This window comes from Mesorhizobium sp. WSM4935 (assembly GCF_029625735.1).
Lineage (GTDB): Bacteria > Pseudomonadota > Alphaproteobacteria > Rhizobiales > Rhizobiaceae > Mesorhizobium.
Genome location: NZ_JARTVR010000010.1, coordinates 1 through 53556 on the forward strand (window position 1 = coordinate 1; position 53556 = coordinate 53556).

The following is a 53556-nucleotide window of genomic DNA, read 5'->3' on the forward strand; positions in this document are numbered from 1 at the left end:
GCGATGAGCCGCGCCTCCTCGATCAAAGTGCCGGCGAATGGCCGGGAAAGCCGGAATGGGACGGTAGATTTCACACTCTTTGCTCTCTTCCTCGAAGCCCGGCGCATCCATCGCGGCAAGTCGCCGACGCGCGTGGCGAGGGAGGCGGATGTCGAGGTCGACGCCGTGTTTCGCGCCGCGCGCGGCCGCGATCCGGGCGCCGATGAGTTTCTCGCGCTCTGCGCCTGGATCGGCGAGGAGCCGGCTTTGTTTCTCAAAAAGGAGGTCAGGCATGGTCAGGCTCGCTGCCTATGACTATCGCGAATTGGGCAAGCTGTTGCGGGCGAAACTCAATGAAGACGGCCGCGGCTGGCGCGCCTGTGCCGGCGACATCGGGGTAAGCGCCTCCGACCTTTCGCGGATCTGCAACGGCCAGAGCGTCTCGGCGCCCAAGGTCATCGCGGTGTCCGACTGGCTGAGGCTCTCCTTCCGCGCCTTTTACCTGCCGCCTCCGGCCGTGCCGAAGCCGGACATCGCCGAAGTGTTTCACGGGAAGAGCACTGAAACGGAAAGGTCGGTCGATGTCTGAGATGCCGGCAATCTTCGGCAGGCCGGAAGGCATCTGCCCGCGCAAGCTGTTCCGCCTGCCGCTGCCCATGCAGGCCGAAGGCGTAAGGCTGCTGTTCGAGATGGGGCAGAGTATGGCGCAAGTAACGGCTCGGCTCGGGTTGTCGGCGCAACAGGTGCGAGCGCTGCTAAGCGCCGAAGGCAAGTTCACGCGCGGCGGCGAGGGGATCGGTCAGAACGAATGATCGAGCGCGAGGAAATCATAGGCGATTGCCGGCTGATCCAGGGGGATTGTCGGACCGTTCTGGCGACAATCGCACCAGTTGGCGCAGTCATCACCGATCCGCCCTTTGAAAAGGAAGCGCATACACCAATCCGCAGAACGCAAAGAAGCATTCGAGAGAACCGTCCTGCGGAGTTAGGGTTCCCACCTATCACTGCAGAACTGCGGACAAGATTGCCGGAATGGGCAGCTACCAACTGCACCGGATGGCTCCTTGCGTTCTGTCAAGTCGAAGCCGTATCCGCATGGCGGGATGCCATGCAAGCCGCAGGTCTCAAATACAAACGGGGCATGGCTTGGGTGAAGCCGGACTCCTCACCGCAGTTCAACGGCCAAATGCCGGCGCAGGGATACGAGTGCATCGCTACAGGTTGGTGCGGTCAGGGCCGCAGCAGCTGGAACGGCGGAGGGCGACGCGGCGTCTTCACCCATATCACCAATCAGCCAGACAGGGACGGGCGGCATCCGACCGAGAAACCTCTGCCGTTGATGCAAGAGTTAGTTTCGCTTTTCTCCACGCCGAGCGATGTGGTCCTCGATCCGTTCATGGGAAGCGGTAGCACCGGTGTCGCAAGTGTACGCACAGGAAGGCAGTTTATCGGCATCGAAATCAACGCGCAGTACTTCGAGGTCGCCTGCGAGAGGATCCGCAAGGCTTACGCCCAGCCGGACATGTTCGTCGACCGTCCTCCCGAGCCTCGGCAGGAGACGCTGCTTTGACCAGGGTCTCAGCAGATTTCGAAAATCTCGCCCTTCCGCACAGCCTCGAGTTGTCGCGTCACCGAGACGTGCGCCAGCCTCGCCCAACTTTCAACGGCAACTCGGGCGTCGCTAACTGGGGTGCGGCCATCATAAGCTGCGCAGCAGGCCTCGCTGGCGCTACGGTGCAGCTTGCAACGGTGTTGGAACGGCCACTCTTCCAGAAATTCGATCGCGTCCATCGCGCAGCAAATTGTCCGCAAGCCATATTCGTCGGCCACCAGGAGCGGTGGGTCGAAGCGGTCAGTCATAGCTTTCTCCGCTCGGCCGCATCGCTGCGGCCAAAGAGCAAAATTCCACCAAGTGTCGAGGGGCGCCTGTGGCGCTGTGACCGAGATATCGGAACGGCAGCCTATCGCTTCAAGGCGTTGTCGAAGCGGGGGCGGAATTGATGGAAGACACCGTCGCTCTCTTCGTCGAGGATGCGCGCGCTGTGCCGATTGAAGACGCAGCCAAAAGGCTCGCGCTGAAGTTCAGCGGCAATCGACACGAGCATCCGCAGCCATGCCCGCATTGCGGCGGCACCGACACTTTCGCATTCAACACCGCCAAGAACAAATGGAACTGCCGCGCCGGGGGCATCGGTGGCAATGACGCGATCGGCATGGCGGCGCACTGCAACGGCCTCGACCTGCACGCCAAGCAGGGCCTGCTCGAAGCCTGCTCGATCGTGCTCGACCGCGAAATCCCGGATGAAGGCGAGCGCGAAAGCGAGGAACAGCGTGCGGCGCGCCGGCGGCGGCTTGAGCAGCGCCGCCTGCAGAACGAGGCAGACGCAGCGGCGAGGGCGCGCCACCAGGAGAGCTATCGCGAAAAGGAGAGGAACAGGGCGCGCGGCGTCTACGGCGGCCTGGCGGCGCTCGGTATGGCCAGCCTGGGTCACGGCCGCGCCTATCTCGAGCGCCGCTGCGCAGGTTATCCGGACGCCACCTGGCTGCGCGTCGGCGCGGATGTGCCGTACTGGCATGGGCAGGACGAGCGCGGCAATCCGGTCGCGCTTTTCTCCGGCCCGGCCATGGTCGCGCCGTTCATCGGTCCCGACCTTTTGTTGATCGGGTGTCACATCACCTGGATCGACCTCGAGCGCGCGCCGAAATACCGGCCGTTGCTCTATGGCCTCACCAAGCAAGGGGCCGCGGCTCGCCTTGCGCATTGGGCCTTCGGCGATTCGCCGCCCATCCCCGAGCATCTCTCCGCCGGGCTCTATGAGCATTTGCCTTCCAAGAAGATGCGCGGCTCGAAGAAGGGCGGGCTGATCCCGATCGCCGGGCAGTCGGAGGCGTGTCGCTGGGTCGGAGGCGAGGGGATTGAGAATGCCGTTGCCTTCGGCGTGTGGGAGAACTGGCGCGACGACACCTTCTATTTCGCCGCCGGCGACCTCGGCAATCTTGCAGGTCCGGCCGATCCTGCCTCGCGCTTTGCGCATCCGACGCTGAAGAGGCCGGACGCCAAGGGCGTGATAAGGCCGGTGATGATCGCCGGATCGAAACCGAAGCCCGACCAGGCGACCGACGACGTCATGTGGGTGGCCGGCCATGTCGACGAGCTGGTGCTACTCGCCGACGGAGACTCAGAGCGCGTGATGACCGCGTCCGCCATGGCGCGCGCCCGTGCCAGGCATGCCCGGCGGGGCAGGTCGATCCCGATCGCCTGGCCGCGCCCTGGATACGACTTTGCAGCGATGGCTGCCGAGGCTGCAAAGAGGGCGGCGTGAGCAGGAAACCCACAATGCCGGATGATGTGGCCGCCGTGCTCGAGGAAGCGCGCCGCCAGGCAGAAGCCTATGGCAACGCGCCCCGATCCCCCTTGTCTGGCGCTCGTGAGACGCGACGGCTGCTTCCCGGCGAACCGGAGGAGCATAGCGCGCTAAACGACTGCGCGTCGGAGCCGGAAACCGACATCGGCAATGGCCGTCGTTTTCTGATCCGCTACGGCTCGCGCGTGCTGCATGTGGCGCGCGTCGGCTGGTATGGTTTCGACGGCACGCGTTGGAAAGAGGACGAGGACGGATCGGTGGTTCGGCCTCTGGCGCAGAGGACAGCCGAGCTGATCTCCGCCGAGGCAGCACTGCTGACCGCGACGGAGGATGAGGAAAAGGCCTTGGAGGCGGGCCGCAATGCCCGCCTCGAACGCAAGCGCCTCGGCCCGCCCAGAAAGGACTGGGATGCCGGGAAGCTCGGCCGGCTGATGGAGCTGGAAGACATCATCGACGCCGCCAATGAGGCGCAGAAATGCGCCAATGCGAGGAAGTCCTCGCGGCATCGCCACGCGAAGAGCTCTGCCGGCTCGTCCAAGCTGGACAACATGATGAAGGAGGCGCTGCCGCATGTCGCCCGGATGGTGGGCGACCTCAACCGAAATGTTTACGCCTTCAACTGCCGGTCCGGCACGCTGCGCTTCGTGCAAACCGAGCACGAGGAGTCCGATCCGCAGGATCCCGTCTTTGAGTGGCAGCCGCGCCTCGACCTTCACAATCCGGTTGACCTGATCTCGAAGAGCGGCGAGGCCGAGTATCGGCCGGAAGCGCAAGCGCCGGTGTTCGACGCCTTCCTGAAAGAGGTGCAGCCGGATCCCGAGATCAGGGCCTTTCTGCAGCGCTTTGCCGGCTATTGCCTTCTTGGTCTGACGGTCGAGCAATGCCTGGTGTTCTTCTACGGCGCGGGCTCGAACGGCAAGTCGACCTTCGTCGACTTGCTCTGCTCGATCTTCGGCGATTTCGCCGTGACGCTGTCGATCGACAGTTTCGCGGGCGACACCAGGCGAGGGGGCAATGAGGCGACGCCCGATCTCGCGCGCCTACCCGGCGCGCGGCTGGTGGCGGCGTCCGAGCCCGAAATGGGGGTCAAGCTCAAGGATGCGCTGATCAAGACGCTGACCGGCGGCGAAAAGATCGCGGTGCGCCGGTTGCATCAGGATTTCTTCGAGGTGGTGCCGCAGTTCAAGATCCTGCTTTCCGGCAACCATAAGCCGCGCATCGACGACACCTCCGACGGCATTTGGCGCCGTGTCTATCTGGTGCCTTGGGAAGTGCAGATCCCGAAAGACAGGATCGATCGCGATTTGCCGACCAAGCTGCGCGCCGAAGCTGACGGCGTATTTGCCTGGGCGGTGCGGGGAACGCTCGATTATCTGAACTATGGCCTGAGGCCGCCCGAAAGCGTCCTCGCCGCAACGCGCGAATATCGGGAAGAGAGCGATCCGATCGGCGCGTTCCTGCGCAACGCCTGCATCGTGACGGGCAGGGAGGACGACGAGACCTCGCCGGGCGACTTGCATCTCGGCTACGCCAACTGGGCGACGGGCGAGGGGGCGGCCGAGTTCAAGTCGTCGACCTTCTCGCGCAAGCTGCCCGATTACACGCGGCTGACCTGGCGATCGCCTGACGGCGCGATGAAGCGCTTCTGGAAGGCGAAAAGCGGTACCACGATTTACCGTGGGATCCGGGTCAAGGACGAGTTCGTGCGGCCGCCAGGACGCGATCCCGGGCCTTCGCCGGAGGCCTATGGCTATGAGGGTTGACCCTTTCCCCTCTCACGCGCCAGGGCCGCGTGGGACGGTAGGTTGGGGGTTGGAGCGGGACAGCCCGACTGAAAGGGTTCGGGAAAACAGCAGGTTAGGACGCGAGGGACGCTAGGGTCGATTGTTCCGCTTGCGCGTGCACGAGATGAGGTCAACTCGAACAGAATAAACCGGAGGGCGGGGTGTCATGTATGGCGCGAGATTCATCGTCCCTTGCGCCCCTTCCTTCCCAGCGTCCCGCCCATCCTGCTGATTTTGCTCGGTTCTGCATTTTGTCAGCTTGGGACGAAGAGCAGCGAGTTGGGTTGATAAGACTGAAATTGGGACGACGGAGAAAGTTCGGATGAAGACGGTGAACGTTGAAGAGCTGCTGACTTGGGCATTCGTGCACGAGCTGCCGAAAGGCGGCGGCGTGGAAGGTCTGGATAATCCGCATTCGGCCTGGCGCCTGCTGCAGGCTTCGTCCTGGGGCAAGATCACCAGCTTTGGTGAGCTTGGTGCGCTGATCGATGGCGGCCGCAAGGACTACGACAATTTCTGGATCGAGCAAGGTGAGCCGCACGAGGATGCGGTGACGGTGGGGCGGACGGTCGCGGCGCTGGCGGCCTGCGACGTCGTCATCTCCCCGGGCTGGAATGCACTGGCGGATTGGCCGGACACGCATGGCCTGGCCGAGCTCTATGTCGCGCGCTCGGTTGAGCGGTATCGCGCCCGTTCCCAGGCGCAACGTGGCGAGGGCATCGTCAGCCTGGTCGTCGGGACAGCCATCCTCGGACGCGAGCCGGACTGGGGCGCGGAGGCCGCCAGGGTCCGCCTGGCCGAGCGCGGCGGCAAGCCGGCATGGTTCGTGATGAAGCGCGTCACCGACAACAACGGCCAGAGCTACGAGATCGAGGTGCATGGCTATGACGAGCGGCTCAAGCGCCCCGCGAAAGGCGCCTATCGCAAATACGAGTTCGCCACAGATCCGGGCGGCGACATCATGGGCCGGCTCGACTATCAGATCTGGGTGGCGGCGCTGCGTCGGCTGGAGGCGGAGCTTGGGCCACAGCTGATCGCGCATCGGCTGGTGTTTTCCGACCGCTCGATGACGCCTTGGCTTGACGATGACAGGCCCGGCGTATGGCTGCAGGATAGCGCCGCTGACCAGCGCGTGAAAAAAACTGCCTCTGTCCGTTGACGCGCGGCAGAAACTTGACTTAGACCTGATCACGGTAAGAAAGAACTAGCCTCGGCACCCCTCGCGACCGGGGCTTTTCATTTTCGGAGCAAGAGCGTGGCCGGCCTGCTGGAGATCAGGTGGGCCGATCTGTCCGGGCTGAAGCGGCTGGACAACGCACTGGGCCGCTTGAGCGACCTGCAGCGCAGCGAGGTCCTGCGGCGCGCCGTCAACCATGTCGGCGATAGGCTGCGCACGAGGCTGACGCGAACGCTCTCGAAGCAGACCGGGCTGCCCTATCGGACGGTCCGCCGGGCCATCAAGGTCGACCGCCCCACCTACGGCAAGCTCGCCTATGCCATGCGCACACAGGGCGGCGATGTCTCGCTCAAATACTTCAAGCCTCGCGAGACGCGGGCAGGGGTGACGGCTTCGCCTTTCGGCAAGCGGCGGCTGTTTGCTGGAGATTTCACAAAGGCTGGCCGGTTTCCAAATCGCATCACTGCCAAAGGGCTGGGCGGTCACGTGTACGCCCCTGACCGGTCGTCGACCAGATGGGGCAGGGCTGTCTCCTTCGTCGATTCAGGCGTGATCATCCCCGCCGAAATGGTCAAGGGCGACACCGCCCAGGAGTTCACCGAGTTCGCCAACCGCGAGCTGCCGCCGAGGTTCATGCACGAGATCACCTTCATGCTTCCCGGCTTCTTCGACTGACCAGGGCAGGGCGGCCAGCATCGACCCGCAGACATTAGGGACCGTACGCCACACCTCGACCCCCAACGGGCAGACCCGCCCCTGGGTTTTTGCCAGTCGCACCGTCGAAAAAGTTGGGTTGTCAGGGTTGTCAGCGGCTTAAAGGAAGTTGTCTGAATGCCGCCTGAAGAGACCGTGATGGCGACGCCGGCCGATGTTGCGGCGCGCGATGGCGTCACCAAGCAGGCCGTGACCAAACTCGTGCGGCGACTGGTCGAGGAGCACGACCTTCCTGTCGAGCGGGACGTGCGCGAGCGGATCATGCGCTTCTCGCTGGCGCACTACGATCATTACCGCGGCGAGTTCGCGAGTTCCGAAAAGGTAGCGGCGGCACGCAAGGATGCGCCGTCGGCCCCCCCGGTCAATTCCAGCACCTCGCGCGACGAGGCGCTTCGGCAGGAAGCTTGGCTGAAGGTCGGGCGCGAGAAACTGCGTCGGCAGGAGCATATCGGGCAGCTCGTGCGTGCCGATCGGATGCGCGAGGCCTTGACGGTCTGCGGCCGAGAGATCCAGTCGAGCATCGCCCGGCTGCAGAACAAGGCCGACGATATGGCGCTGGCTGTTTCGCGAGAGGGCTCCCACGGCCTGCGCGTGTTGCTCCGGCAGATCGCTTTCGACCTCAACACCGAGATCGCGGATCGCCTTGCAGGCATCGTCGCGCAAGCGGCCGAGCACGACGAGGCGCTCGAGGACGAAGAGCTTTGAGCATACACGTTGGCCCCGGCCACCCGGGAGCGTTGCGCCTCGCCGGCTCGGCGCTCGCGGATGCCATCAGGCCGCGACCGCCGGCACGTTTTGGCGAGTGGCTGCCGCAGAACATCATCCTGGTCGACGGACCCAAGAAGGGAGAATTCTGGACGCTCGACGACGCGCCATATCTTGGCGAGATCGCCGACTGTCTCAGCATCGAGCATCCCTGCAACCTGGTGACGGTGCGCAAGTCCCAGCAGACCGGCGTGTCGATCCTGGCGCTGGCCTGGGCGCTTTACATCGCCGACACCGCGCCGGACAACACGATCTACGGCCTGCCGTCGATCGACTTCCTGCAGGACATGAACAGCCAGAAGCTGCAGCCGCTGATCGAGGCCTGGCAGAAGGAGACCGGCAAGCAGGTCATCTTTCCCGCGGTCAGCCGATCCGGCGCCGGCTCGACGATCTACGAAAAGCGCTTCGCCGGCGGCTCGCTGATGCTGGCCAATGCCAACGTGGCGACGGACCTGTCGGGCAAGACCACGCGCTACGGCGTCAAGGACGAGGTCTCGAAATGGCAGACCCATGTCACTGGCGACGATCCCGAGACGCTGTTCTTCGGCCGCTTCACCGCCTTCAGGCGCACGAAGTCCTACAAGATCTTCGAATTGTCGACGCCCGAGATCGACACCGGCGACGAGCTCGGCGATGCGCAGGGGCACTGCCGGATCGACCGATCCTTCAAACGTTCGGACCAGCGCTTCTGGAACATCGCCTGCGCCGAATGCCGCGGCCAGTTCGTCCAGTCGCATGGGGGTTTCCACCTCGATCGGCTGCATCCGCACAAGAGCTTCTATGTCTGCCCGCATTGCGGACATATCGTCAGCGAGACGGAGAGAGTCATCGGCGTCCGCAACGGGCGCTACATCGCGACCCAGACTGGCCCCGACCGGCATCCCGGCTTCCATGTCGATGCCTTCATCTCGCTGATGATGAGCTACGAGGCCATCGCGGAAGACGTGCTCAATCAGGCCAAGCCCGGCGGGCTCGGCGAAAAGGGCATCTTCAATCTGGTCTACGGTCTTCCGGCCAAGGTGAAGGGCAACGCGCCGGAATACGAGCGGCTGATGGAGCGCCGCGAGGCCTTCGCGGAAATGAAGGTCCCGGCGGAAGGGCTTATCGTCGTCGCCGGCGCCGACGTCCAGCACAACGGCATCTGGGCCGTCGTCGTCGCCTTCGGCGAGGACAGGCAAAGCTGGGTGCTCAGCGTTCGCTACTTCGAAGGGACGACCGACAATTCTGGGGAGGGCGCCTGGACGAAGCTCGACGAGTTCTTCGCCAAGCCGCTCGACGATGCCTTCGGCGGCCAGCGGCGGCTCGAGGCTCTGGCGGTGGACGGCGGCGACGGCGGCCGCACCAACCAGGTGCTGGAATGGTGCCGCCGCCGCGCCAATGCCTACGCGGTCAAGGGTGTGGGCGGACGCGGCGTACCGGCGATCAGCGTTCCGGCCAAGAAGTCGGTCACCAAGCGCGGCAAGCGCAAACGTTTCGGCAGCGCCATGCTGTGGCCCGTCGGCACCTGGGGCTTGAAGGGGGAGCTGTTCGCTAATCTGCACAAGCTCGGGCTTCGCTCCGGCGAGCCGGCAGATCCGCCCGGCTATGTTCATTTCGGCGATTTTCTGCCCAAGGAATATTTCCTGCAGCTCACGGCCGAAGCCTTCGTGGCCGAGGTCGTGCGCGGCAAGTTCCACGAAGAATGGAAGCGGCTGCGGCCGGACAACCACTGTCTCGACGCGCATGTCTACGCCATGGCCATGGCCGAGATGCTTGGCCTTTCCACCAGGCGTGCGGACGACTGGGCGGCGGTGCGGAAACGGCTGCAACCGGCGCCCGAGCCCGACTTGCTCAACGGCCTGACCTTCGCCGACCCGAATATGGAGGCGCCGGCGGGGAGGACGAACGACGCAGCCTCGCAAGCCCGTCGCCAGAAATGGAAAAACCGAAGATGAAGTTGCTGGACAGGATATTCGGCAGGGGAGGCGCATCCGCTCGGCGCCCGTCCCCGCAGGCTGGGTATCTGCGCGACAGCCGCTCGAGGATCCTGTCGACGCGCGGCGCGGCGCTGCGCGACCATCGCGACGAGGTTCGCACCGCCTGGCGGCGGGCCGCCGGGCTGGCGATGGACATCATCCAGAATTCGGGCCGGCTGCGCGGCGCCGTCGACCAGGTCATCGCCGATACGGTCGGCGTCGAACTGATCCTCAGCCCAGCGCCCGACCTGTCGGCGCTCGGTTACGACAAGCAGGAGACGGACGAGTTCATCAAGCTGCTGAAAGCCGCGTGGAAGCGCTGGGCTTGGAACGCGCGCGAATGCGACCTCAAGGGCAAGTTCATCGTACCGCAGAAGGTCGATATCGCGCTTCGCCACGACGTCGTCTACGGCGAAGCCCTGGCTCTGATGGACTACATGTCCGTCCTCGAACGCCGCCGCTACGGCATCGCGTCCGGAACCAAGATGTGCCTGACGACGCCGACCGCGTTGGTCCAGGATACCAGCGAGATCGAGGGTCTCTACCAGGGCGTCATCCATGACCCGAACGGGCGCCCGATCGCCTATCGACTTGCCGAAAGGGAGGCCGGCATTGTCGTCAAGCGCGACCACACGGCTTATGACGGCGAGGGTCGCCAGATGGTCGCCCATGTCTTCGACCCGATGGACAGCAACGACGTTCGCGGCATTTCGCGCCTGGTCACGGCGTTCCGCGAATATCTGCAATGGGAAACACTGGTCGACGTTACGATCCAGACCGGGATCCTGCAGACCGTCTTCGCCCAGGTATTGACCAGCGAAAGACCATCGGCGGAGGCTTTCGAGGGCCTGGAAGCGCTCGGCGAGAGCCAGGACGGCAAGGCGCTTCGCGACGAGTTCCGCGACTATTTCCTCGCCGTGATGGACAAGGCGGCGGAAACCGAGATTTCCGTCGGCACCGATCCGAAACTGTCGCATCTGGCGCCCGGCGAGAAGCTGGAATTGATGTCGACCGGCATTCCTGGGCCGCAGTTCCTGCCGGTGTCGACCGAGCTGCAGCGCGGCATGGCCAGGGCCATCGGCATCAGCGTCGCCAGCTACACGATGAACTATGAGGGCGCGACCTATTCCTCGACCCGGATGGAGGGCGCTTCCCTGCATCCGGTCGTCACCCGCCGGCGCGAGCGCATCGCAGCGCCGATCTGCCAGCTCGCTTACGAGCATCTGGTCGACGAGTTGATCGGCACCGGCCGCCTACCATTCAAGGGCGGTTTTGAGGCCTTTAGGGCCAACCGCGACAAGGTGCTGTGGGCCAGCTGGCAGGGGCCGGCCAAGGCAACCGCCGACGACCAGAAGAGCGCCAAGGCCGCGACCGAGCGACTGCTCAACGGCACCTCGACGCCGGACATGGAATGCGCCGAGATCGGCGCCGACGCGGAGGAGGTCTTCGAGCGCCGACTCTACTGGCACAAGCGCTATGCCGATGCGGGCATGCCGTCGCCTTTCGTCCGGAACGCCGGCGATCCGAAGGACGACGTCATTCCGGCCGAGAAATCGCCGAAGTAAAAGGAAGACGCCTGATGGCTACCCTCGTCACCATCAATGGCGTCGCCGTCGACCAAGACGACCCCTGCGCGCTCTATCAGGCGCTTTATGCGACAAAGCTGCGGATGCTCGCCGGCGAGCATGTCGAAGAATTGTCGATCCAGTCGCCGGTGACACGCGAACAGATGCGATTTTCATCGGCCAATTCCAAATCGTTGGACGCCGAACTCATGCGCCTCGCCGCCGCCTGCACGGCCAAGCGTGGTCTGCGCAGCCGCTACGCGAAGCGCATCCGCTTCACCTGCTGAGGTTGCCATGACATCGCTGATCCACATTGCCGACCGGGTGCTGAACCGGCCGCTGCTGATCACGCGCGACAAGGCGGAAGTAATTCTGTCGGTTCTGGCGGGCCGCATCGGGGTCAACGCGCCCGAGGTCTCGTGCTTCGAAGGCTCCTCGGTCGTCGAAGACGAGAACGGGGCGCCCCGTGCCGCGCCATATCGCGTCACGCGCGAAGGTGTCGGCATCATCACCATTACCGGCTCCCTGGTGAACCGCGGTGCATGGGTTGGAGCGAGCTCGGGCCTGACTTCCTATGAGGGCATTGGCTAAAGCTCAAGTCAGCTGCAGCGGACCTAGCCGTCAGGTCGGTCATTCTCGATATGCATTCGCCGGGCGGCGAAGCGGTTGGTGCCTTCGAAACCGCCGCGCTGGTCCGCGATCTCGCCGCCAGGAAGCGCACCGTCGCCGTAGTCAACGGCATCGCGGCATCGGCCATGTATGCCATCGGCTCCGGCGCCACCGAGATCGTGACGACGGAAACCGGCATATCCGGCTCGATCGGCGTCGTGCTGCTGCATGCCGATTTCAGCCGGCAACTGGATCGGGAAGGCATCACGCCGACGCTCATTCACGCCGGCGCCCATAAGGTCGACGGCAACCCGTTCGAGCCGCTGTCCGACGCGGTGCGCGAGGACCTGCAGGCCGAGGTCGACGCCTTCTACGAAAGCTTTCTGACGACCGTCGCCAAGGGGCGCGGCAACCGGCTCACCGCCGCCGCGGCGCGCAAGACGGAAGCCCGCACCTTCATCGGGCAGGCGGCCGTCGATGCCGGCATCGCCGACCGAGTCGGCTCGTTCGAATCGGTCCTCGCGGACCTGACCCGCGCCCCTGGGCGCTCCACCTCGCAACCAAGGAGAACTTCCATGAGCGAGAAAGCCGGCGCGCCCGTCGCCGAAGATGATGCGGGCATCCCGGAGGCCGATCACGACGCGGCGGTGAATGCCGCGCGCGCTGAGGGTCGTGCCGACGGCGCGGCAGCCGGCGCCAGGGCGGCCTCCGACCGCCTAGTCGCGGCGCTCTCGGCGGAGGGCGTGAAGGGCGATGCCGCCCGCATGAGCGCCGTGCTCGACCTGGCGCAGAAGTCGCCCGGCATGTCCGGCGAGGATGTCGCCGCCTTCGTCGTGGCCAATGTCGCGGCTTCGAAGTCTACGGGCGAGGCCGACGCATCCGCTTATGAGAAGTCGCGGCTCGCCGCTGCGGGCCTGGCGCAGCCCGGCGCGAAAAGCGCCGAAGCGTCGCAGCAGGCGGCAAGCCGGATTCTGGCCAATTACCGCGCTTCGACGGGCGCGTCCGCCAGGCAGGGCTGAGATCCGGCTTCCACCGCAACTCGTCACTGAAAGGTTGATCATGACCAGCATTCCTTTTGCACAGCCGGGCATGGCCGCCCGGGACGTGTCCGACACCTTCACGTCCGCCGAGATCTTCAATGCGGCCATTCCGCATCCGGTTACCGAGCATTTTCCCGTGGCGGCCGATGTGGCGCTTCCTGCCTTCTCCGTCGTTGGCCTCGCGGCTTCCGGCCTCAGCCTCGCCTTGGCAACGCTTGCCTATGCGCCGGGGAGCAGGGCGAGCGGCCGGCTGGTGTTCTCCGGCGTCGGCACTGCCGACGACACAATCACCATCGGCGCGACCGTCTACACCCTCAAGGCGGCGCCGACGACCGTCGCCGGGCAGGTCAAGATCGGCGCGACGGCGGCGGAGACCGCCAGCAACCTGATCGCCGCCATACACGGCGGGGCCGGCGCAGGAGCTGCCTATGGATCGCAGACGGTGCCGCATCCAGACGTGACCGCGCAGTCGGATGCCGCCGGCATCGTCGGCATCGTTGCCAAACAGGCCGGCTCCGCCGGCAATGCGATCGCCACCACGGAAACCGGTTCGGTGACGGCCTTTGCCAATGCGACGCTCGTTGGCGGTGTCGATCAGATCGGCGTGCAGGCGATCGGCGTCACGACGGCGCCGGTGCTCGATACCAATGCCGCGCAGCGCGTCGCTATCTATCGCGCCGGCAATTTCAATCCGGACGCGCTCAACTGGGATGCCTCGTTCGACACGGACGCCAAGCGCGAGGCGGCGTTCCGGAGCGCGCCTTCGCCCACCAACATCCTCATTCGTAAGCGGCTCTGAGGCGAAGCGCGAACCTTCACGCAATCGCGGCCTCGGCCGCTCTTTTCACAAGGGCCACCACCATGGCGGACTTCGATCACTATGAACTCTGGGACACGCACACGCTTCTTGGCGTGTTCCGCGAACTGGACATTGTGCCGAGCTATTGGCTCGACCTGCTTTTCCCGAACGAGATGTCGTTCACCGACGAATATGTCGACCTGGAGAAGATCCCGCGCGCCGGCCGCAAGCTTGCGCCCTTCGTCGCGCCGATGGCGCAGGGGCGGGCGATCTATGAGGAGGGTGCTCGCGTCGAGCGCTTCAAGCCGGGCTATGTCAAGCCCAGCGATCCCGTCTCGCCGCTGCGGGCGCTCACCCGCCGGCCCGGCACCTTGCTCGGACCCAACGCGCAGTCTCCGCAGGCGCGCTACGACGCGGTGAAGGCCGACATCCTTCAATATCATCGCGTCGCGATCGAAAGGCTATGGGAATGGATGGCAGCCAGGGCTGTCATCGACGGCAAGGTCATCATCGAAGGCAAGGACATGCCTCAGCGGCTGGTCGATTTCGGCCGCGCCGCCGGCCACACCGTCGTGCTCGGCGCCGGCGCGCGCTGGGGCGATCCTGGTGTGTCCATTCTCGACGACATCCAGGGTTGGGCGGACATGATGCACGCGGCCGAGTTCGGCGGCGCGCCGAACCGGATCACGGTCGGGATCGACGCCTGGGGCGTCATACGTCGGGACGGGGAGATCCTAGCCGAAATGGACCTGACACGCCGCGGCAATGCCGACCTGACGATCAAGACCGGGCTGATGACCACCGGCGAGGTGCGCTATGGCGGCACGCTGGGCGGTGGGATCGAGGTGTGGGTGTACAAGGATTACTACACCGTCAACGGCGCTGTGATGCCGTTCATGTCACCCAAGGATGTCGTGCTCACCAGTCCGAACGTGCAGGGCTATCGCTGCTTCGGCGCCATCGTCGACGTGCACGCCAATTTCCAGCCGCTGCCAATCTTCCCGCGCAACTACATCCCGGAAGGCGACGTGGCGATCGAGCAGATCGTCACGCAGTCGGCGCCGCTCATGGTGCCGGTCAACCCGAATGCCACTCTGAAGGCGACCGTCGTCGCCTGATGGCGGCGCCGCGTTTCAACTTCTGCCACCCGAAACGATTGGAGAAGCATCATGGTCAAAGCTGTTGCTTTGAGCACCGTCCATTTGTGCAAGACGCCGGGCGAGAGAAGCCCGGAAGGCAAGACGACCAAGCGAGCCGAGATCGAGGCCAAGGCGCCCGGCGCGATCTTGGATGTCGACAAGAAGCAGCTTGACGATCTTGTCGCCAAGGGCGCTGCCCGGCCGGCCACTAAGGTCGACCTGGCGCGCGCCGACGAGTCGAGCCAGATGGATCTCGGCTAGGCCACCCGCCTGCCATACCGGAGCCTCTCATGGACATTCGTGCAGCACGATCGCGCCTTGTCCAAGAGACGCGCGCCCGCCTCGGCGATCTGATCACGGTTCGGCCCAAGATCCGGGGCGAAATGTCGGTAGCCGATGACCCGTCCCGGCCGACCATGGTCGACCTGAAGGGCCGGTTCGACATCAATCCGGACCTCGATTTCCTTAGCGGCCGCGACCGGGGCATGGCACCGACGCGATTTGCCGGCCGGCTCTGCACGATCTCGATCCCGCGCGCCGACATGGCCTGGCTGCCGAAGGATGGCGACCAGGCGGAGGTCACCAGCCGCCCGGCCGAGCCGATCTACTCGATCGTGCGCGTCGTCGACGACCTGCCCGAGGTCATCGTGTTCTATCTGTCGAATTTGAAGGCGGCCGCATGAGCCTGGTCAACGCCATGCTGCGCATGCTGGCCGTCCAGGCGCTACGCGGCAACACCATCGCCGACGACGGCGTCACCGATTCCTCGATCGAGGCGCTGTCTTCAATCATGAACGACCGGCAGGCGCCGGTCATCCTTGTGCGCATCGACGAGAGCAAATATGCCGGCCAGAACGAGGGCTTCTTTCTCACCTCCGGCACCGTGACTTTCGCGCTCGACCTGATCGTTGCCTCGACCGTCACCTATCATACGACCGATGGCCAGACGGTCAGCCAGATCGAGATCGCGCCGACCGATGCCGGGCTTGAATTCTCGCTGGACATGCTCGACCGCCAGTGGCGGCGGGTGCTGTCCGATCCGAACAACGCCTTTGCCGAAAGCTTCCGGGCGCTGGTCACGGCGATCGGCCCGGTGAAGGCTGCACGCGGCGTGGACCCGGAGGGCGGCCGCAAGCACGCCATCCGCATGGTCGAGATCGAGATCGAGCCGATCTGCGATCCTGCGCCCGGCGCGCCGCTGCCGGCCGTTATCGATGCCGCACTGACCAGGCTTGCGACCATCGCGGACTATCAGGCGGCGGTAGCCATTATGCGCACCGAATTCGCCAAGGGTGCCGACCTGACGAGCTGGCAGAAAGTGCAGTCCACCCTGATGACCACGGCCGCCGTGCCGGGCATGCTGGGCGTGGCGCCGCCGGACGCCGTCCCCGACATCGTCGAGGCCGTCGATTTCGAGAATGTCGGTACCGTGATCAACGGGGCGCAGACGGAGCTGACCGAAGACATCCTGCCGGACCCGGACCTTGGCGGGGCGGCCTGATGCACGACGCGGAACTGGTGAAGGTCATTCTCGGCCTTCAGGCCGATATCGCCGCGCTCAAGCGCATGGTTGCCAGCAACCTGCGTTTCGGCACGGTGAAGAAGGTCGATCACGACGCCAAGCGCGTGCAGCTTCTGCTGTCGGATGCCAACGGCCGCGAGTTCCTGTCGCCGCTGCGGCCATGGGGCGAAATCGCAGGCATTGAAAAGTCGTGGCGGCCGCCGACGCAAGGCCAACAGATGATGCTTGTCGCGCCGCATGGTGACATGCGCCAGGCCGTCGCGCTGCCGATGACCTACTCGGATCAGAACGCAGCGCCGTCGTCCGACCCGGGCACGCGGATCCTTTCGAAGTTCGGCGGCGCGTCCATGCTGTTCGACGGCGGCGGGGATCGCGCCGAGCTGTCGGCCTCGCGCGTCGATCTCGGCGCGGCCGAAGGGAAGAAGGTCGCACGCGTCGGCGACAAGGTCCACGTCATGTCGGGCTCCTCGACCGGCTTCTGGCCGATCGTCGAGGGATCCTCGAAAGTCTTTGCCGCCGATTAGGCCGTCAACCTGCCGGTCCGTTCAAGTTCTTGCAGAATCTGGCCTGCTTCGGTCAGCCCCACTTGGAACAAGCCCATGACCTTGATCGCCACGGTCTCGCGGTCATCCGTATGTTCGATCCTGTGGCTTGAGCAGTACCGGCTCACGGCCTCTGCCAGCATGTTGACCTCGGCGGGTTGAAGAACACCGTGTCCCGGCGCCTCGAACGGAGCAGCTCTTTGACCGCCTTCACACATACACGCACCCCACAGCCGCAACGGGACCACAGGCAGGGAATACACGCAAAAAAAGTCAGGCGCGAGTCAGACTGAGGTCCCCCCTTCTGCCAGAGCCATAGAGGCCCGACATGAAGCTCGTTGTCACCCAACGCGCGCCGCACCTTGGCCCGCCCGGCTCGACCGTCGAGATGACGAAGTCGCAGGCGGCTTATGAGCGCCTGCGCGGGCATCTTGTTCCGCACGTGACGGTGGTTGAGCCGGTGCCAAGCCAGAGCGACACCGCAGACCAGGCCGGTCTTGCCAAGGTGGTCCGGCGCGCGAGGCGCAAGCCTGCCGTCGATAGCCCGCAGGGCGGTGGACGGTGACGCAATTCGGCATGGATCGGGCGACGGGTCTGCGCCAGAGCGGCTGGGACAACGTCATTCAGGCGATCGAGATCCTGCTGACCACGCGCTATTTCGAGCGCGTCTTGCGGGAATATGTCGGAAGCCCGGTGCCAGCTCTGCTGGGCGAACTCGCGAATGTGCAGACCGTCATCCGTTTCCAGTGGTCGGTCGCGGCCGTGATCCTGCTGTTCGAGCCGCGCTTCACCCCGACGCGCATCTCGCCGCTGACGCTCGACCGCACCGGCGCGTCCGACTGGGTCATTGAAGGCGTCTATCGCCCGCGCGCGCATCTTGGCGACATGACCCCGGCCGGCACCGTCTCGCTGCGCCTCGGTCAGGCCGGTGGACAACTGATCGTAACTTCTTCTTAGCCTCACGCCGCGCACCGGCGGCTTCGCCGCCTGCGGCTCCGGCGGGGCGCGGCACGAGCCGCGACGGCCGGTCTGGCCTTGCGGGCTTCGCCCGGAAACAGGGAACATCATGCTTGATCTTTCCACGCTCGAAGGGCTGCCGGCACCGCAGGCGATCTCCGTCACGTCGGAGGCCGACGCTCTCGCCGCCATCAAGGCCGTCTTCGTCGATCTGGCCATGGGCTATGGGCTCGACGTCTCCGGCATCATCGACCTCGAGGGCGAGCCGGGCAACATCCAGTTGCAGGTCGGCGCCTTCCGCGAGGTCCTCTACCGGGCGGCCATCAACGACGCCGTCAAGGCGAACCTTCTGGCTTTCGCTGCCGGCGCCGATCTCGACCATCTCGCCGCTTTCTATGATGTGGTGCGGCTCGTCGGCGAGACCGATGCCCGGCTCCGCGCTCGCACCGTTGTCGCGATCTCAGGCCGTTCGACCGCCGGATCGGAAGACTGGTACAAGAGCGCGGCGTTCCGGGCCAGCGTCCGGGTCAAGGATGTCGCCGTCTATCGCGTCGGCACCGGCCCCGACATTCGCATCGCCGTGCTTGCGACCGACAATTTCGGCGAGCCGGACGCCGCGCTTCTCGCCGCGGTCGACGCCGAGGTGCAGAAGAACAGCGTGCGGGTGATTTCCGACCGCATCACCGTCGTATCCGCCACGAGCGCCACGGTGAACGCCGCCGCCGATATCTGGCTTCTGCCGACGACGCCGATGACCGTCTTCGACAACCTCGAGGCGCTGTTGCGCCAGTCCTTGGCCGACGAGGGCGGGCTCGGCTTCAACCTGACGCGCTCCTGGCTGGTCTCGAAGCTCCAGGTGCCGGGCGTCCAGAAAGTGTCGCTGACCGCGCCGGTGGCCGACACGGCGGTGGATGACGGCGCCGCGGTGAAGCTCGGCACCGTCGCGCTGACTTATAAGGGCCGCGACCGGTGAGCGATCGGCAGAACCTGCTGCCGCAGAACGCGACGGCCTTCGAGCGCGCCCTGTCGGAATCGCTCGACCGGCTGCCGGAGCTGCAGCCCGGCTTCGACGAGTTGCGCGGCTTCAAGACAGCGCCGGTGCAGGAATCGATCCTGCCTTGGCTTGTGGTCGAGTACGGGCTGGGCGGTATCTCACAATATCTGCCGGACCTCGCCTCCGTCATCGAATATGGCTTGCGCTGGCAGCGGGTGAAGGGAACGCCGCAGGGCGTCGTCGAAAGCCTGACATGGGTCGGCTATGCCTTCTCGACCTTCTATGAGGCGCCGTTGCGCCGCACGCGCTGGCATCTTTACGAGCTCGAACTCGACCGCTTTCGCGACAACGAGGACGACCTTGCCACGATCGAGGCCGTCGTTCGCCTGTCGGACCCGGTGCGCTCCGAATTCTACCGCGCCTGGAACGGCTACAATGTGCGCGAGCACGACTGGTCCTACACCAGGTGGGGCGATGGCATCTGGGGCGACAATTCCGGCGTCTTTCTGCATGCCGGCGGCGTCAAATGGTCGTTCGGCCGCACCTTCGACGCAGGCTCCCATGAGCTGACGGAAGCCGAACTGACTGCGCTTGGCGCCTGGATCGAGCCGGTCGAGGGCGGGTCGATCAGTTGGGGGCCGTTCCCCTGGAACACGCCCGGCCTGAAATGGGTATCGGATGCGGCCGCATCGCGCGCCCAAATCATCGCAACCGCGCTCTTGGCGAAGACCTGCTGGATCGGCGTCTATCGCCAGGACGGCTCGCCGATCGGCTTCCGCAAGGCGCGGGTCTACCGGCCGGTGACAGCGCTCTTCGGCGGCTACTACCAGGCTGCGGGCCAAGCGTGGATTGCGGCCGATGTTCCGGGTGCCAACATCTATGTCGAGGCCATGATGGATTTCGGCGAAGGCGAGGGCGAGACCGTCCACTCCTGGAGCATCACCCTCGGCGGCGCGCCCGTTGGCGCACACCCCGCCGGAGTCCGCTGGCTTCCCGGTGCGGCAATCGCGGGCGGCGCCATCGTCGGCGGCTTCGATATCGCCGCGGCGCTTCTCGGCAAAACCTCGCGCGAACGTTTTCGCGCCCTCCTGAAAATAGCCTGACGCGCGCTCCGCGCGACTTCTTCTGGAACAGAGCAAAATGGCTTACGAGCACGAGTCGAACCTGACCGGCGCCTACGACCGCGCACCGCAGTTTCCGCTGTGGGATAGCGTGCTCAACCGCGAAGGCAAGATCGGTCAGGCGGCCGAGATGGTCGAGGCCCAGACCATCCTTCAGCGCAAGATCCGTTCGATCGGCAATCTGGTCGCGCGCGACGGCGACCGCGTAGAAGGGGCCGACATCATCATCGACGTTGAGGCGCAAACTGTCACGCTGATCGCGGGCAAGCTCTATGTGGCGGGCCGCGTTCTCGACGCACCGGCGGCGGTGCTGGCAAACGTGCCGATGACAGGTGCCGTCCACATCGGGGTGCGCCTGCTCAAAACCTATGTGACCGAGCTCGAGGAGCCAGCTCTGCTGGGCCTGATGCCGGGCTCGCTCTCCGAGGGGGAAGCGGGCGCCGCGCGCGTCATCTTTGCGCTCGCCTGGGGCTTTTCCGGCGACGGCGGCGCAGGCGACCTCTATTCGGTCTACCTGCTGAAGGACGGTGTGGCGATCGACCAGACGCCGCCGCCGAACCTGACCGGCATCAATGCGCAGCTCGCGATCTACGATTTCGACGCCAATGGCAACTATATCGTGTCGGGCTGCACCGTCTCCGCGCTGGGCAAGGATGGCACGGATCAGGTCTTTTCGATCGCCGAGGGCGTGGCCAACATCAAGGGCCAGAAGCGGACCCGCTATGCGGCGCTCCGCCACCGTGAGCTGGAAACCTTCGACCTCTTTCGTATCCCGACAGAGGTGCATACCTTCGGCGCCAATCCGACCGTCGTGACCCTCAATCATGGGCCGATCGCCACCATTCGTGAAGTCCTGGTCGAGAAGGAAGTCACCGAGACGGTCGTCCGCGGCGGCACCGTGAATGGCTCGGACGCGCTGGTCAACACGGGCGTCACCGCGATCCTCGAGGTGAAGCAGGGCGGCACGACCTATGCGACGCCTGCCGATTACACGAAGGTTGGCGACCTGGTGTCGTGGGCGGCCGGCGGCGCCGAGCCGGCGACCGGGTCGAGCTACACCGTCAAATACCGCTACCTCGGCATCGTCTCGCCCACCGACATCACCGCGACCACGATCACCGTCGCCGGCGGCGTCAATGGCGGCCAAATCCAGGTCGACTATGACTTCAAGCTGCCGCGCGTCGACGTGCTCGGTATGGATGGTGATGGCAATTCCGTCTACCTGAAGGGCATTTCTAGCCGCACCAACGCGCTGCCGCCACGCATTCCCACCGACGTTCTCAAGCTTGCGCAGGTCGAGAACACTTGGACCGGCACACCCAACGTCACCAACATCGGCACCCCTGTCTCGACGATGGAAGATATCCATCGCATAAAGAACACCCTGCTCGATATTATGTATCTGGTTGCGCAGGAAAGGCTTCAGCGGAACCTGGACAGCCGCGATCCGATCTCGAAGAACGGCGTCTTCGTCGATCCGTTCACCTCCGACCGATATCGCGACGAGGGCGAGCCGCAGACCGCCGCGGTCTTCGGCGGGCTTCTTCGGCTGGCGATCGACCCGACCTTCCATTCGATCAATCTGCCTGGCGTGACGCTGCTCGACTGGGCCGAAGAGGTGGCGGTCGAGCAGGCGCTGGCCACGCGCTGCACCAAGATCAACCCCTATCAGAACTTCACGCCGCTGCCTGCGTCTATGACCATCAACCCGCCGATCGACTACTGGACCCAGAGCGCCGTTGAATGGGCATCCGACAGTGCGGCGGCGCTCTCCTCGCCGGTCGTCATCACCACGTCGAGGTCCACCACCGGCCGAACCACGACCACGACGACGACGACACAGAAGGAAACGATCGAGAGCTCGACGCGCGAAGAGACGCTGGCCTATCTGCGCCAGATCTCCCTTCAATTCACGATCAAAGGCTTCGGCGCGGGCGAGAACCTGACCAAGCTGGAATTCGACGGGATCAATGTCAATCCCGGCGGATTGTCAGCGAACGGAGCGGGCCAGATCGTCGGCAACTTTACCATCCCCGCTAATGTGCCGGCCGGCTCGAAAGGCCTGGTCGCCGAGGGGCAGGGCGGCTCGAAGGCAGCGGCTATCTTCGTGGGGCAGGGGACGATCGACATCGAGACGCTGCGCCGTGTCGTCACCACGACGGTGCAGCAGACATCGGTGACGGCTCCTCGCGAGACCGGAGGCGTCGGCGGCGGAGGCGGCGGCAATGGCGGCAGCCGGTCCGACCCGCTGGCGCAGACCTTCACGCTGACCGAAGGCCGGCACATTGCCGGCGTCAATCTGAAGGTCTGCCTGGTCGGCGACCCGGACAACCCGATCGTGCTCGAGCTGGTCGAGGTCGCCAACGGCATCCCGACAGTCAACGTGGTCGGCCAGGCGTTCTACGACATGAACGAGGCGGTGATCGGCCAATGGACCAAGATCCGCTTCCCGTACCCGATCTGGCTCGCCGGCGGCATCGAATATGCCTTTGTCGTCAAGACCAATGACGGCAAGCATTCTATCAAGACCGCCAAGCTCGGTGACTTCGACGCCGACCTGCAGCAGCCGGTCGCCGCGCAGCCTTACTCGGTCGGCGTGATGCTGTCGTCGTCGAACGCCGTAACCTGGACGCCGCACCAGGACGAGGACATCTGCTTCCAGCTCATCGCCGCCAAGTTCGCGCCGGCGGTCAAGACGGTCAATGTCGGCACCTTCGCGGCCGTGAACATGAGCGACCTCTTGATCCGCGCCGAGGTGGAACTGCCGACCGCGGCGGCCGAGATGCATTTCGAGGTCGAGCTCGACGACAGTTCCGTCACGCTGCTCAATCCGGGCCAGGCCTGGGAGCTGCAGACCTTCTACACCGGCAACGTCCAAGTGCGGGCGGTGCTGACGGGCTCGGCGAAGGTCTCACCCGTGGTGTTCCCGGTGATCTTGGCGATCGAGGGCGAGCTGCAAAGCACGGGAACCTACATCACCCGCGCGTTCGACATGGGCACGCTCATCAACATCCTGGCCTACCTCAAGACCAAGATCCCGACCGGTGCAACGATTGCCCTGCATGTTGACGCGGCCAACGATGTTTGGACGCCGGTTCCGCAGGTCTTGCAGAAACCACTGGAAGACGCCGGCTGGATCGAGCGGAAATACAGTCTCGCCGGCTTCACCGCCAACCCGGTCGGGCGCCTGCGGATCACCTCGACAGGCACACCCGCAGCGCGGCCGATGGCCTACGACTTCCAGGCCTGCTCCGCGCCTTGATTGCCTCACGCCGCGCACCGGCGGTTTCGCCGCCTGCGGCTCCAGCGGGGCGGCGAACGATCGCCGGCCCGCGGTCGGGCTAAGCTTCAAACTGGGACTGCCAAATGTCCGTTGAAAACACGACGCCGAACCGCCGTTACCAGCTTCCGTTCGGCAGCAATAACCTCGAGGACGATGTCTTGCGCCTGGTCGCGGCCTTCTCCGCGATCGATGTCGACATCGCCGGCCTGCTCGTCTCGGTGGCCCAGCGCGCGCTGCTGGTCCACAGCCACGTCATCGCCGACACGACCGGGCTGCAGGCGGCGTTGGACAGCAAGCAGGACGAGAGCGAGAAGGGCAACGCCAACGGCTACGCATCGCTCGGTGCGGATGGCAAGGTGCCGGCCGCCCAACTGCCGTCGGCTCTCTTTGGCTCGCTCAACTATCAGGGCGATTGGAACGCCAACACCAACACCCCGACCATCCCGGCGGCTGCTGCCGGGAACAAGGGTTGGTACTACATGGTGTCTGTCGCCGGCGTTTCGAGCGTGGCCGGCATCACCGACTGGAAAGTCGGCGATTGGGCGGTCTCTGACGGCACCAAGTGGGTCAAGATCGACAACACCGATGCCGTGGCGTCGGTCGCAGGCCTTACCGGCGCGATCACGGCCGCCGCTCTGAAGACGGCATTGGCGATCACTGTTGCGGACATCACGGATGCTTCCGCGAACGGCCGCTCGCTGATTTCGGCGGCAAACTATGCCGCGATGAAGACGCTGCTCGGCATCACGGCAGCCGACATCACCAACGCTTCGGCTAACGGACGCTCATTGATCACTGCCGCTGACTACGCGGCCATGCGCACGCTGCTCGGCCTGGTCATCGGCACCACCGTTGCCGCCATCGCCAGCCCCGCATTCACCGGAACCCCGACCGCACCGACAGCAGCGCTCGGCACCAACACGACGCAGATCGCTACCACGGCGTTTGTGCAGAATGCAGCAGGCAGCCTTCCGTTTAAACAACGCTTCGAGAGCGCGCAGCAGACGATCACGGCGGGCGGTCCTTTGACTCTCGCGCATGGCCTGGCCGCCCAGCCGAAACTTTACTTAATTTACCTTCAGTGCGTGACAGCAGAGAATGGTTATGCCGTAGGTGATGAAATTACGTTCAGCGCTACAAACAGTAACGGTGTCACGATTGTACCCGATGCGACGAACTTGAACATTCGGTACGGATCGAATGCACAACCTTTCTTCGCAAACAATAAAAACACCGGAGCCAACGCAGGTCTCACCAACGCTAACTGGCGAGCGGTATTCAGGGCATGGGCATGACCAAATATTTTGTTGACGGCAACGGAAATTACCTTGGTGGCTTGGATGGCGTGTGGGTGCTCCAGGGGGCGGACGAGGACGGCAACGAGGTGCGTCCAGTCTGGCAAGCTCCTGACCCGCCACCCGGCGCGATCGAGGTGCCGGATGCGCCCGAGAATGTTCGCCAGATCTGGCAAAACGGCGCATGGAGCTCGATTCCTGTAGTTGTGCCGTCCGGCGTGTCGGCTCGGTAATTCAGACTGCAGCTTCTGACGTCTGGGTTGCTGGACGAGGTTGAGGCGTGGATCAGCGCCCAGCCTCTCGCGGTCAAAATCGCCTACAACAACAGCGGCTACTTCGTTCGCGGCGAGCCGATGATGCAGACCGGCTTCTCAGCGCTCGGCTTCAGCCTTCAGCAGATCGACGACTTTTTCACGGCCGCCGCCCAGACCTAATTGCCGCCAAGGCCAGGTTGCCTTCAATACTAAGCTGCAAAAATATGCTTTCGCTTGACGCGCCTTGGACCGAAATTACGTCCACGTAGCCAGCATGGATCAAAGGTTGCCAAGAAGCCAACTCCTCCCTCGAGGAAAGGCTCAATGAGCGTTCCTTCAATATTAGCAGCTTCTCAAGTTGTATTGCTGGGGTGGATTTCCTTCTCATGGCGAGGAAACCGACGGCAATTGCGACGACTAAAAGAGCGGCAGCGATCCAATAAAGCATTGCCGATCCATAGCTAATATTTCGGCATTGTCCAATGCTGACGACTGCTGACAAAGCGCCCTCGACCAACTGACGCTACCCATTTCTGCTTTTCAACCCACAGGAGAGACTGCCATGAGCGACCCCGTCTTCGGGATCACGATCCGCCGTGACGCCAACGAGGCGGCGGTGCCGTCGAATGCGCTGATGAGCGTCGTCGGCATCTGCATGCCCTTCGCCAAGGCCGCCACGGCCACGCAGGCCGCCTTCGACGCGGCGTTTCCCGAAGGCGTCGCGGTGCGCATGAACTCGAACGACACGACGAAGCTGGCGCTCTGCGATCCCGATTCGCTCTTCATCGACGCCGTCGAGGGCATCAACGCACAGCTCGGCCCCTATCAGGTCGCCGCGCAGCTCGTCGTCAACCGCGTCGCCGAAGGCGCAAATATCGGCGCGACGATCGCCAATATCGTCGGCTCGTCGGTCAACGGCACCGGCATCAACGCCTTCGTCAATGCCGGCGCCGATCTCGGCGTCTATCCGCGCCTGATCCTGACGCCCGGCTACACGACCCAGCAGTCCGGCGCGCTCACCGCCCTGGCGCTCACCACGCAAGGGACCAACATGACCGCGGCGCCGGATGTCGCCTTCACCGGCGGCGGCAACGACCCGAACAAGGTCTTGCCGACCGCTCACGCGGTCATGGGCACCGGGCCCGACGCGCAGAAGGTGGCTTCGCTGGTCATCGACAATCCCGGCGCCTATCTTACGGCGCCGCTCAACGTCACCTTCTCCGGCGGTGGCGCCGATGCCGGCAAGGTGCTGCCGACCGCGACCGCGACGGTCGAGGAACTCGCCAACGCTGTCTGCGCGGCGTTGCCAGAGGTGCTGAACAAGATCCTCGCCGTGGCGATCGTTGATGGGCCGAACGGGCTCACCGCCTTCACCCAGTGGCGCGAGACCCTGTCGTCGGACCGCCTGATCCCGGTCACCCCCGGCGTCAAGCGCATTGACAAGGATGGCGATGTCGTCACCCGCCCGGCCGCGCCCCGTATCGCCGGCGTCGCCGTGCGCCGCGACTATGAGAATGACGGCCGGCCATTCCGCTCCTGGGCCAACCAGGCGCTTTACGGCATCGTGGGCCCAGAGCAGAACTATCGCTTCTCGCTCACCGACGGATCGACGGAAGGGCAGGAAATCCTTGCCGCTCAAGGGGGGATCATCGTGCGCGGCGACAGCGGCGATGACTTCGCGATCGCCGATGGCGGGTTCGTCTATATCGGCACCGACAATTTGTCCGACCAGACGATCTGGCAGCAATATCACAAGGTGCGCGGCCGCGATTTCATCGAGCTCACCTGCCTGCGCTCGCTCCGCCAATTCTTGGGGCGTTTCAACCTGACGACCCAGACCATCCAGTCCGTCGTCAACACCGTGCATGACATCCTCGCCAAGGCGGAAGCCAATGGCGACATCCTCGGCTTCAAATGCCGCTTCGATCCGCAGCTGAACAACGCGCAGGATCTGCGCTCCGGTCATATCTATATCGACGCGCAATTCGAGGAAGCGCCGGTGTTCCGTCGCCTGACCATGACCAGCCGGCCTTATGCGCCCGCCCTGCAGACGACGATCGACGAACTGATCGCCAAGCAGAACCTCATTTCCTGATCGTGTCGGCGCTCCCGCGCCGGCCTACCCCTCAACCTGAAACTCCTGCCTGAAAGGGAACGCCAGCCATGGCTGAGAAACTTCTGCTGCTCGAACAGGTCAACCTCTTCGTCGGCGACCAGGACCCGGAAGATTCGAACCACATCAAGCTCCAGTCGCTCGGGCTGCCGACGCTGGAGCAGGTGACCGTCGCCCATCTCGGCGGCGGCGCGCCGGGCGAGGTGGAGTTCGGCATGAACGCCATCAAGGCGCTGCAGCCGACCTTCAAATTCGCAGGCTTCGCCAAGTCGAGCTATCGCGCCATGGGGGTCGGCACCAACCAGCCGCTGAACTTCACAGGTTATGGCGTCCTGAAGAACAAGCAGACCGGCGACGCGTTCCAGGCAAAGACGGTGATCCGAGGCATCGTCAGCCGCATCGCGCCGGACGCCTTCGACCGGTCGTCGGCCTTCGGCCACGATCACCAGATCGGAGAGGTGACCCATTACGAGCTTTCGGTCGACAACGAGGAATGGTTCTACTGGGATTATTTCACGACCCGCCGCCGGCAGTTCGGCGTCGACGAGCTGGCCAAGGCGCGCGTGCTGCTGGGCATTGAATGATGCCGCAAAAGAACGCCATAGAAGACTTCATGACGGGCGCCGACGAAGCGCCCGTCACGCTCGCCGAGACGCCGCCGGAAGCAACCGCTGCCGACGAGGAAGTCTCGCTCGAGCTTTCGGATGCTGATTACCGCTATCTCACGCTGCGGTGCGCCCTCAGGCGCGGCGGCGAACGCATCGCGCGGATCAGGATGCGGCCGGCCATGCTCGAGGATATCGACGACTGGTCGAGCGGTGAGATCAGCAACCGCGAACTGCTGGCGCGGCTCTGCGATCTCCCGACGGTCGTGCTGAAGAAGCTTGCATGGGACGATGCCGAAGCCTTGATGGAGATCTTCGGATACATGGTACCCGACTTCGTCCTCAATACGTCCGCCGACAATGCTTGATCAGAGCCCAGCTTGAATTTTAACCAGCCTCGGAAGCGGTCATTCAGCCGACTCCCGTAATGTGCTATGATTCGACATATGGGGAAGAAGGCAAAGCACGACGTCATCGAAGAGCCGATAGAAGGCTCGCTTGCTGCGGAAGCGGCTTACTATGCCCGCAAATGCGGGATCACGGTACAGGAAGCTGCCAAGATCATCCGCGAAGCCCACGCGCCAAAGCTCTCGATTGTCCGCAAGGACAAATCCAAATAGCTGCTTACGCTAAATTTCAAACTGCCCACTACCGAATACCAATACCGGCGTCGCTCGGTACGGCGAAGTGCGGCCGCTCGTAACCAGAGAGATTCAAGAAATGGCCAGGATGTCGGCCGAGCTGATCGTCAGCCTGCTCGATCGCGTGTCGGGCCCGGCGGCAAAGGCGCGGACCAGTCTGACCGCTCTGCAGCGTGCCGAGCGCGATGTCTACTTGGCGCGCAACAACACGCGCCTGACGCGCCAGCAGCTTGCCGAAGAGCGGCTGCTGGATGCGCAGGCCTTGGAGCGGCAGAACCGTCTCGCCCGCTGGTCGGCTTTCGGCCGCACGGCCGGCATCGCCACGGCCGCCGCAGGTTACGTCGCCATCCGCACCGCGCGCGACTATGCGCAGCTCGAGCGCACGATCGGCCGGATCATCATCAACGCCGACAAGCCTGCGACCGCGATCCGGCCGACGATCGCGACCCTGCAGGAACTCGCCGACAAGTCGAAGCTGCCGTTCGACAATGTCGTGCAGGGGCTGGAGACGCTAATCGCCGCCGGCCGATCGCTCGAGGACGCGCTCGCTTTCCTGCCCACGGTCGCGCGCACCGCGCAGGCCTCGGGCGCCGAGATGTCGGACATCGCGCTCACCGCCGATGCGCTCTCCAATTCGCTTGGCATCACCGCCGACAAGATGCAGGAGGCCTTCGACATCCTCGCCTTCGAGGGCAAGGCTGGCAAATTCGAGTTGAAGGACATGGCCGCCGAGCTGCCGGCCATCGCGCCGGCCTTCGCCGCGCTCGGCTACAAGGGCACCGAAGGCCTGAAGAAGCTGGCGGCGATGCTGGAGATCGTGCGCAACCAGACCGGATCGTCTTCCGAGGCCGCGACCAACTTCTCCAACATCCTGCAAAAGGCCTATAGCAGCCAGGTCGCCACGAATTTCAAGAAGTACGGCATCGACATCCGCCGCGAGCTGGACAAGACGCGCAAGGCCGGCGGCGACGTCATCCAGACCCTCGTCGACCAGACCAACAAGGCGCTCAAGGGCGACCTGTCCAAGCTGCCGCTGATCTTCACCGACATCCAAATGCAGCAAGGTATGCGCGCGCTGCTGACGCAGATGCCGGAGCTGAAGAAGCATCTCGACGCGCTCGGCGCGGCCTCGGGAACGGTTGCGAAGGACTTCGCCCAGATCACTGGCGATTCCGAAGGCAACTGGCAACAGTTGATCAACAACATCCAGAAGACGGCGACCGCGCTTGGCGACCTGTCGGGCAGGGCGCTTAACCCGGCGCTGGAGAAGGTGAACGACCGGCTGTCGGACCTGATGGCCGTCGACAAGGGCTACGAGGCCTTGCGTGGCAGCGGCCGTGATCCGGTGTCCTATGCCGCCGAATTCAAGGGCCGGTACAACAAGCAGCATCCCGAGCTCGGCATGTTCGACCGCTTCACCGGCGCCTCGGCCGAGAAGGCCTTTCGCGATGCGCTGGCGCAGCTCGGCCGTGGCGAGATCAAGAATGTCTTCGACGCGCTGCAGACGAAGATCCTCGAGGATCGCCAGACGCGCGAGCCTAACACCGGCATGCCGGCGTCCAGCACGCCGATCCCGACGCCGCGGCCCAAGACCTGGGCAGAGATGACGCCTTCCGAACGGCAGTACCAGGTCTACTCCGAAGGGCGTCATGCGCCGGCCAACGGCGGCGACAGGGAAGCCGAGCCTCTGGGGCGCGCCTTCGATATCGGAGAAATCGAGCGCAGCCTGCAATCGGGTGGCGCGGACGCCAGTTCCAAGATCGCGGATGGCGGCACTCAGGCCGGCCAGAACGCCGCGCAGACTTTCACCGCGGGCGTCTCCGGCGCCGGGCAATCTTTCGGCCAAAGCGCGGCCGCTGCTTTCATCGCCGGCGTCAGCGGCTTCCTCTCCTCGGCCAAGGCGGACCTGATGCGGCCGGTCGGATCGCTGGGCGGCAGGACGACCGGCCAGCAGGTGCAGTCCGACACACGTGGACAAGCGATCGATTTTGGAGGTCCGCGATGACCCGGGCGCAGCCCGCAAGGCCGACCGGCCGTCGCGCCACGTGGCGCGCCATCCGGAGCCGCAGGCCGCGCAGCGGCCGGTGCGCGGCGGGAGGTAAAAGAAAATGCTGATGAAGATCGGCCTGGTCGAGTGCGATCTCGCCTTCAACATCGATACGCATGGGCGCGAGACGACGCACGACTATGCGGAGAAACCGGTGGTCGGCGCGATGCCGCCGCTGGAGGATGTCGGCGTCGGGTCCGAGACCCTCACCATTTCCGGGCGCCTGATCCCGTCGAAGCTTGGCGGCCTGGGCACGTTGAACATTTTACGCAACGCCCAGGCCGCCGGCACCCCGCAACTGGTGACGCGCGGCGATGGCAGCGTTTTCGGCTTCTATGTCGTGCAGTCGGTCAATGACGAGCACACCTTCCTCGATCGCGACGGCGTCGGCCAGGTCGTCGACATCACCGTCAAGATGCAGAAAGCGGCGGCGCCGGCCGCATCCGACTTCTTCGCCTCGCTGTTCTCGCTGCTCGCCTGAAGGTAGGACCATGACAGAAATTGTCACCGTCAAGTCGGAAGGCATGACGCTGTCCGCTCTTCTGGCGCGGCATTATCGCAAGGTCTTTTCCGGCATGGTGGCGAAGACCTTCGCGCTCAACCAGGACCTCGCCGGATCGGGGCCGTATCTGCCGGTCGGCCGCGTCGTTACGGTGATGACGCCGGCCGAAATGGCGGCCGAAGGCGCGGCAGCCAAGCCCGTGATTGACCTCTTCTCATGAGGAAAGGCCATTTTCGCGTCGTTGTCGGCGGGCAGGACGTCACCTCCCGTTTCCTGCCGCTGCTGATCTCGTTGTCGATCACCAAGAGCGGCACCGAGGCGACGCAATCCGCGACCTTCACGCTTGACGACAAGGATGCGACGGTGCGGTTTCCCAAGACCGGTGCGCCGGTGTCGATCGAACTCGGCTGGCAGGGCGGCGCGATGCGCACCTTCGAGGGCGAGGTCGACACCTGCGACTGGTCGACCGATCGAGGATCCGGCAGCGTGCTCTCCATCACCGCGCGCTCGGCCAGCCTGAAGGGCAAGGTCAAGCAACCGGCCGACCGGCACTGGGAGAAGAAGACGCTCGGGCAGGTCCTCGAGGATGCGGCGCAAGACGCAGGCCTGTCGATTAAGATGCATCCGTCGCTCGCCAGCAGGGAGCTGGAGTATGAGGCGCAGGACAATGAGAGTTTTTTCGCCTTCGCGGACCGGCTCGCGCGGGAACACGGCGCCACATTTGCCATAAAGGGCACACAGGCCGGCTTCGTGCCGCGCAATGCCGGCGTTTCAGCCACCGGACAGCCTCTGCCGACGATCGTCATCACCCGCGGCATGGTAATATCGGCGAGCGGACTGACGCCCGTCACCGACCGGCCGCGCTTCAAGAAGAAGAAGGGCCGCTGGTACGACAGCAAGCGCGCAAAGCAGGTCATCGAAGAGGTCGAGACCGGCGACGATGTCGAGCCGGAAGACGTGCTTCGTTTCATGGAGCCCGACGAGGCATCGGCCAAGACCCGCGCCGATTCCGACCGCGTCGACGGCGCGCGCTCGAAGGGCTCCGGCTCGGTCACCATCGAAGGCGAGCCGACCGCCGAGCCGGAAGGCACCGCCATCATAGACCTGCGCGCCGGGGTCGACGGCGCCTACACCATCGCCTCGATCACCGACACGCTCGACCGCGGCAGCGGCTACACCACGCAGATCTCGCTCGGCAACCCGCAAGGTTTGGCCGGGACGGACAGCCGCTAGCTCCAAACTTAATCGCCAACACCCAGCAGCCTGCCCAGGACCCTGGGCGGAAAGGATATGTCATGGCCGCTTCCCGTGAACAGGAATCGGTCGCCCGCGTGCTCGTGCACGAGGGCGGCTTTAGCAACCATCCGGCGGACCCTGGCGGCGCCACGATGAAGGGCGTCACGCAGCGGGTCTATGATGCCTACAGCCGAAGCAAGGGCCTCGCCACGCGTTCGGTGAAAAGCATCACCAGCCTGGAACTCTTTGAAATCTACGACCGCCAGTATTGGGACGCCGTGAAGGGCGACCAGTTGCCGGCGGGTGTCGACTACGTCGTCTTTGATGGCGCGGTGAACTCCGGCCCGAAGCAGTCGATCCTCTGGCTGCAGCGCGCGCTTGGGTCGCTCTACAGGGGCCGGCCCGATGGCGTCATCGGCCTCGCCACAATCGCGGCCGTGCAGGCCTGCAACAACCACGACGCCCTGATCGACCGCATCTGCGATCAGCGCCTCAATTTCATGCGGCATCTCAGCACCTGGTCGGTGTTCGGGAAGGGCTGGAGCGCCCGCGTCGCTGAAGTCCGCTCCATCGGGCAGGCGTGGGCGACGGGGGAGATGCCGCAACCAGCAAGCTTCTGCGACGGCGGTCAGTCGAAGGCTTTTGTCGAGGACGCCAGGGCCGCGCCGTCGACCGCGCCAGCCGATGCCGCCGCCGGCGCCGGCGTGGGTGGGCTCGGCATCTCCGGCACGCTGCAGGGCCTTCAGGAGCGGCTTTCGCCGCTCTCCTACGCCAGCGAATGGGTCGGCCGCGTGGTCGTCATCCTGGCCATCGTGAGCGCGGCGCTCGCCATCGGCGGCATCGCCTATAGCTGGTACGCCCGCCGCAAGGCCAAGCGCCTCGCCGACGCGCTCGGGGGCGCCTGATGGAAAACCTCGCCTCCGTCCTCGCCGTGATCCTCGATCGCGCCCTGCGCATCGTCGGCGGCGTCAGCCTGGCTGTCATCGCCGGCTTTCTCGTCTGGTGGCTGCTATGAGCTTCATGATCAGCCTCCTTGTCGGTCGCCTTGGCGTCTCACGTCTGGCGGCCGGCGCCATAGCCTGGGCGGCCATTGCGGCGCTCGTCTCGGGCGCAGCTTTCACCGTCTACGGGATCATCAAGCACCGCGGCGCCGAAGAGCTGCGAGCCAAGATCGAGAAGGAAAATCAGGATGCGATTCAGAAGGGCATTGATGCTCGCCTGTCTTTTGACGACTGCATCGACGCTGGCGGCGTGTACGACTTCCGGCGTCAACGGTGTGCCAGCCCTACGCTCGGCCCTCGGTAACAGCCTGGCCGGAGCGCAGGGCAAGACGATCGCCGATCAGAACAAGATCGACAAGACGATGGCGCCTGGCTGCGCCATCGGCCTCTACACGCCGACCGAATGCGATCGGCATACCAAGGCCAGCGCCGAGCGCCGTGCCGAACTGAAATAGCAAGCATCGGATAAAGCCGGATGACGGATTTCAATTCGAACATCGTGTTCCTGATCACCGTCATCGGCGCCGTAGGCGGGCTGTGGTGGCGTATCGAGGCGGCGATCAAAGCATCTCGCGATGAGGTGAAAACGGATGCTCGCGACGCGCATGTCCGCGCCGACACGGCGATGGCCTCGATATCCTTGCTGACAGAGCAGCTTGCCGCGCACAAGCTGCACGTCGCCGAGACCTACATCACCAAGGCCGGCCTTCGCGAATTCCGCGACGAGGTGATGACGGGCGTCCGCGATTTGAAAGGCAGCGTTTCGACCCTGCATGAGCGAATGGATCGCTTCATCGAAGGCGATAAGATGTCGCGCAAGCGCACGCCGGAGATGTAAGGCAACGTTGCGCCTCCCTGGAACAGCCTGTGCGTTCCTGCGGCTAGACTTGACAATCCTTAGTCGCGGCGCAAATCTTTTCACGTTTCCGTGATCCAAAGGGGAACGCCCATGAAGAAGACTTATGAAAAGCCTGTGCTTGTTCGCAAAGGCAAGCTTTCGGCGGTCGTTGCCGGTCCATCGATCATCGTCCTGCCTCCGACCTGACCTGTAAATCCAGAGTGAAATCGATCGCCCGCTGGCTCCGGCCGGCGGGCTTTTTGTTCGTCATTAACGGTCTCTGGCCGGCACAGGAACCGATCGGGCCTGAAACGTATTTATGCAGCTGATGCAGAAGTCAGGAACCGCGTCAGACACTATTCCGGTAAGTTTGCTGCTAGCCGCGATCCGGCTGCAGGTCGCGATCAACCGAAGGCAAGCGAAACCGAAGTGAGGCGCGCCCGCTAGGTCGCCTTGTCAACTAACGGCGTCTTCCTCTTGGGCGAAAGTTAGCTCGTTACGAGCCGCACAGCGCTGCGCTTGACCGTAATCCCGAGATCCTTACCACCGACCGTCACAGTATCCTCATCGACGCGGAGGACTTCGCCGGTTAGCTCGATCTTCTGCCCACTGCTGATGTTCGGCGACGTGTCCACGATCGAATGCGGCTGGTGATAAGAGGGGATCAAGACGCTGACCCTATCCTCTGTCACACGCTTGCGGATCGTTGCGGTGATCGCAACCGTATCCCCGACCTTGATGCTGCCCTTTGCCATGCCTTGAGTCTGACGCCAGGAGAGACTTAGTCAAGCGGCTGCTAATGGAACGTTCGAGCTGCCACCTAGTTGGATGAATCAGGCGGCGTCGGTTCGTCCGCTGCAATGAGGCATTGGAGAGCTAAGAGCCGCTATGCGCCGAATGGTTTTGGCCATTGCTGCGCTTCTGTATTCGACCGCGTTGGTGTGGTCAGAGCCGTGGCAGCATTTCGGAGTCAAGGAATTCGGCTTCATATTTGATGTTCCACCTGGGTTTTCGCTGTCGCAGCGTTCAGATCAGGGCGCTGCTTTCGAAGGCGAGAGAGGCGCATTCTTGGCCGTGTGGGGCGCTCGGCTGGGCAAGGCCAGTTTTGAAGCCGAGATCGAGCATCGCATGATGCAGGACGAAAAAGACGGTTGGAGATTGACCTATAGACGCCTTACGCCGGAATGGGCCAGCTATTCAGGCATCAAAGGTGGCCAGATCAGGTATGTCCGGGCCATCAAAGTATGCGCCGACCGTGCCGCGCTGTTTACGATCAACTATAGCCGTGATGAAAAGGTGCTCTACGATCCGATTGTAATTCGAATGGTGCGATCGTTACGGGTGGAGGCATGCTAGCGCGGCCAGTTCCTGCCGCGCTTGCCCGGCTAAGGCATTGTCGGGCCGAGACTTCCCGCTTGCCCGATGGCTGCGGCGGGTTTTGGCCTCAATGCTCCCGAGGGATGTAAAGGGCCTCTCCTGATGGCACCTTTGCGCTGAATTGAAGAGTGAACAAAAGCCGGTTTTGATCATCTGTCACGTTCATGATCCAAGGAGTCATATGCTCCCAGATCGACTCTTTGCTGTCGTTTATTATCTCGCCTGCAGCTCGCACCGCTTCTCGTCGTGCGGCATCTAGATCCGGCAGATCGACGCCTTCGTTGTCGGGATTGAATGTGCCGTTGTCGACGTGGAAATAGTAGATGGGCATGTTGCTCCGGCCTTGTTGAACAGCAGAACAACTCCCGGCTAACTGCTTTGTTTCGCTCGACAAAAGGAGATTGAAACGCAGCCGCGGTCTGGCCCCGGCCCGGTGGATCTCACTGACGGGCTTTTCTTTAAGCGGGTGCAAAAATTGTTAATGCCGCACGGCCAAAAGCGGCTCACAATGTGAGCCTGCCCCGCGCCGCACGCGCTGGGTAAGGGCCCGGCCTGCCTTGCCTAGTCCCCTCTAGACGTCCGCCAGGCCGGGCATCGTCTTGCCAGAAAAACTTGAACCGAACGTCGCGGAATATACTCAATGGACATCGGCAGCCCAGAGACGGCGACCGAGCTCCCGTCCGCATCAGACCGGAGGCGGCCTATGCCCAACGATTGTGAATACCCACGCGCGCGCCAAGCCGAAGCCGACGAGAAACTCCTGGCTGCGTCCAGAGAGACGATCCAGCGCTCACGGCAACTGCTCATCGAGACAAAGCCGCAGACCCCTCCGCACCGGATGCACCATCCCCACAATGTCGTTTCGCTGATCGAGGTTTGTGACGAGTGGCACGTTATCGTTGACGAGGAAGGCAAAGAGCTGGTCACGCGTTCATTCGAGCAAGAGAGCCATGCTTGGGCCTATGCCGAGGGCCAGCGCTTGCGGCTTGGCGTCGATGAGGTGATACGCCTCTAGGCTGCGCCCTTCCTTTGCGAACCAGCGGAACGCAATAACCGAAAGCCCGCCAGGCGCAGTCACATCTCCCGGTTGGTGAGCGGCGTCTTGCACTTCGGCGGCACACGGCGCGTGACCAGCCTGAGAGTGTCGGCATCGACTGTGACAGGCACACCAAGATTGACCGTGCATTGATCGGCCCGGCGCTAATATATGCTGCATTTCGCTGCTTGAGATTGCCGGGCAAACAAAAAGCCCCGGACAAATCTGCCGGGGCTTCTGGGAGGTCCGCCGAAAACTAGAACTTGTAGTTCAGACCGACGCGAACGGTGTGGAAGGGGACTTTGACGACGGCATCTGGCCCTGGCCCTGGGAGATCGAACGTCGCTTTACCCAGGTCTGTGTACAGATACTCGGACTTGAGCGACCAATTGTTGGTGATGGCGTATTCGGCGCCCGCACCAACGGTCCAGCCGACCCTGGTCTTGGAAGAGTCGATTCCTGGGAAAGAGAGCTTTTCGTGACCGTAGGCCAAGCCGCCAGTGCCATAGACCAGGAAGCGATCGACGGGCGTATAGCCGATGCGAGCACGCAGCGTGCCGAACCAGTCAATCTTTGTTTCGAGAGAGGGGCCGCCGATCGATAGCTCGCCCTTAACGTCGGCACCCTGGAAGTCGGCTTCAACGCCGTAGACGAATTGGCCAACCTGCCAGTTGTAACCGGCCTGAACGCCTCCCAGGAAGCCGCTCGCACTGAGGTCGAAACCACCAGGGCCCCCGTCAGAAGGATCAACGCTAAACGTGCCGAAACCGCCGCCGGCGTTGACGCCGATATATGCGCCGGTCCAGTCATAGGAAGCAGCAACCGGCGCCTCCTGCAATACGTCAGCCGCATAGGCGGTGCCGGTAGCAAGGACGAGAGCGGTAGCAAGAAGAATCTGTTTCACGGGAATAACCCCCTTTGTTGCCATGCTTGGGTGGATGAACGTCCCGCAAGAACGTCTCCACCTCAGTGCGCATAGCGTTCTCGCGGAACGCCGTCCGTTGTCAACTCCGACAAGTTCGACGGAGTGGATATTGTTCGGGAGATGCACGCAAGCCACACCTTCGCCTTAGCTAAAATGTTGCTGTGGCAGCCAGGAATAATCTCCAAGGCGGTGAGTTGCCACGATGAGCGGTTCATGTCCGCTCCGGGCCGCTCGCCCTTGGTAGACCCCCGTCTCCTCCGCTTCCTCAAGAGCCTTTTAAGCAGCGAGATTGCGGCGGCCAAGCGGCGGATTCGGCGTGATTTCGTTCGGATCCGATGATATCAAGTCCGGCGCCGTGAGGGATGTTTGTGCCCAAAGCGGCATTACACTGCCTGGATAGACAATGGCGAACTTCGGCAGGTGAGTAGGGGGCAATTTATGTCTGATGAAAATGCGAAATGGGTCCGCGGCTTGGGCTCGGCTCCTCGTTTTTCAGGAGTCGCAGCATGGTAATTGTTACCGCAAGCGACAATAACTTTGTGCCCGGGCTGTTCTTATTCATCTTTTCTGCTTGGATACATAATCGCGAGGCGAAATTCGTCGTCATTGACGCAGGAATAGAACCGGCGGCCGTGATAGAACTTCGCCGCTTTTGTGGACGAAATGGAATTGATTGTCGGATCGTCCAGGCAGACGCCAGGCGGATTTCCGATCTGCCGACAAGAGGCAAGCCGCTGACGACTGCTTCATATGCCCGAATACTGATTCCCGAAATACTGCCTGATTGCGATAAGGCCATCTACATGGATGCGGATACGCTGGTGGTATCCGATCTGGGGGGCCTCTGGTCGGCGGACTTGGGCGACAATTTGGTCGCCGGCGTGATTGATGGCTTCGTCGAGCAGGAGGAACTCGACGACATCGATATGTCCCGGAATGAATATATAAATTCGGGTGTTCTGATTATGAATCTTGCCGCCTGGCGCCAGGAAGGTATTGCAGACAGGATTTTTGCCTGGGTTCGCGAGGCCGCCAAGTCGCGATACCTCGACCAGACAGCCTTGAATGCGGTCGTGCGCGGACGAGTTCTTTTCCTGGGCAGGGAATGGAACTTCTTTTCAGAGCGGTTCGTGGAAATCGAACGGCGGCTTCCCAAGGTGATCCACTATGCGGGATCGGCCAAGCCTTGGCGCTACAGGCGTGTGCCTTTTGCGGATGTTTTCAATTTCTACAGAACCATGTCGGGATTTGATATTCCGGAAGGGACACTGCTTTTGAAATCCGCCCGTAGGCGCAAGATGATCCTTGGCCTTATGGGCCTGCGCAGAAAATACTGGAGCTTCGCCCTGACAACTCACTACTACCGCCGCCGGTTTACCAAGCCACATCTACGAGGCTTGGCCAAGATGTTCTCGACGGCTCCACAAGCTTGGGCTTCATCGTAAGTCCCTGTAGCCGTGATGGCTGGGGTTACAGGTTCACGTTCCTGAAACCAAAGCCGCGTCCCTGCGTTGCGAGGTAGGTGCGCCATGCCATCCACATCGATCCGGAAAACAGAATACGATCCGGCAAGCAGGATTCTCTCCGTCTGGTTCGTGGCGAGCGGCAAGCGCTACGATTTTGAGGGGGTGCCTCCGGAAACCTATGCGGCGTTCCGGTCGGCGTTTGTCAAAGGCCGCTATTTCAACGACCACATTCGCAATCATTTCCGCTATCGCCGCATTCCGGACTAGCTGTCCAGTTCAAGCGGCTCGTGTCCGTCCTGCTCGTGCCACAAGACTTGGCGGAGGTCGCGCCGATCGACCATCTGCCTGCAGGTCTCGCACCGGTACATATCGGGTGTAGCAGGTGCGCCCGGCTGGTCGTGCGCTGTAAATGTGAAGCGCGGCCCGAGCTCGGATAGCTTCGTCATTTGGAAAGCTTCTCCACGGTCTTGACTATCGCCGCTGATATCGCCTCGGCCTCGGCGAACAACTCCGGCCCGTAATGGCCGTTCACCTCATCCTCGCTCATCAGCACGCCGGGCGGGCAATGCTCCTCGATGGTCGCCCGGATCATTTGGAGCGCGGCGCGACAGTCCGGATCGTTCTTCCGGCTTTTGCTCATTTCGAGAAGTCCCTCGCCACTGGCTCGGCCAGACTGAACTCAAAACGGTGTTCTCTTCCTCGTTGACCACCCGGAACCAGTGCTGCTGCAACGCTCTCGGTGAGATTGGCGCGCCAGCAACGCGCTCGGCCGCCTTTATTGGCTCGTCGACGTCCACCGTTTGAGCTGCCACGACCTCTTCGCCGTAAAGCTCTTCAACCTGGTAGCGAGGCATCGTTCCCCCGACCGAGGGCCTTCGCCTCGCGCTCCAACGTTGCGCGGTCGTTGCCGTGCTCTCTGATCAGCTCGCGCACCTGCTGCGGCGTCAGCCCAAGCTTTTTCGCGAAATACCCCACCTCATAGTCGTCGTTAGCCGAAACTCGGTCGCGGTCGCGGAAATCGCGCTTGCTCTTATCGTCTGCCATGTTTGTTCCTCCTGCATGGCAGAAACCCCGGCATCGCCCGGATGTTCCAGCGCTTGTTGCTCCGATCTACGCCGCTGCTCCGCGAGAGTTGCGCGCCGTGTCTCTAGTTACCCACCGCCCTGTTGGGTAGGCAGTTTGGCGTTCCCAGAGGAGTCTTTTTGAACGCCAGGAGAGGGGCGGCTATCCGCCGGGGCATTGCCTTGCCCGACGTTCTGTTCCGGCGTGCGCTTAACATCCAACATCTGGCGAGATCCGTTTGTAAAAGGGGCGAACAGGAAGAACGCCAGAAGGCACAACGACAGAACCAAAGCCAGCGCGGCTCCCCAGCCAACAATCCGCGACGTGCCTTTGCGCTCCTGCTTGCGAGACATGTCATTGGCCATTGCATTTCCTTGTTTTCGTTTGAAATCTTTCTCTTCTCCAAAGTCCGAACTTGTGATGCGTCGTGTTGTTCCAGTAGACGCCTCAGCAAAATGGGGGGTGTCGCGGCTTAACGTATTAAACAACGCTAATGGAACCGAAAGACAGCTGAGATATTGAGTCGCCGTTCGGGGATGTATGCATGCGCAATGGCGGCCTCAAGCTCAGCTTCATTAAGCCCGATGGAGCCGGAGCGGTTTGACAATTCGCCGGCGGGCGCCGAGTGGAGCCACGAAATCAAATTCGACGGCTACCGGACACAGGTGATCCCTAAGCACCCACACGGGTGTTTGTTCCAGCCACCCCGGCAGAATGGTTTCTCAAGTGCGATCGCGGGCGGCCCGGATCATTGCTCGCGCGATCGCGAGCTCTGCTTCGACCCGAGCGTTTTCCTTCTGCGTCATGTTGTCGGCTGCGATCAAGCGGCGCAGTGCCCGCTTGGCCTCCTCGCGCGTCCAGCCGGACTCGACCATGCAATCGACAAGCGCTTGGAAGCCGGGCTCCATGGCCTGCTGGCAATCGAGGTCGCGATCCGGATAAGCGCCCAGCCGCCGCGGCTTGCTGATCAAAGGTAGGCCTCCCCTTCGCGTCGATGCTCGTAGCAGAACCAGCGCGAGGCCTGTTTCGGCCGCGCGAAGCCCCCGCCAGCATCCTTGCCGCAGCCTGCGTGTTGGCAGGAGTGCCCGAGCGTCTCTCGCTGGCGCTGCGTAACCGTCTCTCCGGGGCGGATCGGTTCGTCGTTCATAGCGGATTTATAGGCCCTACAAGGCCCGAATGGTCGTTGGGCTGCTTGTTGATCGCCGCCGAATTCACCTCGCGCCCAACGCGGTTGAATTGCAGCTGCCCGTTGATGTCGTGCGAAAGTATCCCCTTCAAGTCCTCAGCCGGCGTCTCCGCATTCAGCCAGGCATCGTAGTAGGCGGGGTCGAGGATCACCGGCTGGCGATCGTGAAGCTGGCGCATCGGCTCGCCCGCGGGCTCGGTGATGATGGTGCAGCTCGTCACGTCCAGCGTCTTGTTATAGGCCCACAAACCGGCGAAGGAGAAAGGCGCGTGACCGGGCAGGAAAATGTGCCACGGATCCTTGCCGCGATCGGCCGGGCTGATGGTCCATTCATAGAAACCATCGGCCGGGATCAGGCAGCGCTTGGACTTGAAAGCGTCGCGGAATGCCGGCGTCGTGTCGACGCTTTCGATGCGAGCGTTGAACATCGCGCCCTTGGGCATCTCCTTCGCCCAGAAGGGCACCAGCCACCAGCGGCCGGCGCGAACCTTATGGTTCCCGTCCTCCGTCGCAGTGATGAAGGGCACCTCGTCGGTCGGGGCAATGTTGTAGCGCGGGGCATCGTTGCGTCCGATATCGGCCGGCGCCGTAAGCCGGTAAAGCCGATGGATTTCCGACCACGGCAGGTACCTTGTGTAGCGACCGCACATTGTCCACTGCCGTGCTAATTCAACGATTCTCGGGCCGCACGGGCGTGTATGCGCAGGTCGCTTTCAATGCATGCCTGAATCTTCTTCGACAGATCAATTGCCTGCTCTTCGTCCTCGAACAGGCTTCGGAGCAGGTCGGTCATAATCCAGCCGGCAGCATGAAGAGCGCCGTCGGGTGTGAGCTTATTCAAGGTCTTGCACGCCTGTTTGACTGCGTTCCGGATCTTCGTTTGATCGCGCGCGAGATTGGCTTTCAGCTCATCCTTGCGGCTCTCGTCGATATGCAGCACTTCGATCATAAGAATTTCTCCCCTTCGCTGCGGTGCTCGTAACAAAACCAGTGCGAGGCCTGCTTTGGACGCGCGAAGCCCCAGCCCGCGTCCTTGCCGCACCCGATATGTTCGCAGAAATGGCCCAGAACGGCGGTGCGTTCGCGCTGCGGCATGGCTTCGGACGGGCGGGTCGGTTCGTCGCTCATGCCGAAAAGATTCCATAAACCGGCTTGACGGGCAAGAAATTTGTTCTCATTTCGTTCTCATGGCGCACGAGAAGGTCGATACGCTGGGTAAGGCGACCCGGCACAATATGCTGTTGAAGGTGGAGTGCGCGTGTGGGAACGTGCGCTACTGCCGATCGGCTGACCTGATGATGGTTTACGGCGGCGGCGCCGACCCCTTCAAGCTGAAGTTCGACTGCAGCCGGTGCAAGCCCGACATAAAGTTGACGCTCCTCGAGCTGCACCCCGATCATCTCCCAAAAAAGCTAGTCATTCACAAGCCGATGAAGGTCGACGGCAAGATCGTTTGGCACACCGAGCGGTTCCGGCCATGAAGGAGCGCTTCAAAGTCGAGTCTACCGAGAACGGCTACCGGGTGCTCGACCCGGCCGGAAAGGTGCTCGCGATCATGGAGCGAAGGCCACAGGCTTTCGAATTCGTCCGCGATCGCGGCGGCCGCGTCCACCTGCAATGGGCAAGGACAGTGATCGGCAAAGAAACTGTGCCGCGCGATTTTTCAGCAACGCATGGCGGCTTTGGCGCAGGCCGCATCATGACCATGATCAGCGGGGACCAGCGCGGCCGTTGGGCGTGGTTCGTGAACGGAAGGGATCCCGATACCGGCCGTACCGGAAGTTCTTCCGGACGCGAAGACACCAAGGACCAAGCCGTTGCCGAGCTCGAAGCCTCCTACACCGAATTCATCGCCTATGCCGAAAGATATGGGGGTTCAAAACGACATGCTTGAGATAGCGACCATTTTGGAGAAGTTGCTCGCCGACAACCCCGGCCCGGTCTCGATCGCCGTCGGCATCGCCGCGCTGCGCGCGTTGGGCGCCGACGGCCCGGACGATGACCTGCAGTCTACCGTGGGCACGTTCGCCGCCGAACGGGGCAGGGCGATCAGGTTCGATCGCTGGGCCACCAAGGCAGGCAGACAGTCCATACATTCCCGATAGGGCGGAAAAACCTCAATCCAAGCGGCCGAAAAAGTTAGACAGTTCAGCCGCTAACGCATTGATATCCTACGAACGGTTAGACAGGCGATGCAGGGCTAAGTACTTGAAAATTAACGGATAGAGGAGGAGTCAGAGTCCGTGGGTCTACCGTTAACCTATTCCCCAGCAGGCGCGTCTGCTATCGCGCGAAGCGGGCGGCTCATGTGCCGCGAGCGCTGCCTTGTAGCCGCCGTCGGAAAATAGTCAAGCCCGCAACTGAGATCAACCGTAGCCTTTTTTGAGCCGTTGTCCGATGCATGTCGCCCAAAATCGCTCCGCGCTTTGGGCGACATGCGTTGGCCGTTCAGCCGGGCAGGTGGAAGGCTTCAGCTTTCGCCTTTGCTGTACTGCGAATGCTCGAAATAGAGCACCACGCCAAGGCCGATCAGCAGCGGAATGATCAGATAGAACAGGCGGAACACCAGAAGTGCTGCAAGCACGCCGACCGGATCCATGTCGGAAAGGCCGGTGAGGAAGACGACCTCGAACACGCCGAGCGCGCCCGGCGCATGCGACAGGAGCCCGACCGAGAACGACACCATAAATACGCCGAGCACGACGAAATAGCCGGGATTGCCGGCATCGGGGAGGGCAAAGTAGATGATCGCGGCGGCTCCCAGCAGTTCCACCGGCCCGATCAGCAACTGTCGCGCCACGATCGGCAGCGCCGGGTAGTGGAGCTGAAAGCTGCCTATTTTCAAAGGCCTCAGCCCAAGCCAGCTGCCGAAGGCATAGGCCCCGACGAGGATAAGCATGGCGAGCCCCGCGGCGAAAGCAGCGCCATGATGCGGCGCGCCGGTGAAGCGATCGATGATCTGCGGCTCGAACAGCAGAACGAGGCCGCCGAGAAAAACGCTGGACAGGATGAAGGTGAACCAGCAGATCGCCACCAGCACGCCGACCTCCTGGCCGGTCAATCCTCGCGTGGCATAGGCGCGATAGCGGATCACCGCGCCGGAAAATACCGAGCCGCCGATATTGTGCGACACCGCGTAAGTCGTGAAGGAGCAGAGCGTGACGAACAGCCACGATACTTTTTTGCCGATATGAAGCAGCGCTATGTGGTCGTAGCCGGCGAGCGAGGCATAGGCGACAACAGAGCTCAGCGCCGCGAGCACCCAATCGCGCGGCGGGATGGCGGCGATGCCGGCCCACACATCGTCGAGCGAAATGCCGCGCAGTTCGTGGATGAGCAGCCACAGCGAGAACGCCACGGCCGCGATGCCTATGACCGGCCAGAAATAGCGCCTCCAATTCATGGCGTCGTCATCATACGCTGCAGCTCACTGATTTGATGTTGCCCAACCCTTTCGAACCCGCATTTGAGACATGCCTGATTGAAGCCGGCTATTCAACCGGCAAGACATTGCCCCAACGTGACCTCGGCAAATGTGAGGTTGCGAAATTCGGCCTCGCGCTCTTGGTGATTGCGAACGGCGCTGCTACTCTGGTGCCAACTTGAAACAAACCGAGGTGCCTGCTGCGTCCGTTCCCGGTTCGCGCGGTGCCGGAAGGAACTGAAGTGGAAGACCACGATACCGGCGCGGGCGCGTCGGCAGTGGGCATGTCCGGGGCATCGCCGGCGCAGTCGGCGGGCCCGCACCCGGCGCGATTCAGCCGCCACGCGGGTGCGCACCAGAGACATGCCGACCCCAGACATGCCGGCCAGAGACAAACCGGCCAGGCCGACCAGCATGGCGATCAGCCGAAAGGCAAGACGCGCAAGCGCCGCAAGCGCAAGCGCGGCCGCAAGGTGTTCGCGCGCGACGTGAACGGTGCCGTGCCGAATGCCGCGCCTGCCGCCACCACGGCGGCAAGCCAGCCTCAGAGCGTGCCTTCGCCGGTCGAGCCAAGGCCGGCGGCCCCGCAGCGTCCGCCGCAGCAGGAATTGCCTGTCTTCGCGGCGCTCGATCTCGGCACCAACAATTGCCGGTTGCTGGTCGCGGTGCCTGGCCGTCACGGCCAGTTCCGCGTCATCGATGCTTTCTCGCGCATCGTCAGGCTGGGCGAGGGGTTGACGGCCAGCGGCCGGCTCGGCCAGGCGGCGATGGATCGCGCGGTCGAGGCGTTGAAGATCTGCGGCGAGAAGCTACGCAACCGCAAGATCAGGAAAGCCAGGCTGATCGCCACCGAGGCCTGCCGCTCGGCCGCCAACGGTGTCGAGTTTCTGGATCGCGTCGAGCGCGAGGCCGGGCTGAAGCTCGAGATCATCGACCGCCAGACCGAGGCCCGCCTTGCCGTTTCCGGCTGCGGCTCGCTGGTCGAGCGCGACACGCAAGGCGTGGTGCTGTTCGATATTGGCGGCGGCTCGTCGGAAATCGCGCTGATCGATCTGACCGGACGGCGTTCGCCACGGCTCGCCAACCACATCGTATCGTGGACCTCGCTGCCCGTCGGCGTCGTTTCGCTCGCCGAGCGCTTCGGCGGCCGCACCGTCACGCGCGAGACCTTTGCCGCCATGGTCGACGATGTGGCCACGCGGCTGAAGGCCTTTGACGGCCGCGACCGGCTCGCGCATGTGCTGGCCAGCCCCAACTTCCATCTGCTCGGCACTTCCGGGACGGTGACGACGCTCGCCGGCGTGCATCTCGATCTCGAGCGCTACGACCGCCGCCGCGTCGATGGCCTCTGGATGGACCGCGACAGCGTCGATCGCATGATCGAGCGGCTGATCGGCTGGGACTTCCAGCAGCGCTGCGCCAACCCCTGCATCGGCGCCGATCGCGCCGATCTCGTGCTTGCCGGCTGTGCCATACTGGAAGCGATCCGCGGTGTCTGGCCGTCCGAGCGGCTGCGCGTCGCCGACCGCGGCCTGCGGGAGGGGATTTTGAGCGAACTGATGGCCGATGACGGCGTCTGGCGTAACGATGGGCGCGGCCGCTAGAGCATGATCCCAAAAAGTGGCTACGTTGTTTTGATGAGCGGTCGACCCCCACTCCGTCGAGCTTTGCTCGACACCTCTCCCCCGATCGACGGGGGAGAGGAAAGGCGCGAGGCGATTCCAGCCGGCTCCCTTCCTCTCCCTCCGGAGGGGGGAGAGGTGGCGCCGCGAAGCGGCGACGGAGTGGGGGAAGCCCTCCGTGAAACGCGAAGTCGCCGCAAGACCGGCACGACGAAGCGAGCGAGAAGAAGTGGACCAGAAGTCCTGATCCTGAATTTCAGGGCCGGGGCAGCGAAAAGCGGCGATCGGCTTTCGCACAGGATCATGCTCGGGCAAGAAATCAGGCAATGACGAAGAAACCCGAAAAGCCGGGCTCAACCAGCCTGCGCGTCCTCAAGACCAGGATCAAGAAGAAGAGCGGCTTGAAGGAATCGTCGCGCCGCTGGCTCGAGCGTCACATGAACGATCCCTATGTGCAGCGCTCCAAGGCCGACGGCTATCGCTCCCGCGCCGCCTACAAGCTGATCGAGATCGACGACAAGCATCATCTGCTGAAGCCCGGCATGAAGGTCATCGACCTGGGCGCCGCGCCCGGCGGCTGGTGCCAGGTGGCGGCCGCGCGGACGAAATCGAGCGCCGAGAATCCGCACGTCGTCGGCATCGACTATCTCGAAATGGATGCGGTTCCGGGCGCCGTCATCCTGCAGATGGATTTCCTCGATCCGAACGCGCCGCAAAAACTTGCCGAGGCGCTCGGCGGCCAGCCGGACGTGGTGCTATCCGATATGGCGGCGCCCACGACCGGTCACCGCCGAACCGATTATCTGCGCACCATGCATCTGTGCGAAGTCGCGGCCGATTTCGCGCTGCACGTCCTGAAGCCGGGCGGGCACTTCCTGGCCAAGACATTCCAGGGCGGCGCCGAGAACGAGCTCTTGTCGCTGCTGAAGCAGAATTTCCGCTCCGTCCATCATGTGAAGCCGCCGGCTTCGCGCGATGAATCGGTGGAGCTCTATCTGCTGGCGAAGGAGTTTAAGGGGTGAGAAGCGGTCCGCGCTAGCGGACGAAAAGCCAATTGCTTGGCTTTTCGAGCTTCGAACGCCCTGAGCCTGCGAAGGGCCGGGCGGCCGCCGACCATTACTTCCCCGCGGTCCCCGCAGTCTCCAGCGTCCTCGGCGTCGTCAGCCGGCCATGCCCCGAGACGGCACTGCCGGCCTCCGGCGCAAGCCGCATGAAGGAGATCGAGGCTGCCGCGGAGACGGCTGCCACGATGAAGAAGGCGATATGGAAGTCCCGCAGGGTCAGCGGCCCGCCATGGATCGAGGTCGACACTTCGAGGATGCCGCCGGCCAGCGCCACCCCCATCGCGATCGACAATTGCTGGAAAACCGCGGTGATCGGCGTGGCCTTGCTGGTGTCGGCGGGCGTGATCTCGGCATAGGAGAGCGCATTGACGCCGGTGAAGAACATCGAGCGGATGAAGCCGCCGACCAAAAGGATCGCCAGCATCAGCGCGTAAGGCGTCTGCGGCGTGAACAGGCCGTAGATGGCGATCGAGGCCGCCGCTACCAGCGAGCCCCAGATCAGCACGCGCCGGAAGCCGGCGAGCCGGAACAGCAGCGCGGTGACGAACTTCATGCCGATGGCGCCGATCGCCGAGACGAAGGTGATCATGCCCGACTGGAACGGCGTCAACCCGAAGCCGATCTGGAACATCAGCGGCAAAAGGAACGGCACCGCGCCGATGCCGATGCGAAACAGCGAGCCGCCAAGCACCGAGGACCGGAAGACCTGGTTGCGGAACAGCTCCAGCGCCAGCAGCGGGTTCCTGGTGCGCCGTGCATGGAGGAGATACAGCACGCCAGAGATCACCCCAACCGCCACCGTGATGAAGCCGGCCATCGGCGGCAGCGCCGGCAGGCTGACGACGGAAAGGCCGAAGACGACGCCGGACGCCGCGAGACCGCTGAGCACAAATCCCGGGAAATCGAGCGGCGGTGTCTCCGCAGGCTCGGTTTCGGGCAAGAACCGCGTGGCGAGCCAGATGCCCAGCAAGCCGATCGGCACATTGATCAGAAAAATCCAGTGCCAGGTGAAATAGGTGGTGATGAAGCCGCCGATCGGCGGGCCGACCAGCGGTCCGACCAGTGCCGGCACGGTCAGCCAGGACATTGCCGCGACCAGTTCGTGCTTCGGCGTGGCGCGCACCAGCACCAGGCGGCCGACCGGTGTCATCATCGCGCCGCCGATACCTTGCAGGAAGCGCGACACCACGAAAGCCGGCAGCGAATTGGAAAACGCGCACGCGACCGAGCCGGCGATGAAGACACCGATCGCGGCGCGGAACACGGTCTTGGCCCCGAACCGGTCCGCCATCCAGCCGCTGATCGGAATGAAGATCGCCAGCGACACCAGATAGGCCGTCAGCGCCAGCTTGAGCGCGATCGGGCTGGTGTGGATATCGACAGCGATCGCCGGCAGCGACGTGGCGATCACGGTCGAATCCATGTTCTCCATGAAAAGAGCGACCGCCAGGATGAGCGGGATGATGCGGTTCAAGGAAAACGCCCTGATCTGTATTCGCGATTCTAGGCCCGGCATGGGGGCGAACCGGTGCGACCGGGCGGTTATCACGCCTCGGCCCGGATGTCGCATTAAATTGCAGTCACTTTTGTGCGACCGCAAACAGTGGTGGCGCAGGTCACGACCCAAGATGCTTGATAAATACGGCCACCATCGCTACTGTAGTGAAAATAACTACAGATAGGTGCAACCGTGGATGAAGCCGTATCGGCTGCCGATGCCAATCGTAGATTCTCTCATATCCTTCGTGAGGTACGTGAGGGCCAGAGCTACGTCGTGACCAGCCATGGACGTCCAGTGGCTCGGATCGTGCCTGTCGATAGGCACGAAGGCGTGCCTGCCCGCTCGCGCGCGGCTTTGTTGTCACGACTTGAACGGCAGCCGGTCGTGCAAGCGGGACATTGGACCCGTGACGAGCTTTATGAGGACGACCGGTGAAGGTCGCACTTGACACCAACATCCTCGTCTACGCGGAAGGGGTCAACAGCGTTGAAAAACGCGATACCACTCTCAACTTTTTGCGCAGCGTTCCCCAAGAGACTGCCATCGTTCCGATTCAGGTCCTGGGTGAACTGTACAATGTGCTTGTCCGCAAGGCCGGGCGATCGCCGGAAAAAGCTCGGGACGCACTGCTGAGTTGGCGAGACGCATTTCCGATCACCGGGACGACACCCGAAGTGATGATGATGGCAGCCGATCTGGCCGCCGATCATCATTTTGGTATCTGGGATGCGGTCATTCTTTCCGCCGCTTCGCAAGCGGGTTGCCGGCTCCTTCTGTCAGAAGACCTACAAGACGGCTTTACTTGGGGCGGCGTAACTGTCGTCAATCCTTTTGCGTCGCCGCGTCATGCTTTGCTTGATGCCCTTCTTGGCGCCGAATAGGAACCGGCGCGTCGAGTAACGACCCGCTTTCCTTCCGTCCCGGGACGTGTTACCAGCCAGCGCCAATCCTGAAAGGGAAGATGAGAGTCGGCGCTGGCCAATCGGCACAGCGCCTTTTCCGCATTCAAAAGGACTGGCCATGGCAAAAATCATCGAAACGTCCACCGGCGCCCTGGCGCTGACCTTCGACGACGTGCTCTTGCAGCCCGGCCATTCCGAGGTCATGCCGGGCGAGACCGATATCCGCACCCGCATTGCCGGCGACATCGATCTCAACGTGCCGATCCTATCGGCGGCCATGGACACCGTCACCGAGGCGCGGCTGGCGATCGCGATGGCGCAGGCCGGCGGCATCGGCGTCATTCATCGCAACCTGACCCCGGCCGAACAGGCCGAGCAGGTCCGGCAGGTCAAGAAATTCGAATCCGGCATGGTGGTGAACCCGGTCACCATCGGTCCGGACGCCACGCTCGCCGACGCGCTGGCGCTGATGCGCACCAACGGCATTTCCGGCATTCCGGTGGTGGAGAATGGCGGCACCGGCGGCCATACCGTCGGCCGGCTGGTCGGCATCCTCACCAACCGCGACGTGCGCTTCGCTTCCGATCCGTCGCAGAAGGTCTACGAGCTGATGACCCGTGAGAACCTGATCACGGTCAAGGAGAATGTCGACCAGGACGAGGCCAAGCGCCTTCTCCACAAGCATCGCATCGAGAAGCTGGTGGTGGTCGACCGGAAGGGCAATTGCGTCGGCCTGATCACCGTCAAGGACATCGAGAAGTCGCAGCTCAATCCGCACGCCACCAAGGACGCGCAGGGGCGGCTGCGTGCCGCGGCCGCCACAAGCGTCGGCGATGACGGCTTCGAGCGCGCCGAGCGCCTGATCGATGCCGGCGTAGACTTGTTGGTCATCGACACCGCGCATGGCCATTCCCAGCGCGTGCTGGAGGCCGTGGCGCGGGCGAAGAAGCTCTCCAATTCGGTGCGCATCCTGGCCGGCAACGTCGCCACCGCCGACGGCACGCAGGCATTGATCGATGCCGGCGCCGACGCCGTTAAGGTCGGCATCGGCCCGGGCTCGATCTGCACGACCCGAATCGTCGCCGGCGTCGGCGTGCCGCAGCTTTCAGCGATCATGTCGGCGGTCGAGACGGCCAGCAAGGCTGGCGTCAGCGTCATCGCCGATGGCGGCATCAAATATTCGGGCGATCTCGCCAAGGCGCTCGCGGCGGGCGCAAGCGCGGCCATGATCGGCTCGCTGCTTGCGGGCACCGACGAGAGCCCGGGCGAAGTCTATCTGCACCAGGGCCGCTCCTTCAAGGCTTATCGCGGCATGGGCTCGGTCGGCGCCATGGCACGCGGCTCGGCGGATCGCTATTTCCAGGCCGAGGTTCGCGACACCCTCAAACTGGTTCCGGAGGGCATTGAAGGGCAGGTTCCCTATAAAGGACCTGTGGCTGGCGTGCTGCACCAGCTTGCAGGCGGCCTGAAAGCGGCTATGGGTTATGTGGGTGGACGTGACCTTGCAGACTTCCGCGAGCGCGCCACCTTTGTGCGCATATCCAACGCCGGACTTCGTGAAAGCCACGCCCATGACGTCACGATCACCCGCGAAAGCCCCAATTACCCGGGCGGACTTTGATCGGCAGGCCGATCAGTCCGACCGCCAGCGGGGACTGTGGCGTGATTTGAGTGCGGCGGTGCTGCGGCTGTCGCGTCACGCGGCGGCGCTCTCTATCGCCTCGATTGCGCTGTTCCTCGTCATGACGGCGCTGGAGTTTGTCTATTTCCAGCGCTTGAGCGGCGGCTTGATCTCACTCGACATGCGCGTCGCCGGATTCACGCCCGATGAAGGCATGGCCTGGCTCACCGCGCTCGGCCGGCGCGGCGGCGAGATCATCATCGTCTGGCACTACCTGACCTTCGACCTTCTGTTCCCGGCGCTGCTGTCGCTGACGCTGGTGAGCCTTATCCTTGTTTTCGGGCGGCGGCTCAGCACGTTCCGCGCCATGCCGGCGCAGCTCCAGGCGTTGTTCTCGCTGGTGCTGGTGCTTCCCTACGCGGTCGCGGACTATGCCCAGAATTTCGCGTTGGCGCGGCTGCTTTCCGATTTCCAGCTGGCCAACCCCGATTCGCTGGCCTTCGCCTCGTCGCTGACCGTCACCAAATTCGCGCTGCTGGCGATCCCGGTCTTCGTCATCGCCATCTTCGCGCTGACGGGGCAGCGGCGGCGCTAAAGCAATCCGAGGAAAAGTGTAAAGCGGTTTTCCGTCCGGAATTGCGTTAAACAGAGAGAAAGGACAGGCGACGGATGCGCCAGACCGCCATCTTCTGGCCGATGCTGGCGCATGTGCTCCTCGTCTATATCGTCTATCTGGTGATGCTGCAGCGGCGCTATCTCGCCGTGAAGTCGGGCGAGGCCAGGATCAGCCAGTACAAGCTCCGCTCGACCGAGCCCGCCTCGAGCGTCACCGTCGCCAACAATCTGATCAACCAGTTCGAGCTGCCGGTTCTCTTCCACGTTCTGTGCCTGGCGCTGTTCGTCACCAACGGCGTGAACTATCTGACGCTGGCACTGATGTGGCTCTTCATAGTCACACGCTATGTCCACGCCTGGGTGCACCTCGACAGAAACTATATGCTGCACCGCAGCCGCGCCTTCTTCCTTGGCGCGGGCATACTTCTCATCGCCTGGATCTGGTTCGCGCTGCACCTGCTGGGGCTGGTTTGACGCTACAGGTCGAACACCGCGATCCTGCGCTTGTCGAACTTGATGCCGATCTCGCCGCGCACCAGCCTTAGCGCCTGCTCGCCGAAAACCGTGCGCCGCCAGCCCTGCAGTGCCGGCACGTCGGCTTCGTCGGCTTCGGCCGCTATGCGGTCGATATCGTCGCTGGAGGCGAGCACCTTGGTGGCGACGCCTTCCTTCTCGGCGACGATCCTGAGCAGCACCTTGAGCAGTTCCGCCGCCGCGCTCGAGCCCTCCGGGGGCTGCACGCTTTTCGGCAGTTTCGGCATCGCGTCCTTCGGCAGGGCAAGGGCGGCGTTGACCGCGCCGAGCAGCGCCGTTGCCGTGGCGGAACGTTCCCAGCCTTTCGGCGTGGTGCGCAGCTTGCCGAGCGCTGCCGCGTCGCGCGGCGCCTGCTGCGCAATCTCGTAGATGGCATCGTCCTTGAGCACGCGGCCGCGCGGCACGTCGCGCTCGCGTGCCTCGCGCTCGCGCCAGGCGGCCACCGCCTGCACGATCGCCAGCTCCTGCGGCTTGCGCAACCGCATCTTCAGCCGCTTCCAGGCGTCCTCCGGATGCGGATCGTAGGTCTCGCGCGAGGTGAGGATATCCATCTCCTCATTCAGCCAATGTGCGCGATCCTCGCGCTTCAGCTCGGCGCTGAGATGCTGGTAGACCTTGATCAGGTGGGTGACGTCGGCAAGCGCGTATTCGAGCTGCTTGTCGGAGAGCGGCCGGTGCCGCCAGTCGGTGAAGCGCGAGGACTTGTCCAGCCTTGCCCCGGTGACCTTCTGCACGAGCTGGTCGTAGGAAACGCTGTCGCCGAAGCCGCAGACCATCGCCGCCACCTGCGTGTCGAACACCGGATGCGGCACCAGATCGCCGAGATGGACGATGATTTCGATGTCCTGGCGCGCCGCGTGGAAGACCTTCAGCACCGCTTCATTGGCCATGAGCCGGAAAAACGGCTTCAGGTCGATGCCGGGCGCCAACGGATCGATAAGCGCCTCGATCCCAGGCGCGGCGATCTGGATCAGGCAGAGGATGGGCCAGAAGGTCGTTTCGCGGATGAATTCGGTATCGACGGTAACGAATTCCGACTTTTCGAACGCCGCGACAACGCTCTCGAGTTCTTCTTGTGTGGTGATGACGCGCATCAAATCGCTTTTGGCACAGTATGAGGCCTCTTTCAATTTCAGCCGCGCGCGCTTTCGTCAAGCCGCCGCGGCGTAAGCGGCGGCGGATCGCCGGATTCTCCGGTGTGTAATCGCGTCCTCGTGTTGCGGGCCAACCCGCGATGCCACTCAGACGGCCGCAGTCCGCTCCGCTAAGCGGCGTTGCTTAGCAAGCCGTTCATGCCTCATAGGCCCGCGCCGGGACCCTCTCTCCAGCCGAGCCGGATCCTGTGCCGTCCGGTACGACATTCGGCGACGGCCGCCGGC

At 63.5% G+C, this 53556-nt stretch carries 71 protein-coding genes (1 of these 71 only partly in view); 54 read left to right on the top strand and 17 right to left on the bottom strand.

The window, feature by feature from the left end; all coding sequences use genetic code 11:
- Positions 1 to 273 (bottom strand): hypothetical protein (locus tag P9273_RS21245; RefSeq protein WP_278050655.1); only part of this gene is annotated, 273 nt, incomplete at its 3' end.
- Here P9273_RS21245 and P9273_RS21250 point away from each other — a divergent pair.
- The 3 genes from P9273_RS21250 to P9273_RS21260 are packed head-to-tail and all read left to right on the top strand — an operon-like array spanning position 272 to position 1549.
- Positions 272 to 568: a hypothetical protein gene (locus tag P9273_RS21250; RefSeq protein WP_278050656.1), complete on the top strand. Its 297-nt coding sequence runs from the start codon at positions 272 to 274 to the stop codon at positions 566 to 568. The genes P9273_RS21245 and P9273_RS21250 overlap by 2 nt on opposite strands.
- 1 nt (position 569) lies before the next feature.
- Positions 570 to 791: a hypothetical protein gene (locus P9273_RS21255; RefSeq protein ID WP_278050657.1), complete on the top strand. Its 222-nt coding sequence runs from the start codon at positions 570 to 572 to the stop codon at positions 789 to 791.
- Complete coding sequence (locus P9273_RS21260) at positions 788 to 1549, top strand: DNA-methyltransferase (protein WP_278050658.1); 762 nt, start codon at positions 788 to 790, stop codon at positions 1547 to 1549. Before P9273_RS21255 ends, P9273_RS21260 begins: the two co-directional genes overlap by 4 nt.
- 8 nt (positions 1550 to 1557) lie before the next feature.
- Here P9273_RS21260 and P9273_RS21265 read toward each other — a convergent pair whose 3' ends face one another.
- Positions 1558 to 1839, bottom strand: a complete 282-nt coding sequence (locus P9273_RS21265; protein ID WP_278050659.1) for a DUF982 domain-containing protein — start codon at positions 1837 to 1839, stop codon at positions 1558 to 1560.
- Between the two features lie 140 nt (positions 1840 to 1979).
- Here P9273_RS21265 and P9273_RS21270 point away from each other — a divergent pair, with 140 nt between their 5' ends.
- The 16 genes from P9273_RS21270 to P9273_RS21345 all read left to right on the top strand — a co-directional run bounded on the left by P9273_RS21270 (position 1980) and on the right by P9273_RS21345 (position 16937).
- Positions 1980 to 3302 carry a P4 alpha zinc-binding domain-containing protein gene (locus P9273_RS21270; RefSeq protein ID WP_278050660.1) on the top strand — a complete coding sequence of 441 codons (1323 nt, stop codon included), beginning with the start codon at positions 1980 to 1982 and terminating at the stop codon, positions 3300 to 3302.
- Positions 3303 to 3316: 14 nt separating this feature from the next.
- Positions 3317 to 5107 carry a phage/plasmid primase, P4 family gene (locus P9273_RS21275; RefSeq protein WP_278050661.1) on the top strand — a complete coding sequence of 597 codons (1791 nt, stop codon included), beginning with the start codon at positions 3317 to 3319 and terminating at the stop codon, positions 5105 to 5107.
- Positions 5108 to 5450: 343 nt separating this feature from the next.
- Entirely contained in the window at positions 5451 to 6287 is an 837-nt protein-coding gene (locus tag P9273_RS21280) for a hypothetical protein (protein WP_278050662.1), read from the top strand.
- Positions 6288 to 6383: 96 nt separating this feature from the next.
- Positions 6384 to 6980, top strand: coding sequence for a phage tail protein (locus P9273_RS21285; RefSeq protein WP_278050663.1), 597 nt, complete (start codon positions 6384 to 6386; stop codon positions 6978 to 6980).
- A 177-nt stretch (positions 6981 to 7157) separates the two neighbouring features.
- The gene (locus P9273_RS21290; RefSeq protein ID WP_278050664.1) at positions 7158 to 7724 is read left to right on the top strand and encodes a hypothetical protein; all 567 of its coding nucleotides are present in this window, start codon (positions 7158 to 7160) and stop codon (positions 7722 to 7724) included.
- Positions 7721 to 9718 carry a terminase gpA endonuclease subunit gene (locus P9273_RS21295; RefSeq protein WP_278050665.1) on the top strand — a complete coding sequence of 666 codons (1998 nt, stop codon included), beginning with the start codon at positions 7721 to 7723 and terminating at the stop codon, positions 9716 to 9718. The genes P9273_RS21290 and P9273_RS21295 overlap by 4 nt, the downstream gene beginning before the upstream one ends.
- Positions 9715 to 11304, top strand: a complete 1590-nt coding sequence (locus P9273_RS21300; protein WP_278050666.1) for a phage portal protein — start codon at positions 9715 to 9717, stop codon at positions 11302 to 11304. The genes P9273_RS21295 and P9273_RS21300 overlap by 4 nt, the downstream gene beginning before the upstream one ends.
- Before the next feature lie 14 nt (positions 11305 to 11318).
- Positions 11319 to 11591: a hypothetical protein gene (locus tag P9273_RS21305; RefSeq protein WP_278050667.1), complete on the top strand. Its 273-nt coding sequence runs from the start codon at positions 11319 to 11321 to the stop codon at positions 11589 to 11591.
- A 7-nt stretch (positions 11592 to 11598) separates the two neighbouring features.
- Positions 11599 to 11895: a hypothetical protein gene (locus tag P9273_RS21310; protein ID WP_278050668.1), complete on the top strand. Its 297-nt coding sequence runs from the start codon at positions 11599 to 11601 to the stop codon at positions 11893 to 11895.
- Positions 11896 to 11945: 50 nt separating this feature from the next.
- Positions 11946 to 12932 (top strand): S49 family peptidase, encoded by a 987-nt coding sequence (locus P9273_RS21315; protein ID WP_278050669.1) that lies wholly within the window; start codon positions 11946 to 11948, stop codon positions 12930 to 12932.
- A 40-nt stretch (positions 12933 to 12972) separates the two neighbouring features.
- A complete protein-coding gene (locus P9273_RS21320) occupies positions 12973 to 13752 on the top strand; it encodes a hypothetical protein (RefSeq protein ID WP_278050670.1) in 780 nt (259 codons plus the stop codon).
- Positions 13753 to 13814: 62 nt separating this feature from the next.
- On the top strand, positions 13815 to 14870 hold the full coding sequence (locus P9273_RS21325) for a major capsid protein (protein WP_278050671.1): 1056 nt from the start codon (positions 13815 to 13817) through the stop codon (positions 14868 to 14870).
- 51 nt (positions 14871 to 14921) lie between these two features.
- Complete coding sequence (locus tag P9273_RS21330; protein WP_278050672.1) at positions 14922 to 15152, top strand: hypothetical protein; 231 nt, start codon at positions 14922 to 14924, stop codon at positions 15150 to 15152.
- 29 nt (positions 15153 to 15181) lie between these two features.
- Positions 15182 to 15574 carry a hypothetical protein gene (locus P9273_RS21335; protein WP_278050673.1) on the top strand — a complete coding sequence of 131 codons (393 nt, stop codon included), beginning with the start codon at positions 15182 to 15184 and terminating at the stop codon, positions 15572 to 15574.
- Complete coding sequence (locus tag P9273_RS21340) at positions 15571 to 16392, top strand: hypothetical protein (protein WP_278050674.1); 822 nt, start codon at positions 15571 to 15573, stop codon at positions 16390 to 16392. The genes P9273_RS21335 and P9273_RS21340 overlap by 4 nt, the downstream gene beginning before the upstream one ends.
- Entirely contained in the window at positions 16392 to 16937 is a 546-nt protein-coding gene (locus tag P9273_RS21345) for a phage baseplate assembly protein V (protein ID WP_278050675.1), read from the top strand. The genes P9273_RS21340 and P9273_RS21345 overlap by 1 nt, the downstream gene beginning before the upstream one ends.
- On the opposite strand, the gene P9273_RS21350 is transcribed toward P9273_RS21345, so the two are convergent.
- The gene (locus P9273_RS21350; RefSeq protein ID WP_278050676.1) at positions 16934 to 17098 is read right to left on the bottom strand and encodes a hypothetical protein; all 165 of its coding nucleotides are present in this window, start codon (positions 17096 to 17098) and stop codon (positions 16934 to 16936) included. The genes P9273_RS21345 and P9273_RS21350 overlap by 4 nt on opposite strands.
- Before the next feature lie 185 nt (positions 17099 to 17283).
- On the opposite strand from P9273_RS21350, the gene P9273_RS21355 reads away from it, so the two are divergent.
- From P9273_RS21355 to P9273_RS21455, 21 genes are all read left to right on the top strand, one after another.
- A complete protein-coding gene (locus P9273_RS21355) occupies positions 17284 to 17520 on the top strand; it encodes a hypothetical protein (protein WP_278050677.1) in 237 nt (78 codons plus the stop codon).
- Positions 17517 to 17912: a GPW/gp25 family protein gene (locus tag P9273_RS21360; protein ID WP_278050678.1), complete on the top strand. Its 396-nt coding sequence runs from the start codon at positions 17517 to 17519 to the stop codon at positions 17910 to 17912. Before P9273_RS21355 ends, P9273_RS21360 begins: the two co-directional genes overlap by 4 nt.
- A gap of 109 nt (positions 17913 to 18021) precedes the next feature.
- Positions 18022 to 18885: a baseplate J/gp47 family protein gene (locus P9273_RS21365; protein ID WP_278050679.1), complete on the top strand. Its 864-nt coding sequence runs from the start codon at positions 18022 to 18024 to the stop codon at positions 18883 to 18885.
- Positions 18882 to 20009 (top strand): phage tail protein, encoded by a 1128-nt coding sequence (locus P9273_RS21370; protein WP_278050680.1) that lies wholly within the window; start codon positions 18882 to 18884, stop codon positions 20007 to 20009. The genes P9273_RS21365 and P9273_RS21370 overlap by 4 nt, the downstream gene beginning before the upstream one ends.
- A gap of 37 nt (positions 20010 to 20046) precedes the next feature.
- Positions 20047 to 23289, top strand: coding sequence for a DUF4815 domain-containing protein (locus P9273_RS21375; RefSeq protein ID WP_278050681.1), 3243 nt, complete (start codon positions 20047 to 20049; stop codon positions 23287 to 23289).
- A 104-nt stretch (positions 23290 to 23393) separates the two neighbouring features.
- Entirely contained in the window at positions 23394 to 24605 is a 1212-nt protein-coding gene (locus P9273_RS21380) for a hypothetical protein (RefSeq protein ID WP_278050682.1), read from the top strand.
- Positions 24602 to 24838, top strand: a complete 237-nt coding sequence (locus tag P9273_RS21385; protein ID WP_278050683.1) for a hypothetical protein — start codon at positions 24602 to 24604, stop codon at positions 24836 to 24838. The genes P9273_RS21380 and P9273_RS21385 overlap by 4 nt, the downstream gene beginning before the upstream one ends.
- A gap of 27 nt (positions 24839 to 24865) precedes the next feature.
- Positions 24866 to 25039 carry a hypothetical protein gene (locus P9273_RS21390; protein WP_278050684.1) on the top strand — a complete coding sequence of 58 codons (174 nt, stop codon included), beginning with the start codon at positions 24866 to 24868 and terminating at the stop codon, positions 25037 to 25039.
- A gap of 382 nt (positions 25040 to 25421) precedes the next feature.
- Positions 25422 to 26954 (top strand): phage tail protein, encoded by a 1533-nt coding sequence (locus P9273_RS21395; RefSeq protein ID WP_278050685.1) that lies wholly within the window; start codon positions 25422 to 25424, stop codon positions 26952 to 26954.
- A gap of 68 nt (positions 26955 to 27022) precedes the next feature.
- Complete coding sequence (locus P9273_RS21400; RefSeq protein ID WP_278050686.1) at positions 27023 to 27556, top strand: phage major tail tube protein; 534 nt, start codon at positions 27023 to 27025, stop codon at positions 27554 to 27556.
- Positions 27553 to 27945: a hypothetical protein gene (locus P9273_RS21405; protein ID WP_278050687.1), complete on the top strand. Its 393-nt coding sequence runs from the start codon at positions 27553 to 27555 to the stop codon at positions 27943 to 27945. Before P9273_RS21400 ends, P9273_RS21405 begins: the two co-directional genes overlap by 4 nt.
- A 78-nt stretch (positions 27946 to 28023) precedes the next feature.
- Complete coding sequence (locus P9273_RS21410) at positions 28024 to 28197, top strand: hypothetical protein (RefSeq protein WP_278050688.1); 174 nt, start codon at positions 28024 to 28026, stop codon at positions 28195 to 28197.
- Between the two features lie 100 nt (positions 28198 to 28297).
- On the top strand, positions 28298 to 30223 hold the full coding sequence (locus P9273_RS21415) for a phage tail tape measure protein (protein WP_278050689.1): 1926 nt from the start codon (positions 28298 to 28300) through the stop codon (positions 30221 to 30223).
- 103 nt (positions 30224 to 30326) lie between these two features.
- Positions 30327 to 30746 carry a phage tail protein gene (locus P9273_RS21420; protein ID WP_278050690.1) on the top strand — a complete coding sequence of 140 codons (420 nt, stop codon included), beginning with the start codon at positions 30327 to 30329 and terminating at the stop codon, positions 30744 to 30746.
- A gap of 10 nt (positions 30747 to 30756) precedes the next feature.
- Positions 30757 to 30987: a tail protein X gene (locus tag P9273_RS21425; RefSeq protein ID WP_278050691.1), complete on the top strand. Its 231-nt coding sequence runs from the start codon at positions 30757 to 30759 to the stop codon at positions 30985 to 30987.
- The gene (locus P9273_RS21430; RefSeq protein ID WP_278050692.1) at positions 30984 to 32000 is read left to right on the top strand and encodes a phage late control D family protein; all 1017 of its coding nucleotides are present in this window, start codon (positions 30984 to 30986) and stop codon (positions 31998 to 32000) included. The genes P9273_RS21425 and P9273_RS21430 overlap by 4 nt, the downstream gene beginning before the upstream one ends.
- Before the next feature lie 62 nt (positions 32001 to 32062).
- Positions 32063 to 32908: a glycoside hydrolase family 108 protein gene (locus P9273_RS21435; protein ID WP_278050693.1), complete on the top strand. Its 846-nt coding sequence runs from the start codon at positions 32063 to 32065 to the stop codon at positions 32906 to 32908.
- Between the two features lie 106 nt (positions 32909 to 33014).
- On the top strand, positions 33015 to 33308 hold the full coding sequence (locus P9273_RS21440; protein WP_278050694.1) for a hypothetical protein: 294 nt from the start codon (positions 33015 to 33017) through the stop codon (positions 33306 to 33308).
- Positions 33280 to 33459: a hypothetical protein gene (locus P9273_RS21445; RefSeq protein ID WP_278050695.1), complete on the top strand. Its 180-nt coding sequence runs from the start codon at positions 33280 to 33282 to the stop codon at positions 33457 to 33459. The genes P9273_RS21440 and P9273_RS21445 overlap by 29 nt, the downstream gene beginning before the upstream one ends.
- A gap of 20 nt (positions 33460 to 33479) precedes the next feature.
- Positions 33480 to 33842, top strand: coding sequence for a hypothetical protein (locus tag P9273_RS21450; protein WP_278050696.1), 363 nt, complete (start codon positions 33480 to 33482; stop codon positions 33840 to 33842).
- A gap of 111 nt (positions 33843 to 33953) precedes the next feature.
- The gene (locus P9273_RS21455; protein WP_278050697.1) at positions 33954 to 34049 is read left to right on the top strand and encodes a putative RiPP precursor; all 96 of its coding nucleotides are present in this window, start codon (positions 33954 to 33956) and stop codon (positions 34047 to 34049) included.
- 281 nt (positions 34050 to 34330) lie between these two features.
- Here P9273_RS21455 and P9273_RS21460 read toward each other — a convergent pair whose 3' ends face one another.
- Positions 34331 to 34597, bottom strand: coding sequence for a hypothetical protein (locus P9273_RS21460; RefSeq protein ID WP_278050698.1), 267 nt, complete (start codon positions 34595 to 34597; stop codon positions 34331 to 34333).
- Positions 34598 to 34739: 142 nt separating this feature from the next.
- Here P9273_RS21460 and P9273_RS21465 point away from each other — a divergent pair, with 142 nt between their 5' ends.
- Positions 34740 to 35198 carry a hypothetical protein gene (locus tag P9273_RS21465; protein ID WP_278050699.1) on the top strand — a complete coding sequence of 153 codons (459 nt, stop codon included), beginning with the start codon at positions 34740 to 34742 and terminating at the stop codon, positions 35196 to 35198.
- 88 nt (positions 35199 to 35286) lie between these two features.
- Here the strand turns inward: P9273_RS21465 and P9273_RS21470 are convergent, their stop codons facing one another.
- Positions 35287 to 35550, bottom strand: coding sequence for a DUF6894 family protein (locus P9273_RS21470; RefSeq protein ID WP_278050700.1), 264 nt, complete (start codon positions 35548 to 35550; stop codon positions 35287 to 35289).
- Between the two features lie 372 nt (positions 35551 to 35922).
- Here P9273_RS21470 and P9273_RS21475 point away from each other — a divergent pair, with 372 nt between their 5' ends.
- On the top strand, positions 35923 to 36234 hold the full coding sequence (locus tag P9273_RS21475) for a hypothetical protein (RefSeq protein WP_278050701.1): 312 nt from the start codon (positions 35923 to 35925) through the stop codon (positions 36232 to 36234).
- Positions 36235 to 36511: 277 nt separating this feature from the next.
- Here P9273_RS21475 and P9273_RS21480 read toward each other — a convergent pair whose 3' ends face one another.
- The gene (locus tag P9273_RS21480; RefSeq protein WP_278050702.1) at positions 36512 to 37159 is read right to left on the bottom strand and encodes an outer membrane protein; all 648 of its coding nucleotides are present in this window, start codon (positions 37157 to 37159) and stop codon (positions 36512 to 36514) included.
- A gap of 527 nt (positions 37160 to 37686) precedes the next feature.
- Here P9273_RS21480 and P9273_RS21485 point away from each other — a divergent pair.
- Complete coding sequence (locus P9273_RS21485) at positions 37687 to 38625, top strand: glycosyltransferase family 8 protein (RefSeq protein WP_278050703.1); 939 nt, start codon at positions 37687 to 37689, stop codon at positions 38623 to 38625.
- Between the two features lie 84 nt (positions 38626 to 38709).
- Entirely contained in the window at positions 38710 to 38913 is a 204-nt protein-coding gene (locus P9273_RS21490; protein ID WP_278050704.1) for a KTSC domain-containing protein, read from the top strand.
- Between the two features lie 175 nt (positions 38914 to 39088).
- Here P9273_RS21490 and P9273_RS21495 read toward each other — a convergent pair whose 3' ends face one another.
- The 7 genes from P9273_RS21495 to P9273_RS21525 form a co-directional block, all read right to left on the bottom strand.
- Entirely contained in the window at positions 39089 to 39286 is a 198-nt protein-coding gene (locus P9273_RS21495) for a hypothetical protein (protein ID WP_278050705.1), read from the bottom strand.
- Positions 39287 to 39480: 194 nt separating this feature from the next.
- A complete protein-coding gene (locus P9273_RS21500) occupies positions 39481 to 39690 on the bottom strand; it encodes a DUF3606 domain-containing protein (RefSeq protein ID WP_278050706.1) in 210 nt (69 codons plus the stop codon).
- A 107-nt stretch (positions 39691 to 39797) separates the two neighbouring features.
- A complete protein-coding gene (locus tag P9273_RS21505; RefSeq protein WP_278050707.1) occupies positions 39798 to 40073 on the bottom strand; it encodes a hypothetical protein in 276 nt (91 codons plus the stop codon).
- Between the two features lie 357 nt (positions 40074 to 40430).
- On the bottom strand, positions 40431 to 40679 hold the full coding sequence (locus P9273_RS21510) for a hypothetical protein (RefSeq protein WP_278050708.1): 249 nt from the start codon (positions 40677 to 40679) through the stop codon (positions 40431 to 40433).
- Positions 40680 to 40851: 172 nt separating this feature from the next.
- Entirely contained in the window at positions 40852 to 41544 is a 693-nt protein-coding gene (locus tag P9273_RS21515; RefSeq protein ID WP_278050709.1) for an SOS response-associated peptidase, read from the bottom strand.
- A 14-nt stretch (positions 41545 to 41558) separates the two neighbouring features.
- Complete coding sequence (locus tag P9273_RS21520; RefSeq protein WP_278050710.1) at positions 41559 to 41843, bottom strand: hypothetical protein; 285 nt, start codon at positions 41841 to 41843, stop codon at positions 41559 to 41561.
- Entirely contained in the window at positions 41840 to 42022 is a 183-nt protein-coding gene (locus P9273_RS21525; RefSeq protein WP_278050711.1) for a hypothetical protein, read from the bottom strand. The genes P9273_RS21520 and P9273_RS21525 overlap by 4 nt, the downstream gene beginning before the upstream one ends.
- A 59-nt stretch (positions 42023 to 42081) precedes the next feature.
- Between P9273_RS21525 and P9273_RS21530 the strand changes: the two genes are divergently transcribed.
- The 3 genes from P9273_RS21530 to P9273_RS21540 are packed head-to-tail and all read left to right on the top strand — an operon-like array spanning position 42082 to position 42999.
- A complete protein-coding gene (locus tag P9273_RS21530; protein WP_042643532.1) occupies positions 42082 to 42375 on the top strand; it encodes a hypothetical protein in 294 nt (97 codons plus the stop codon).
- Positions 42372 to 42788: a hypothetical protein gene (locus P9273_RS21535; protein ID WP_278050712.1), complete on the top strand. Its 417-nt coding sequence runs from the start codon at positions 42372 to 42374 to the stop codon at positions 42786 to 42788. Before P9273_RS21530 ends, P9273_RS21535 begins: the two co-directional genes overlap by 4 nt.
- On the top strand, positions 42781 to 42999 hold the full coding sequence (locus P9273_RS21540; protein WP_278050713.1) for a hypothetical protein: 219 nt from the start codon (positions 42781 to 42783) through the stop codon (positions 42997 to 42999). Before P9273_RS21535 ends, P9273_RS21540 begins: the two co-directional genes overlap by 8 nt.
- Positions 43000 to 43364: 365 nt before the next feature.
- On the opposite strand, the gene P9273_RS21545 is transcribed toward P9273_RS21540, so the two are convergent.
- Positions 43365 to 44297 carry a lysylphosphatidylglycerol synthase transmembrane domain-containing protein gene (locus P9273_RS21545; protein ID WP_278050714.1) on the bottom strand — a complete coding sequence of 311 codons (933 nt, stop codon included), beginning with the start codon at positions 44295 to 44297 and terminating at the stop codon, positions 43365 to 43367.
- A gap of 263 nt (positions 44298 to 44560) precedes the next feature.
- On the opposite strand from P9273_RS21545, the gene P9273_RS21550 reads away from it, so the two are divergent.
- Both P9273_RS21550 and P9273_RS21555 read left to right on the top strand, forming a co-directional pair.
- Complete coding sequence (locus P9273_RS21550; protein ID WP_278050715.1) at positions 44561 to 45922, top strand: Ppx/GppA phosphatase family protein; 1362 nt, start codon at positions 44561 to 44563, stop codon at positions 45920 to 45922.
- A 344-nt stretch (positions 45923 to 46266) separates the two neighbouring features.
- Entirely contained in the window at positions 46267 to 46962 is a 696-nt protein-coding gene (locus P9273_RS21555) for an RlmE family RNA methyltransferase (RefSeq protein ID WP_278050716.1), read from the top strand.
- A 94-nt stretch (positions 46963 to 47056) separates the two neighbouring features.
- Here P9273_RS21555 and P9273_RS21560 read toward each other — a convergent pair whose 3' ends face one another.
- On the bottom strand, positions 47057 to 48478 hold the full coding sequence (locus tag P9273_RS21560) for an MFS transporter (protein WP_278050717.1): 1422 nt from the start codon (positions 48476 to 48478) through the stop codon (positions 47057 to 47059).
- A gap of 216 nt (positions 48479 to 48694) precedes the next feature.
- On the opposite strand from P9273_RS21560, the gene P9273_RS21565 reads away from it, so the two are divergent.
- From P9273_RS21565 to P9273_RS21585, 5 genes are all read left to right on the top strand, one after another.
- On the top strand, positions 48695 to 48940 hold the full coding sequence (locus tag P9273_RS21565; protein WP_082045183.1) for a type II toxin-antitoxin system Phd/YefM family antitoxin: 246 nt from the start codon (positions 48695 to 48697) through the stop codon (positions 48938 to 48940).
- Positions 48937 to 49386, top strand: a complete 450-nt coding sequence (locus P9273_RS21570; RefSeq protein WP_278050718.1) for a PIN domain-containing protein — start codon at positions 48937 to 48939, stop codon at positions 49384 to 49386. The genes P9273_RS21565 and P9273_RS21570 overlap by 4 nt, the downstream gene beginning before the upstream one ends.
- A 139-nt stretch (positions 49387 to 49525) precedes the next feature.
- Positions 49526 to 51028, top strand: a complete 1503-nt coding sequence (guaB, locus tag P9273_RS21575) for an IMP dehydrogenase (RefSeq protein WP_278050719.1) — start codon at positions 49526 to 49528, stop codon at positions 51026 to 51028.
- 67 nt (positions 51029 to 51095) lie between these two features.
- A complete protein-coding gene (locus tag P9273_RS21580) occupies positions 51096 to 51623 on the top strand; it encodes a hypothetical protein (protein ID WP_278050853.1) in 528 nt (175 codons plus the stop codon).
- A gap of 74 nt (positions 51624 to 51697) precedes the next feature.
- The gene (locus P9273_RS21585; RefSeq protein ID WP_278050720.1) at positions 51698 to 52117 is read left to right on the top strand and encodes an MAPEG family protein; all 420 of its coding nucleotides are present in this window, start codon (positions 51698 to 51700) and stop codon (positions 52115 to 52117) included.
- 2 nt (positions 52118 to 52119) lie between these two features.
- Here the strand turns inward: P9273_RS21585 and rnd are convergent, their stop codons facing one another.
- A complete protein-coding gene (gene rnd, locus P9273_RS21590; RefSeq protein WP_278050721.1) occupies positions 52120 to 53271 on the bottom strand; it encodes a ribonuclease D in 1152 nt (383 codons plus the stop codon).
- A 196-nt stretch (positions 53272 to 53467) separates the two neighbouring features.
- Positions 53468 to 53556: the 3' portion of an MFS transporter gene (locus P9273_RS21595; protein ID WP_278050722.1), read on the bottom strand. It continues 1138 nt past the right edge of the window; the window shows 89 of its 1227 coding nt (coding positions 1139-1227); the start codon falls outside the window, past its right edge; it ends in the stop codon at positions 53468 to 53470.

Excerpts from the sequence above, each read along its gene's own strand:
- P9273_RS21250 (WP_278050656.1), top strand. The coding sequence starts at position 272 with ATGGTCAGGCTCGCTGCCTATGACTATCGCGAATTGGGCAAGCTGTTG.
- P9273_RS21255 (WP_278050657.1), top strand. The coding sequence starts at position 570 with ATGCCGGCAATCTTCGGCAGGCCGGAAGGCATCTGCCCGCGCAAGCTG.
- P9273_RS21260 (WP_278050658.1), top strand. The coding sequence starts at position 788 with ATGATCGAGCGCGAGGAAATCATAGGCGATTGCCGGCTGATCCAGGGG.
- P9273_RS21265 (WP_278050659.1), bottom strand. The coding sequence starts at position 1,839 with ATGACTGACCGCTTCGACCCACCGCTCCTGGTGGCCGACGAATATGGC.
- P9273_RS21270 (WP_278050660.1), top strand. The coding sequence starts at position 1,980 with ATGGAAGACACCGTCGCTCTCTTCGTCGAGGATGCGCGCGCTGTGCCG.
- P9273_RS21275 (WP_278050661.1), top strand. The coding sequence starts at position 3,317 with ATGCCGGATGATGTGGCCGCCGTGCTCGAGGAAGCGCGCCGCCAGGCA.
- P9273_RS21280 (WP_278050662.1), top strand. The coding sequence starts at position 5,451 with ATGAAGACGGTGAACGTTGAAGAGCTGCTGACTTGGGCATTCGTGCAC.
- P9273_RS21290 (WP_278050664.1), top strand. The coding sequence starts at position 7,158 with ATGGCGACGCCGGCCGATGTTGCGGCGCGCGATGGCGTCACCAAGCAG.
- P9273_RS21300 (WP_278050666.1), top strand. The coding sequence starts at position 9,715 with ATGAAGTTGCTGGACAGGATATTCGGCAGGGGAGGCGCATCCGCTCGG.
- P9273_RS21305 (WP_278050667.1), top strand. The coding sequence starts at position 11,319 with ATGGCTACCCTCGTCACCATCAATGGCGTCGCCGTCGACCAAGACGAC.
- P9273_RS21310 (WP_278050668.1), top strand. The coding sequence starts at position 11,599 with ATGACATCGCTGATCCACATTGCCGACCGGGTGCTGAACCGGCCGCTG.
- P9273_RS21315 (WP_278050669.1), top strand. The coding sequence starts at position 11,946 with ATGCATTCGCCGGGCGGCGAAGCGGTTGGTGCCTTCGAAACCGCCGCG.
- P9273_RS21320 (WP_278050670.1), top strand. The coding sequence starts at position 12,973 with ATGACCAGCATTCCTTTTGCACAGCCGGGCATGGCCGCCCGGGACGTG.
- P9273_RS21325 (WP_278050671.1), top strand. The coding sequence starts at position 13,815 with ATGGCGGACTTCGATCACTATGAACTCTGGGACACGCACACGCTTCTT.
- P9273_RS21330 (WP_278050672.1), top strand. The coding sequence starts at position 14,922 with ATGGTCAAAGCTGTTGCTTTGAGCACCGTCCATTTGTGCAAGACGCCG.
- P9273_RS21335 (WP_278050673.1), top strand. The coding sequence starts at position 15,182 with ATGGACATTCGTGCAGCACGATCGCGCCTTGTCCAAGAGACGCGCGCC.
- P9273_RS21340 (WP_278050674.1), top strand. The coding sequence starts at position 15,571 with ATGAGCCTGGTCAACGCCATGCTGCGCATGCTGGCCGTCCAGGCGCTA.
- P9273_RS21345 (WP_278050675.1), top strand. The coding sequence starts at position 16,392 with ATGCACGACGCGGAACTGGTGAAGGTCATTCTCGGCCTTCAGGCCGAT.
- P9273_RS21350 (WP_278050676.1), bottom strand. The coding sequence starts at position 17,098 with ATGCTGGCAGAGGCCGTGAGCCGGTACTGCTCAAGCCACAGGATCGAA.
- P9273_RS21355 (WP_278050677.1), top strand. The coding sequence starts at position 17,284 with ATGAAGCTCGTTGTCACCCAACGCGCGCCGCACCTTGGCCCGCCCGGC.
- P9273_RS21365 (WP_278050679.1), top strand. The coding sequence starts at position 18,022 with ATGCTTGATCTTTCCACGCTCGAAGGGCTGCCGGCACCGCAGGCGATC.
- P9273_RS21375 (WP_278050681.1), top strand. The coding sequence starts at position 20,047 with ATGGCTTACGAGCACGAGTCGAACCTGACCGGCGCCTACGACCGCGCA.
- P9273_RS21380 (WP_278050682.1), top strand. The coding sequence starts at position 23,394 with ATGTCCGTTGAAAACACGACGCCGAACCGCCGTTACCAGCTTCCGTTC.
- P9273_RS21385 (WP_278050683.1), top strand. The coding sequence starts at position 24,602 with ATGACCAAATATTTTGTTGACGGCAACGGAAATTACCTTGGTGGCTTG.
- P9273_RS21395 (WP_278050685.1), top strand. The coding sequence starts at position 25,422 with ATGAGCGACCCCGTCTTCGGGATCACGATCCGCCGTGACGCCAACGAG.
- P9273_RS21400 (WP_278050686.1), top strand. The coding sequence starts at position 27,023 with ATGGCTGAGAAACTTCTGCTGCTCGAACAGGTCAACCTCTTCGTCGGC.
- P9273_RS21405 (WP_278050687.1), top strand. The coding sequence starts at position 27,553 with ATGATGCCGCAAAAGAACGCCATAGAAGACTTCATGACGGGCGCCGAC.
- P9273_RS21410 (WP_278050688.1), top strand. The coding sequence starts at position 28,024 with ATGGGGAAGAAGGCAAAGCACGACGTCATCGAAGAGCCGATAGAAGGC.
- P9273_RS21415 (WP_278050689.1), top strand. The coding sequence starts at position 28,298 with ATGGCCAGGATGTCGGCCGAGCTGATCGTCAGCCTGCTCGATCGCGTG.
- P9273_RS21420 (WP_278050690.1), top strand. The coding sequence starts at position 30,327 with ATGCTGATGAAGATCGGCCTGGTCGAGTGCGATCTCGCCTTCAACATC.
- P9273_RS21425 (WP_278050691.1), top strand. The coding sequence starts at position 30,757 with ATGACAGAAATTGTCACCGTCAAGTCGGAAGGCATGACGCTGTCCGCT.
- P9273_RS21430 (WP_278050692.1), top strand. The coding sequence starts at position 30,984 with ATGAGGAAAGGCCATTTTCGCGTCGTTGTCGGCGGGCAGGACGTCACC.
- P9273_RS21435 (WP_278050693.1), top strand. The coding sequence starts at position 32,063 with ATGGCCGCTTCCCGTGAACAGGAATCGGTCGCCCGCGTGCTCGTGCAC.
- P9273_RS21440 (WP_278050694.1), top strand. The coding sequence starts at position 33,015 with ATGAGCTTCATGATCAGCCTCCTTGTCGGTCGCCTTGGCGTCTCACGT.
- P9273_RS21450 (WP_278050696.1), top strand. The coding sequence starts at position 33,480 with ATGACGGATTTCAATTCGAACATCGTGTTCCTGATCACCGTCATCGGC.
- P9273_RS21455 (WP_278050697.1), top strand. The coding sequence starts at position 33,954 with ATGAAGAAGACTTATGAAAAGCCTGTGCTTGTTCGCAAAGGCAAGCTT.
- P9273_RS21460 (WP_278050698.1), bottom strand. The coding sequence starts at position 34,597 with ATGGCAAAGGGCAGCATCAAGGTCGGGGATACGGTTGCGATCACCGCA.
- P9273_RS21465 (WP_278050699.1), top strand. The coding sequence starts at position 34,740 with ATGGTTTTGGCCATTGCTGCGCTTCTGTATTCGACCGCGTTGGTGTGG.
- P9273_RS21470 (WP_278050700.1), bottom strand. The coding sequence starts at position 35,550 with ATGCCCATCTACTATTTCCACGTCGACAACGGCACATTCAATCCCGAC.
- P9273_RS21475 (WP_278050701.1), top strand. The coding sequence starts at position 35,923 with ATGCCCAACGATTGTGAATACCCACGCGCGCGCCAAGCCGAAGCCGAC.
- P9273_RS21485 (WP_278050703.1), top strand. The coding sequence starts at position 37,687 with ATGGTAATTGTTACCGCAAGCGACAATAACTTTGTGCCCGGGCTGTTC.
- P9273_RS21490 (WP_278050704.1), top strand. The coding sequence starts at position 38,710 with ATGCCATCCACATCGATCCGGAAAACAGAATACGATCCGGCAAGCAGG.
- P9273_RS21495 (WP_278050705.1), bottom strand. The coding sequence starts at position 39,286 with ATGAGCAAAAGCCGGAAGAACGATCCGGACTGTCGCGCCGCGCTCCAA.
- P9273_RS21500 (WP_278050706.1), bottom strand. The coding sequence starts at position 39,690 with ATGGCAGACGATAAGAGCAAGCGCGATTTCCGCGACCGCGACCGAGTT.
- P9273_RS21505 (WP_278050707.1), bottom strand. The coding sequence starts at position 40,073 with ATGGCCAATGACATGTCTCGCAAGCAGGAGCGCAAAGGCACGTCGCGG.
- P9273_RS21515 (WP_278050709.1), bottom strand. The coding sequence starts at position 41,544 with ATGTGCGGTCGCTACACAAGGTACCTGCCGTGGTCGGAAATCCATCGG.
- P9273_RS21520 (WP_278050710.1), bottom strand. The coding sequence starts at position 41,843 with ATGATCGAAGTGCTGCATATCGACGAGAGCCGCAAGGATGAGCTGAAA.
- P9273_RS21525 (WP_278050711.1), bottom strand. The coding sequence starts at position 42,022 with ATGAGCGACGAACCGACCCGCCCGTCCGAAGCCATGCCGCAGCGCGAA.
- P9273_RS21530 (WP_042643532.1), top strand. The coding sequence starts at position 42,082 with ATGGCGCACGAGAAGGTCGATACGCTGGGTAAGGCGACCCGGCACAAT.
- P9273_RS21535 (WP_278050712.1), top strand. The coding sequence starts at position 42,372 with ATGAAGGAGCGCTTCAAAGTCGAGTCTACCGAGAACGGCTACCGGGTG.
- P9273_RS21540 (WP_278050713.1), top strand. The coding sequence starts at position 42,781 with ATGCTTGAGATAGCGACCATTTTGGAGAAGTTGCTCGCCGACAACCCC.
- P9273_RS21545 (WP_278050714.1), bottom strand. The coding sequence starts at position 44,297 with ATGAATTGGAGGCGCTATTTCTGGCCGGTCATAGGCATCGCGGCCGTG.
- P9273_RS21555 (WP_278050716.1), top strand. The coding sequence starts at position 46,267 with ATGACGAAGAAACCCGAAAAGCCGGGCTCAACCAGCCTGCGCGTCCTC.
- guaB (WP_278050719.1), top strand. The coding sequence starts at position 49,526 with ATGGCAAAAATCATCGAAACGTCCACCGGCGCCCTGGCGCTGACCTTC.
- P9273_RS21585 (WP_278050720.1), top strand. The coding sequence starts at position 51,698 with ATGCGCCAGACCGCCATCTTCTGGCCGATGCTGGCGCATGTGCTCCTC.
- rnd (WP_278050721.1), bottom strand. The coding sequence starts at position 53,271 with ATGCGCGTCATCACCACACAAGAAGAACTCGAGAGCGTTGTCGCGGCG.